The organism is Roseivivax marinus, assembly GCF_900109705.1.
GTDB classification, from domain to species: domain Bacteria; phylum Pseudomonadota; class Alphaproteobacteria; order Rhodobacterales; family Rhodobacteraceae; genus Roseivivax; species Roseivivax marinus.
The window spans coordinates 1-56,334 of record NZ_FOAI01000012.1 but is presented as its reverse complement, the minus strand read 5'-3'; the positions used below and the strand labels follow the sequence as shown (position 1 = coordinate 56,334).

The 56,334-nt window shown below is 62.9% G+C and carries 56 protein-coding genes (1 of these 56 only partly in view); 40 read left to right on the top strand and 16 right to left on the bottom strand.

All coding sequences use genetic code 11. The features are described from left to right. The 3 genes in view from BMX29_RS14565 to BMX29_RS14555 are tightly spaced (at most 4 nt apart) and all read left to right on the top strand, a layout consistent with a single transcriptional unit that may run on beyond the window. A protein-coding gene (locus BMX29_RS14565; protein ID WP_092814121.1) for a TRAP transporter small permease crosses the window boundary here: on the top strand, positions 1–312 show its 3' portion. The gene continues 207 nt to the left of window position 1, outside the view; only the last 312 of its 519 coding nucleotides appear in the window; its start codon lies off the left edge, out of view; its stop codon occupies positions 310–312. Next, positions 312–1,607 carry a TRAP transporter large permease gene (locus BMX29_RS14560; RefSeq protein WP_092814118.1) on the top strand — a complete coding sequence of 432 codons (1,296 nt, stop codon included), beginning with the start codon at positions 312–314 and terminating at the stop codon, positions 1,605–1,607. Before BMX29_RS14565 ends, BMX29_RS14560 begins: the two co-directional genes overlap by 1 nt. Before the next feature lie 4 nt (positions 1,608–1,611). Next, positions 1,612–2,565: an SMP-30/gluconolactonase/LRE family protein gene (locus tag BMX29_RS14555; RefSeq protein ID WP_092814115.1), complete on the top strand. Its 954-nt coding sequence runs from the start codon at positions 1,612–1,614 to the stop codon at positions 2,563–2,565. A gap of 174 nt (positions 2,566–2,739) precedes the next feature. On the opposite strand, the gene BMX29_RS14550 is transcribed toward BMX29_RS14555, so the two are convergent. Continuing rightward, positions 2,740–4,098, bottom strand: coding sequence for a hypothetical protein (locus BMX29_RS14550; RefSeq protein ID WP_092814112.1), 1,359 nt, complete (start codon positions 4,096–4,098; stop codon positions 2,740–2,742). A gap of 659 nt (positions 4,099–4,757) precedes the next feature. Here BMX29_RS14550 and BMX29_RS18875 point away from each other — a divergent pair. From BMX29_RS18875 to BMX29_RS14515, 8 genes are all read left to right on the top strand, one after another. Continuing rightward, positions 4,758–5,096 (top strand): hypothetical protein, encoded by a 339-nt coding sequence (locus tag BMX29_RS18875; RefSeq protein ID WP_139197041.1) that lies wholly within the window; start codon positions 4,758–4,760, stop codon positions 5,094–5,096. A gap of 110 nt (positions 5,097–5,206) precedes the next feature. Continuing rightward, positions 5,207–5,608 (top strand): hypothetical protein, encoded by a 402-nt coding sequence (locus BMX29_RS14540; protein ID WP_092814106.1) that lies wholly within the window; start codon positions 5,207–5,209, stop codon positions 5,606–5,608. A gap of 340 nt (positions 5,609–5,948) precedes the next feature. Next, positions 5,949–7,472 carry a hypothetical protein gene (locus BMX29_RS19655; RefSeq protein WP_244889250.1) on the top strand — a complete coding sequence of 508 codons (1,524 nt, stop codon included), beginning with the start codon at positions 5,949–5,951 and terminating at the stop codon, positions 7,470–7,472. A 69-nt stretch (positions 7,473–7,541) separates the two neighbouring features. Continuing rightward, a complete protein-coding gene (locus BMX29_RS14535; protein WP_244889249.1) occupies positions 7,542–10,748 on the top strand; it encodes an AAA domain-containing protein in 3,207 nt (1,068 codons plus the stop codon). Between the two features lie 194 nt (positions 10,749–10,942). Next, positions 10,943–12,301 carry a hypothetical protein gene (locus tag BMX29_RS14530; RefSeq protein ID WP_139197039.1) on the top strand — a complete coding sequence of 453 codons (1,359 nt, stop codon included), beginning with the start codon at positions 10,943–10,945 and terminating at the stop codon, positions 12,299–12,301. A gap of 408 nt (positions 12,302–12,709) precedes the next feature. Further along, positions 12,710–15,133 (top strand): PD-(D/E)XK nuclease family protein, encoded by a 2,424-nt coding sequence (locus BMX29_RS14525; protein WP_139197037.1) that lies wholly within the window; start codon positions 12,710–12,712, stop codon positions 15,131–15,133. Further along, positions 15,130–18,267, top strand: a complete 3,138-nt coding sequence (locus BMX29_RS14520; protein ID WP_092814097.1) for a UvrD-helicase domain-containing protein — start codon at positions 15,130–15,132, stop codon at positions 18,265–18,267. The genes BMX29_RS14525 and BMX29_RS14520 overlap by 4 nt, the downstream gene beginning before the upstream one ends. A gap of 246 nt (positions 18,268–18,513) precedes the next feature. After that, the gene (locus BMX29_RS14515) at positions 18,514–21,987 is read left to right on the top strand and encodes a hypothetical protein (RefSeq protein ID WP_139197035.1); all 3,474 of its coding nucleotides are present in this window, start codon (positions 18,514–18,516) and stop codon (positions 21,985–21,987) included. Between the two features lie 6 nt (positions 21,988–21,993). Here the strand turns inward: BMX29_RS14515 and BMX29_RS19280 are convergent, their stop codons facing one another. After that, on the bottom strand, positions 21,994–22,137 hold the full coding sequence (locus tag BMX29_RS19280; protein WP_175471198.1) for a hypothetical protein: 144 nt from the start codon (positions 22,135–22,137) through the stop codon (positions 21,994–21,996). A gap of 301 nt (positions 22,138–22,438) precedes the next feature. Here BMX29_RS19280 and BMX29_RS14510 point away from each other — a divergent pair, with 301 nt between their 5' ends. The 7 genes from BMX29_RS14510 to BMX29_RS14480 all read left to right on the top strand — a co-directional run bounded on the left by BMX29_RS14510 (position 22,439) and on the right by BMX29_RS14480 (position 29,298). After that, positions 22,439–23,812, top strand: coding sequence for a hypothetical protein (locus BMX29_RS14510; RefSeq protein ID WP_139197033.1), 1,374 nt, complete (start codon positions 22,439–22,441; stop codon positions 23,810–23,812). A 136-nt stretch (positions 23,813–23,948) separates the two neighbouring features. Beyond that, positions 23,949–24,506 carry a hypothetical protein gene (locus tag BMX29_RS14505; protein ID WP_139197031.1) on the top strand — a complete coding sequence of 186 codons (558 nt, stop codon included), beginning with the start codon at positions 23,949–23,951 and terminating at the stop codon, positions 24,504–24,506. Between the two features lie 118 nt (positions 24,507–24,624). Further along, the gene (locus tag BMX29_RS14500) at positions 24,625–26,541 is read left to right on the top strand and encodes a hypothetical protein (protein ID WP_139197029.1); all 1,917 of its coding nucleotides are present in this window, start codon (positions 24,625–24,627) and stop codon (positions 26,539–26,541) included. After that, on the top strand, positions 26,538–26,972 hold the full coding sequence (locus tag BMX29_RS14495) for a hypothetical protein (RefSeq protein WP_092814083.1): 435 nt from the start codon (positions 26,538–26,540) through the stop codon (positions 26,970–26,972). Before BMX29_RS14500 ends, BMX29_RS14495 begins: the two co-directional genes overlap by 4 nt. A 64-nt stretch (positions 26,973–27,036) precedes the next feature. Beyond that, on the top strand, positions 27,037–28,035 hold the full coding sequence (locus tag BMX29_RS18870) for a hypothetical protein (protein WP_139197027.1): 999 nt from the start codon (positions 27,037–27,039) through the stop codon (positions 28,033–28,035). Continuing rightward, entirely contained in the window at positions 28,032–28,601 is a 570-nt protein-coding gene (locus tag BMX29_RS14485) for an AAA family ATPase (protein ID WP_092814077.1), read from the top strand. Before BMX29_RS18870 ends, BMX29_RS14485 begins: the two co-directional genes overlap by 4 nt. A gap of 1 nt (position 28,602) precedes the next feature. Further along, the gene (locus BMX29_RS14480; RefSeq protein WP_092814074.1) at positions 28,603–29,298 is read left to right on the top strand and encodes a DUF6338 family protein; all 696 of its coding nucleotides are present in this window, start codon (positions 28,603–28,605) and stop codon (positions 29,296–29,298) included. Positions 29,299–29,397: 99 nt separating this feature from the next. Here BMX29_RS14480 and BMX29_RS14475 read toward each other — a convergent pair whose 3' ends face one another. Both BMX29_RS14475 and BMX29_RS14470 read right to left on the bottom strand, forming a co-directional pair. After that, a complete protein-coding gene (locus tag BMX29_RS14475; protein WP_139197026.1) occupies positions 29,398–29,994 on the bottom strand; it encodes an RES family NAD+ phosphorylase in 597 nt (198 codons plus the stop codon). Continuing rightward, positions 29,995–30,663 carry an antitoxin Xre/MbcA/ParS-like domain-containing protein gene (locus BMX29_RS14470; protein WP_092814068.1) on the bottom strand — a complete coding sequence of 223 codons (669 nt, stop codon included), beginning with the start codon at positions 30,661–30,663 and terminating at the stop codon, positions 29,995–29,997. Positions 30,664–31,077: 414 nt separating this feature from the next. Here BMX29_RS14470 and BMX29_RS14465 point away from each other — a divergent pair, with 414 nt between their 5' ends. Genes BMX29_RS14465 through BMX29_RS14455 form a run of 3 tightly spaced genes read left to right on the top strand, consistent with a single transcriptional unit; the run spans position 31,078 to position 32,274 of the window. Further along, a complete protein-coding gene (locus BMX29_RS14465) occupies positions 31,078–31,464 on the top strand; it encodes a helix-turn-helix domain-containing protein (RefSeq protein ID WP_175471197.1) in 387 nt (128 codons plus the stop codon). 35 nt (positions 31,465–31,499) lie between these two features. Continuing rightward, on the top strand, positions 31,500–31,727 hold the full coding sequence (locus tag BMX29_RS14460; RefSeq protein WP_092814062.1) for a hypothetical protein: 228 nt from the start codon (positions 31,500–31,502) through the stop codon (positions 31,725–31,727). Between the two features lie 7 nt (positions 31,728–31,734). Beyond that, positions 31,735–32,274 (top strand): RNA 2'-phosphotransferase, encoded by a 540-nt coding sequence (locus tag BMX29_RS14455; RefSeq protein WP_092814058.1) that lies wholly within the window; start codon positions 31,735–31,737, stop codon positions 32,272–32,274. A 334-nt stretch (positions 32,275–32,608) separates the two neighbouring features. Here BMX29_RS14455 and BMX29_RS14445 read toward each other — a convergent pair whose 3' ends face one another. Beyond that, positions 32,609–33,979 carry an aminotransferase-like domain-containing protein gene (locus BMX29_RS14445; RefSeq protein WP_092814271.1) on the bottom strand — a complete coding sequence of 457 codons (1,371 nt, stop codon included), beginning with the start codon at positions 33,977–33,979 and terminating at the stop codon, positions 32,609–32,611. Positions 33,980–34,175: 196 nt separating this feature from the next. Here BMX29_RS14445 and BMX29_RS14440 point away from each other — a divergent pair, with 196 nt between their 5' ends. Then, positions 34,176–34,580, top strand: a complete 405-nt coding sequence (locus tag BMX29_RS14440; protein WP_092814052.1) for a DUF983 domain-containing protein — start codon at positions 34,176–34,178, stop codon at positions 34,578–34,580. Positions 34,581–34,762: 182 nt separating this feature from the next. Here the strand turns inward: BMX29_RS14440 and BMX29_RS14430 are convergent, their stop codons facing one another. Beyond that, positions 34,763–35,218, bottom strand: a complete 456-nt coding sequence (locus BMX29_RS14430; protein WP_244889248.1) for a group III truncated hemoglobin — start codon at positions 35,216–35,218, stop codon at positions 34,763–34,765. An 88-nt stretch (positions 35,219–35,306) separates the two neighbouring features. On the opposite strand from BMX29_RS14430, the gene BMX29_RS14425 reads away from it, so the two are divergent. The 5 genes from BMX29_RS14425 (at position 35,307) to BMX29_RS14405 (ending at position 39,177) form a co-directional block, all read left to right on the top strand. Continuing rightward, on the top strand, positions 35,307–35,726 hold the full coding sequence (locus BMX29_RS14425; protein ID WP_092814046.1) for an RrF2 family transcriptional regulator: 420 nt from the start codon (positions 35,307–35,309) through the stop codon (positions 35,724–35,726). 12 nt (positions 35,727–35,738) lie between these two features. After that, positions 35,739–36,038 (top strand): DUF6522 family protein, encoded by a 300-nt coding sequence (locus tag BMX29_RS14420; protein ID WP_092814044.1) that lies wholly within the window; start codon positions 35,739–35,741, stop codon positions 36,036–36,038. Between the two features lie 32 nt (positions 36,039–36,070). Further along, positions 36,071–37,531 carry a CopM family metallochaperone gene (gene copM, locus BMX29_RS14415; protein ID WP_092814042.1) on the top strand — a complete coding sequence of 487 codons (1,461 nt, stop codon included), beginning with the start codon at positions 36,071–36,073 and terminating at the stop codon, positions 37,529–37,531. A gap of 133 nt (positions 37,532–37,664) precedes the next feature. After that, positions 37,665–38,630 carry a PAS domain S-box protein gene (locus tag BMX29_RS14410; protein WP_092814040.1) on the top strand — a complete coding sequence of 322 codons (966 nt, stop codon included), beginning with the start codon at positions 37,665–37,667 and terminating at the stop codon, positions 38,628–38,630. 58 nt (positions 38,631–38,688) lie between these two features. Further along, on the top strand, positions 38,689–39,177 hold the full coding sequence (locus tag BMX29_RS14405; RefSeq protein WP_092814038.1) for a GFA family protein: 489 nt from the start codon (positions 38,689–38,691) through the stop codon (positions 39,175–39,177). Positions 39,178–39,259: 82 nt separating this feature from the next. Here BMX29_RS14405 and BMX29_RS14400 read toward each other — a convergent pair whose 3' ends face one another. From BMX29_RS14400 to BMX29_RS14390, 3 genes are all read right to left on the bottom strand, one after another. Next, a complete protein-coding gene (locus tag BMX29_RS14400; protein ID WP_139197024.1) occupies positions 39,260–39,625 on the bottom strand; it encodes a response regulator in 366 nt (121 codons plus the stop codon). Positions 39,626–39,749: 124 nt separating this feature from the next. Continuing rightward, complete coding sequence (locus BMX29_RS14395; RefSeq protein WP_092814034.1) at positions 39,750–40,778, bottom strand: trans-3-hydroxy-L-proline dehydratase; 1,029 nt, start codon at positions 40,776–40,778, stop codon at positions 39,750–39,752. Positions 40,779–40,898: 120 nt separating this feature from the next. Further along, on the bottom strand, positions 40,899–41,801 hold the full coding sequence (locus BMX29_RS14390) for a LysR family transcriptional regulator ArgP (protein WP_092814032.1): 903 nt from the start codon (positions 41,799–41,801) through the stop codon (positions 40,899–40,901). Between the two features lie 94 nt (positions 41,802–41,895). Between BMX29_RS14390 and BMX29_RS14385 the strand changes: the two genes are divergently transcribed. The 4 genes from BMX29_RS14385 to BMX29_RS14375 are packed head-to-tail and all read left to right on the top strand — an operon-like array spanning position 41,896 to position 44,055. Continuing rightward, positions 41,896–42,507, top strand: coding sequence for a LysE/ArgO family amino acid transporter (locus BMX29_RS14385; RefSeq protein WP_092814030.1), 612 nt, complete (start codon positions 41,896–41,898; stop codon positions 42,505–42,507). Between the two features lie 11 nt (positions 42,508–42,518). Continuing rightward, positions 42,519–42,749: a LysE family transporter gene (locus tag BMX29_RS19425; RefSeq protein ID WP_217644390.1), complete on the top strand. Its 231-nt coding sequence runs from the start codon at positions 42,519–42,521 to the stop codon at positions 42,747–42,749. After that, entirely contained in the window at positions 42,750–43,154 is a 405-nt protein-coding gene (locus BMX29_RS19420; RefSeq protein WP_217644391.1) for a LysE family translocator, read from the top strand. Positions 43,155–43,167: 13 nt separating this feature from the next. Continuing rightward, positions 43,168–44,055, top strand: coding sequence for a dihydrodipicolinate synthase family protein (locus BMX29_RS14375; RefSeq protein ID WP_092814028.1), 888 nt, complete (start codon positions 43,168–43,170; stop codon positions 44,053–44,055). Positions 44,056–44,453: 398 nt separating this feature from the next. Here BMX29_RS14375 and BMX29_RS18865 read toward each other — a convergent pair whose 3' ends face one another. Then, complete coding sequence (locus BMX29_RS18865; RefSeq protein ID WP_139197022.1) at positions 44,454–44,633, bottom strand: hypothetical protein; 180 nt, start codon at positions 44,631–44,633, stop codon at positions 44,454–44,456. A gap of 38 nt (positions 44,634–44,671) precedes the next feature. Between BMX29_RS18865 and BMX29_RS14370 the strand changes: the two genes are divergently transcribed. Then, entirely contained in the window at positions 44,672–44,923 is a 252-nt protein-coding gene (locus BMX29_RS14370; protein ID WP_092814026.1) for a helix-turn-helix domain-containing protein, read from the top strand. Between the two features lie 598 nt (positions 44,924–45,521). Here BMX29_RS14370 and BMX29_RS14365 read toward each other — a convergent pair. The 3 genes from BMX29_RS14365 to BMX29_RS14355 form a co-directional block, all read right to left on the bottom strand. Beyond that, positions 45,522–46,034, bottom strand: coding sequence for a type II toxin-antitoxin system YhaV family toxin (locus tag BMX29_RS14365; protein ID WP_342342396.1), 513 nt, complete (start codon positions 46,032–46,034; stop codon positions 45,522–45,524). 2 nt (positions 46,035–46,036) lie between these two features. Beyond that, complete coding sequence (locus BMX29_RS14360; protein WP_092814024.1) at positions 46,037–46,441, bottom strand: type II toxin-antitoxin system PrlF family antitoxin; 405 nt, start codon at positions 46,439–46,441, stop codon at positions 46,037–46,039. Positions 46,442–46,560: 119 nt separating this feature from the next. Further along, on the bottom strand, positions 46,561–47,223 hold the full coding sequence (locus BMX29_RS14355) for an SEC-C metal-binding domain-containing protein (protein ID WP_092814022.1): 663 nt from the start codon (positions 47,221–47,223) through the stop codon (positions 46,561–46,563). Between the two features lie 205 nt (positions 47,224–47,428). Between BMX29_RS14355 and BMX29_RS14350 the strand changes: the two genes are divergently transcribed. Genes BMX29_RS14350 through BMX29_RS14335 form a run of 4 tightly spaced genes read left to right on the top strand, consistent with a single transcriptional unit; the run spans position 47,429 to position 50,112 of the window. After that, positions 47,429–47,671 (top strand): FitA-like ribbon-helix-helix domain-containing protein, encoded by a 243-nt coding sequence (locus tag BMX29_RS14350; RefSeq protein WP_092814020.1) that lies wholly within the window; start codon positions 47,429–47,431, stop codon positions 47,669–47,671. Further along, positions 47,668–48,111, top strand: coding sequence for a type II toxin-antitoxin system VapC family toxin (locus BMX29_RS14345; RefSeq protein ID WP_092814018.1), 444 nt, complete (start codon positions 47,668–47,670; stop codon positions 48,109–48,111). Before BMX29_RS14350 ends, BMX29_RS14345 begins: the two co-directional genes overlap by 4 nt. 59 nt (positions 48,112–48,170) lie before the next feature. Further along, positions 48,171–48,884 carry a hypothetical protein gene (locus BMX29_RS14340; protein ID WP_092814016.1) on the top strand — a complete coding sequence of 238 codons (714 nt, stop codon included), beginning with the start codon at positions 48,171–48,173 and terminating at the stop codon, positions 48,882–48,884. 4 nt (positions 48,885–48,888) lie between these two features. Then, positions 48,889–50,112, top strand: a complete 1,224-nt coding sequence (locus BMX29_RS14335) for a GIY-YIG nuclease family protein (protein ID WP_092814014.1) — start codon at positions 48,889–48,891, stop codon at positions 50,110–50,112. Positions 50,113–50,138: 26 nt separating this feature from the next. Here the strand turns inward: BMX29_RS14335 and BMX29_RS14330 are convergent, their stop codons facing one another. After that, positions 50,139–50,597, bottom strand: coding sequence for a hypothetical protein (locus tag BMX29_RS14330; protein ID WP_092814012.1), 459 nt, complete (start codon positions 50,595–50,597; stop codon positions 50,139–50,141). Positions 50,598–51,212: 615 nt separating this feature from the next. Between BMX29_RS14330 and BMX29_RS14325 the strand changes: the two genes are divergently transcribed. Continuing rightward, the gene (locus tag BMX29_RS14325) at positions 51,213–52,238 is read left to right on the top strand and encodes an IS1595 family transposase (protein ID WP_092814011.1); all 1,026 of its coding nucleotides are present in this window, start codon (positions 51,213–51,215) and stop codon (positions 52,236–52,238) included. A gap of 76 nt (positions 52,239–52,314) precedes the next feature. On the opposite strand, the gene BMX29_RS14320 is transcribed toward BMX29_RS14325, so the two are convergent. After that, positions 52,315–53,529: an MFS transporter gene (locus BMX29_RS14320; protein ID WP_217644389.1), complete on the bottom strand. Its 1,215-nt coding sequence runs from the start codon at positions 53,527–53,529 to the stop codon at positions 52,315–52,317. A gap of 119 nt (positions 53,530–53,648) precedes the next feature. Between BMX29_RS14320 and BMX29_RS14315 the strand changes: the two genes are divergently transcribed. The 3 genes from BMX29_RS14315 (at position 53,649) to BMX29_RS14305 (ending at position 55,691) form a co-directional block, all read left to right on the top strand. Further along, the gene (locus BMX29_RS14315) at positions 53,649–54,107 is read left to right on the top strand and encodes a MaoC family dehydratase (protein ID WP_092814009.1); all 459 of its coding nucleotides are present in this window, start codon (positions 53,649–53,651) and stop codon (positions 54,105–54,107) included. Between the two features lie 2 nt (positions 54,108–54,109). Beyond that, on the top strand, positions 54,110–54,697 hold the full coding sequence (locus BMX29_RS14310) for a TetR/AcrR family transcriptional regulator (protein WP_092814007.1): 588 nt from the start codon (positions 54,110–54,112) through the stop codon (positions 54,695–54,697). Between the two features lie 481 nt (positions 54,698–55,178). Further along, entirely contained in the window at positions 55,179–55,691 is a 513-nt protein-coding gene (locus tag BMX29_RS14305; protein ID WP_092814005.1) for a GIY-YIG nuclease family protein, read from the top strand. A gap of 182 nt (positions 55,692–55,873) precedes the next feature. Here the strand turns inward: BMX29_RS14305 and BMX29_RS14300 are convergent. Next, positions 55,874–56,334 (bottom strand): DUF411 domain-containing protein (locus BMX29_RS14300; RefSeq protein ID WP_139197020.1); only part of this gene is annotated, 461 nt, incomplete at its 5' end.

The following is a 56,334-nucleotide window of genomic DNA, read 5'->3' as shown; positions in this document are numbered from 1 at the left end:
GGCGCGTCGCTCGCCCTGCGCCGCGACGCGCTCTTCCGCGTGGAGTTCCTGGCCAACACTCTGCCCCGAAAGGTCCTTCGCACGCTCACTGCATTATTCGTCTGCGCGTCCATCGTCGCGTGCGCGATCCTGGCATGGAAGTGCTTCGGCACGGTGCAAAGCTCGTTTTCCCGCGGAAAGTTCGCGCCGACAGTGCTGGAAACCCCGCTCTGGATTCCGCAGCTGATCCTTCCGATCGGCTTCGCGCTTCTGGTGGTCTTCCTCGTCGAGAAACTCCTGATCCTGGCCCGCGGGCCGAAAGAGACGTCCTGATGGAAAGCCTTCTCGCCTTCGGCCTGCTGATCGGCCTCATCCTCGGCGGCCTCTGGATCCAGTTCGCCGTGGCGATCTCGGGTCTCGTCTACATCTACCTGCTGAACGGCTTCGGCGGCTTCCGGGCACTCGGTCTCGTCAGCTGGGGCTCGGCCAACAGCTTCACCCTCGCCGCGATCCCGCTCTTCGTGCTGATGGCCGAGATCCTGCTCGGCTCCGGCCTGAGCGGACGGCTCTACAACGGAGTGGCGCCCTTCGTCCGGCGCCTGCCCGGCGGCCTGCTGCACACCAATATCGCCGGCAGCGGCATCTTCGCCGCGATCTCGGGCGGCAGCGCACCGACCGCCGCCGCCATGTCCACGGTCGCCGTGCCGGAACTCGCGAAGCGCGGCTACGACCGCAGCCTCGTCGCCGGATCGCTGGCCGCGGGGGGCACGCTCGGGATCCTGATCCCGCCGTCGATCACCATGATCATCTACGCCACCTTCACCGAGACCTCGATCGCGCGTCTCTTTGCGGCGGGCCTCTTCCCCGGCATCATGCTCGCGCTGATCTACAGCGGGTACATCATCGTCCGGGCTCTGATGAACCCGGCGATGACGCCCACGGTGACCGAGCGGGCCACCTGGGGCGATCTCGGACGGGCCCTTCTGGACATCGTGCCGTTCCTGCTGCTGGTGATCGTCGTGCTTGGCAGCATCTACGGCGGCCTCGCCACGCCGACCGAGGCGGGCGCCGTGGGCGTCGTGGGCGCGACCCTGATCGCCGCGCTCTACGGCAAGCTGACGCTGTCGCTCCTGACCGACTCGTTGTCGCGGTGCCTGTCGATGAGCGGCAACATCCTGTTCGTGGTGTTCGCCTCGCTGATCTTCGCCTACGCCACGGCGCTTTCGGGCGCGGGCGAGGCCCTCGTCGGCGTGCTGGAAGACGCGAACCTGTCGCGCACCACGTTCCTGCTGGCGATCATGGTGGTCTTCGCGATCCTCGGGTGCTTCATGGAAGGTCTGGGCATGATCGCGATCATCGTGCCGATCCTGCTGCCCGCGCTCATCGCGCTCGAGGTCGATCCGGTCTGGTTCGGCGTCTTCGTGGTCATCCTCGTGGAACTGGGTCAGATCACCCCGCCGCTGGGCGTGATCCTTTTCGTGGTCGCCAGCGCCACCAGCGATCTGAAGGTCGAGACGGTCATAAAGGGAGTGTTGCCCTTCTTCCTGCTGATCCTGGGCTTCATCCTGATCCTGATAGCGTTTCCGCAGATCGCGCTATGGTTCCCCTCCTTCCTGTTCGACGGGTGACGAGATGACCTACCCATTTCCCGAACCGCTCGTGCTCGAGGCCGAGGTGTTCGCCGAGCTTCCGGCTTCGCTGCGCCGCAATCGTCCCTCGCGATGGGCGAACGCGAACCGCGGCGGCGAACCGGTGGACAGCTTCCTCGAAGGACCGTCCTTCGATCGAGAGGGCAATCTCTGGTTCGTGGACATCCCCCACGGCCGGATCCTGCGCGCCGATCCGGCCGGCGCGATCACCGAGGTCGCTGAGTACGACGGCCAGCCCAACGGCCTGAAGTTTCACCGGGACGGCACAATCTACATCGCCGACTACCAGAACGGCATCATGCGGCTGGACCCCACCAAGGGAGAGGTCGAACCCGCGCTGACGCAGGTGGACTCGGAGGGTTTCAAGGGCTGCAACGACCTCCACTTCGGGCAGGACGGAGCGATCTACTTCACCGACCAGGGGCAGACGGGCCTGCACGACCCCAGCGGCCGCGTCTATCGCTGGGACCCGGTGAGCGACGATCTGCACTGCCTGATCGATACGGCGCCAAGCCCGAATGGCCTCGTCCTCGACCTGGCCGAGAAAGTGCTCTTCCTCGCCGTCACGCGCGCCAACGCGGTGTGGCGCCTGCCTCTGACAACGGGTGGTCGCGTGAAGAAGGCCGGCCTTTTCCTGCAATTCAGCGGTGGCCGCGCGGGTCCGGACGGCCTTGCCCTGACCGCGGCCGGAGGCGTGGTCGTGTGCCAGACGGGCATGGGCCTTGTCTGGGTCCACGACGCCCTCGGACGGCCCGCCGCAGTGATCCGGTCCCCGCTTGGACTGGGAACCACCAACTGCGCGTTCGGAGGTCCCGGCGGCCGGACGCTCTACATCACCGAGTCAGACAGCGGCACCATCCTCAAGGCGCGCTTCAGCCCCCGGCATGACATTGCCGGAGCGCCGATTTACGGCCTCACGAACGCCGAGACAGCTTGACCGTCAGTTCATAGCCGCCGTTCATCCGTCGTCTCCTTGGACCACCGGACCGTCCCGGTTGTGGTCGCTCCGCAATCGTGAAGCACTTCGCGTTGAGGCGGGCGAGGTCGGCTCTGCCCGCCATTCAGATCGGAGAGTGACGGGAACACGGCGCACAGTCGCACCGCCTCAACCTCAGATAAGCGCGAGCGCGTAGATCAGAAGCGAGACGGTGGCACCCACGACCAAAACGTAGGCCGCATTCCAGCGCCATGCCACGCGGGCCGGAGTGACCCCACCGTAGGACGCGACAAGAAGCACGGAGGCGGTGAATGGCGACGTCACACCACTCAGAGCCCACCCGGCTGTGATTGCGAACACCATGGTAACCGGGGCGATATTCAGCATCTCCGGCGTGGGGAGAAGTGGACCGATCAGGGAGACTGCGAGGATGGGATTCATCCCGATCTGTCCCGTGATCGGAATGAGCCAGAACACTCCGACGAGCAGCAGCCCGGGCGGGATCGCACTCAGGTCCACCCCGGCACCCTCGACCAACGGGGTTGCAAGGGACGATCCCAAGGTCCCGATGAAGCCCGCCATGGCAAGCAGGACGAGTTCACCATTCAGCCCCGGGATCTCGCGCAGAACAAAGTCCGATGCCTTGTCGCGCACCGTCTCGGCCCTGTGCTCGGGGGACGCCTGAAGAGCAACCCAGCCCACGGCGATGAGCGGCACCAAGGCCATGACAGCACCGAATACGCGGACGCCGACGGCGAAGTGGATGACGCCCGCCGACACGAGGACGAGGGCAAGCAGGGTCATCAGCGGCCGCAGATGGTGCATCCACGCACCGCCCGAGACGTCTTGCGCTGCCGGTTGCTGCCCGGAAGGTCGTGGCTTGAAGATCGTGTCGAGAGCCCAGCCCGAGAAGATGAGCAGTGAAACGCCCATCAGAGCGAGGGGAAGCGTGGCGACCCAGCTCGATCCGGGGACAACAGAGAGCGTGATGGCCAGTGAGAAGCTGAGCGGAGACCACATCAAGGTAGAGGCAAACCCGCGCTGAATTGCGACGAGCATGCGCCGGACACGGTGCTTGCGGACGTAGTCGCTCGGGGCCTCGCGTGCGCTTTCGGTGGCGAGACTGCCGAGAAGCGAAATCGACCCATAGAGGAGGATCAGCCCGAAGAGATGGCCTCCGATGGTCAGCGCGATGTATCGCCTTCCCGGTGCCTGGTTGGCCAGAAAGCGCCCGCATTCGATGATGGAAGGAGAACTTGCCGCCGCCGTCCGGATCGCGGTCAGAGCGCAGAAGAGTGCAGCGATGAAGCTCGCCCTCGCGAGCGCATCGAGGATCTCCATGTCCCACTCGGGCAGAAAGGCGACAGCCAGGACGCTGAGCAGAAGCCCGATGAGCAGGAAGGCCTTGCGCGAGTTTCCCACCTGCGGTGCGAAAGCCGCAAGTCCGGACAGCGCGAGACCACCGGCGATGTAGGCGAGGGCCGGCAGCCCCGTGAACTCGTAGAGTATGGTGACGAGCAGGGTGGCGATCATGAACAGACCACCTGTCTGGTTGCGTCTTTCCGGTGATCCGAAGACCAAGATGTTGCCCCCGCTGGAGTTTTCCCGCGCGTGCAGTCTCTTGCGCCGAACGGGGAGTGTCCAGCGCACCCGGCTTGCGCCGAGGCCGGAGCCTGCATGGCGATCTAGCGGAACTGCGCCCGATGGAAGCTCGTCAAACGCTTTTCCCCACCGACAGGCGCCCGATCAGTGATCCGATCGCGCTCTACTCTGCCCCAGGACGAACAGAAGGGTCTATGGGGATGGTCGAGCTGGACCAGATCAGCACCACCACGCGGTGGCCGATGATGGGACGCGCCTGGCGGTCGGCCGTGGAGGCCTTGTTTTCCTGACTGTGCGGGAAAAGATGGCTGGGGTGGTAGGATGCCATGCTAAGTAATTGATATTAGACAATAATATGCCGAACAAAAGTATATGGTGTCAATGCCCCCACTGCCAAAATCTCAGATGTGCGCCAGGCGTGGCTAACGTTGCTGGTGCGGCGGGTTTTTAGGAAATCGAGGGCTCTCGCGCTTGGTTCGGCCGCCATCAAGCGGCACGGGGCCCGTGAGCGAGCAGATTCAGAACAACTTTTTTCTTCGTCGATTACATAAATGGCCAAACTTTCCTTCGAACGAAGGAGGAACTATGGCATGCAAAAGGTAGACAGACGGTCTGAACATCTCGGCTGGATAGAAACGGCGCTACGTGCCGGGAACCCTGATCTGCCCAACTTGGCACTCTTCGGGCTGGCGCATTACGGCCCGTCCCACTGCCTCGCCTTCGTCGTCGTTTCCGGTGTCGCGCGCGATCAAGTTCGGCGCCGTCAGCTCCGCACCGAGGCCAACGATCTGCTGCGACGTCTCGGCTACGCGGTGGAAATCGAACCTGGGCGCGATGTCTACGACCTCGTGCCAATCCGACCCGCCTCCTCCCACGAGCGGCTGCGGATGCTCCGGGATCTCCTCGCGGCCTGTGACCCCGGCAGCTGATCGGCAGGGCCGAACCCCTTCCTTGACGGCCGCGGCGGCGACATCGCCGTCCCAACCGATGCGGCCTTTGGGCGGATCGCCCCGGACTTCAATCATCATAGAGGTTCGCAATGAACTCGATCGTCTTCACTCATTTCGCCGTGCCGAGCGCCAGCGCGGGCGCGCTCGACGTGGCGCTGCACCGCCTCGGCGCGTGGCTCGACACCGAACGCGAGACTCTGGGTCGCGTGCTCACCCAGGCCGGGCGGAGAGGTGCCTGCCGCATCCTCGACATGATGGACCAACTACATCTGGACGGGGACGCTATGCCCCATGAACTGAGAGAAGTGCTGGAGGAAGCCAGGGACACTCTCGCGGCACTGCTCGAGACGCTGCGCGAGATTCCAACCTGCTGCCGGCTGGAGACGGCCTGGGGTCTGCCTGGGCCGGATACGTTCGATCGGCATGTGCGCTGGTCCGGCGCCCGACTCGAGGATATTGTCGCGACGCTGAACCGCGCCCTCGCGGCCTGACGCAGTCAGGGGCCCGGGGCGGAGCCCCGGGCCCTTTGTCGTATCGAATAACACGGGTTATCGGATACGAATTGGGGACGTGAGAAGAGCGGGGTAGAGACATCATGGTGATGCTGCGAGAGCGTATGCAAGAGCGTTACGCAAACTGGCAGGCGGACCTCTCGGAAGAGCAAATGGGCGCCGACGGACAGGTCATGCCGGGCTGGCGGACCTTCTTCGCCGAGTGCCCTGCCCCCAATTGGGCTGCAATCCCGGAAGCTCTCGTGATCGAAGATGACGCGCAGGCCTGGCCCGGACGTCGAAACGAGCGGCTCCCGCAAGCGCCTGCCACCGCAACGAAATGCGGGCCTACCTCGATGTCCTCGGCACCCGCCTTGGTGTCTCCGGCTTGACCGTTCACGAGGCCTTCGGACGGGCCATCGCCTCCGCCGCCGATCTCGACGGCCTGCCGCGGGAGATCCGCCGGCTGCGCTTCGCCGGACCCGAACTGATCGATCCCGAGACCCGGTCGGAAATCGACGGCGACGCGCGCATGGTGCTCGACCGGCTGGCGACGGCAGACCAGATCGCGCGGCTCTGGCACGACGCCGGCAAGGCGCCGCTGCGCGCCGACGAGGCCGAGGACATCGCGAACGATCTGTCCGCACTCGCCCGCGCCATCGAGGCGTTCCGCGCCGGGGCTGCGGACAGCCCGCTTCGTCCCTTCCTTCCGGAAGATCCCGTGCACGCGCAGGCAGCTCCCATCAGGGCCGCCCTGGACTACGTCGCTGCCAACCCCGCCTGCGATGCAGACCTGGCTTCCGCGCTTCTCGACCCGGAGATGCGCCAGTCCGCCCACGAGGTGTGTAATGCACGGGAGCGTGCCAAGGCAGCCAGGGACGTCCTGAAGGAGCTCCTTTCCGATCCCGACGCGTCAGATCTCGACGAGGTCATCGAGGCCGCCGCGGATATCGCCAGGACTTACAACGGTGTCGTCGACCCGGCGGCTCTCTCCGAGAATATCGAGACGCTCGAAACGCGGCGCACAGCTCTCGCCCGCCAGCGAGACCTGGCAATTGCACTACCCGCGCGCTGGGCTGAAACCGCGGAGCAGAACGGCACGACACTGGCGGACCTGCGCCTCGACATCGAGATGCTCCTGCGCACCCCGGATGCGATCCTCGACAGGCGGCAGCCCGACAGCAGCCGCGCGATCCCGGGGCTGGCCCGCGAGGCGGCGGCGACGCAACGCCAACTGGCCACAGAGCTCACGGAAATCCGCAAGACCCTGCCACGGGCGAGTGAGCACGACGCCGAAACTCTGAATGCGGCGGCGGACAGGATCGAGAGCGCGGGGCTCTTTCGAGCCCTTTCCGGCGCTTTTAAGAGCGCGTGGTCCCTCTATCGCGACGATCTCGGTGGCGATGCCAAGGCGACGCGCCCTGCCGCGGCCGCCGCACTGCGCACCTACGCCAGTTGGTCGAAAAAGCGATATGTCTTCGCCTACGATACACGTTTCTCGACACCCCTCGGGTCTGTCTTCAAGGGTGTGAAAAGCGATCCCCAACTGCTCGACGCACTCGCGGAGTTCCACGAGGCGACCGACCGGATCACGCAGGGCGACGAGCGCCTTCGCTATGCGCTCGAAGCCGGGCCACTCGAGCCGCTCCGCGACTTCGCGACGGATACCGAAACACCGCCGCTGACGCTGTCCGGGGTTGTCCGGGCCCTCGAAGAGGCGGAGACCGCCATAACAGCCGCGCGACAGGATCGGGACGCCGCCATCGCCGCCTGTCTGTCTTTCAGGAACCGCGAGGAGATCGACCGGGACATGATCGAGCGTGCAACGACCGCCGACGCGGATCTCAACGATGCGATCGTGTAGGAAGAGCAGTCGCGCGCTGCCGATCTACTGTCCCCCTCGGCGACCGGGGACATCAAGATCGCGATCCAGATGGCGGACCATATCGCCGAGCTTCCCGATCCGCAGGCTGGCATCGACCTTCTGCGGCGCGGACATGCCCAGTCGATCGTGGAGGAAGCAGATCGCATCTTCAGTGCGCTTGGAAAGATCGGCGTCGAGGCGGCGGAGGTTGCTGCCGAGATCGCCCTGGCCGGGACCGACCCCGATGATGCGACAAGCGCCCTGCATCACATCGCCGGCCGGATCGAGGACGTGCGGGACGCCGCCACCCGGCCCGACGGTCTCGTCGACCGGGCCCGCCTGTTGCGCGCCATCGCCGCCCTCGAGGCCCGCGGCCTCGGCGAGCTGACCGCCTGGGTCCAGACCGGGGACGGCCGGGAGCACCGCGCGGCGCTTCCGGACATCGTTTCGGCGATCTATGACCGCTCTCTCACCGACCACATCCAGGACCGGTTCGGGCGCACGCTCGACGCCTATGACGGCAGCGATCTCGACCGGTTGCGCAGCGACATCGCCAAGGCCGACCTGGAGCTCACCGATCTCGCCCGGGCGGCCATCCGCGAGGAGCTGATCGAGAACAGCAATCCCCCGCAAGGCAACGGCACCGGCAAGGTCGGCACCTACACCAACATGAGCCTGATCCACCACGAGACGAACAAGGTGCGCAACCGCATCGGCGTGCGCGACCTGACGAGCCGTGCGGGGTCCGCCCTGATCAACCTCAAGCCGTGCTGGATGATGTCTCCGCTCGCAGTGGCGCAGTATCTGCACGGTCGGTTCGCCTTCGACCTGCTGGTCATCGACGAGGCCTCGCAGATGACGCCCGAAAATGCGCTGGGCGCGATCATGCGCGCCAAGCAGGTGGTGGTTGTCGGGGACACCAAGCAGCTTCCGCCCACCAACTTCTTCTCCAAGGTGCTCGACGATCACGACGACGATGAGGACTCCCGCACCGATGCCGAGTCCATCCTCGACATGGCGAACACCACCTTCACCCCGGTGCGCCAGCTGCGCTGGCACTACCGCTCGCGCCACCCTGCCCTGATCGCGGTCTCCAACAAGATGGTCTACGAGAACCAGCTGACGATCTTCCCGGCCGCGCGCGATGGCGATCCGGATCTCGGCGTCGAGCTCTTCGAGGTCGAGGGCGAATACCGCAAGGGCCGCAACATCCCCGAGGCGCACGCCATCGTCGCCGGCGCCATCCAGCACATGCGCGACCATCCCGAGCGCTCGCTGGGTCTCGCAACGATGAACAAGGACCAGACCGAGCTGATCCTGGCCGAGTTCGAGCGCGAACGCGCCCGGCATCCGCATGTCGAGGCTTATATCGAGCGCTGGACCGAGAAGGACGACGGGCTCGAGGAATTCTTCGTCAAGAACCTCGAGACGATCCAGGGCGACGAGCGCGACGTGATCATGATCTCGACGCTCTACGGCCCGGACGCCGAGAGCGGCAAGGTCTACCAGCGCTTCGGACCGGTGAACAGCGTCCATGGCCATCGCCGCCTCAACGTGCTCTTCTCCCGCGCCAAGGAGAAGATCGTGACCTACAGCTCGATGAAGCCCACTGACATCCAGGCCGAGAACAAGGCCTACGGCGTTGCCATGCTCCGCTCCTGGCTCGAGTTTTCCCGCACGGGCCGGATCACCGAGATCCAGACCGAACGGCCGGAGACCGACAGTCCGTTCGAGGACTTCGTCATCGCCCAGATCGAGGCTGCGGGCTACGAGGCTGTGCCGCAAGTCGGCGAGGCCGGCTACCGCATCGACATCGGTGTCCGGCATCCCAGCTGGCCCTACGGATTCATTCTCGGAGTCGAATGCGACGGCGCGCCCTACCACTCGTCGCGCTCGAGCCGCGACCGCGACCGACTGCGCCAGCAGGTTCTCGAGGGCCTCGGCTGGCGCTTCCACCGGATCTGGTCGACCGACTGGTTCCGCAATTCGCGCAGTCAGATCGAAAGGCTGCGCCAGGCGCTCGACGCCGCGCTGGTTCGCGCCAAGGAAGACGAGGCCCGACGGCAGGAGGAGCGCGCCCGCGCCGCGGAACGCGCGCGGCAGGCCACCGAGGAGGCCATCGAGCGCGCGGCAGCCGCCGAGGCCGAGGCTGTGGCAATGACCAACGAGGCCAGCCCGCTCGTGCAGATGATCAAGGCCAAAACCAGCGACCATGGCGAAGCCCGGGGCGAGACCCAGGGCCTGCTCTTCGAGGAGGAAGATCCCCAGGAGCACCGGTTCGAAACCGACGCGGATAGCAACGCATCGGAACGACCGTCTTCCCACGAGATCGGCGGCAAAAAGCCGTCGCTGTCGGACCTCGCATCGGCCCGGATCGAGGAGTGGGACGAGGATCGGGCTTACGACGCCTTCAATCGGACCACGACCACCCGCAAGCGCGGCTTCTACTGGCTGGGCTTCCTCGAGGGGGTCGCCGCCTCGAACGCCATCGAGGACGGAGAGGCCGAGGCACTCGTCAACGAGGCCCGCGAAATGGACGCCTTCTTCGGCGCCGACGCAGAGGTCTCGATCTCGGACGGACTTGGCTACGCGCTCGAGCTCTCGGGCGGGGATGTCATGGCCGCGATCGAATTCCACGCCGAAGCGGTCAGGGACGATCTCGACGATCCGGACCTCGCCTCGGACAAGGATGCCGTGAACACCTTCCTCGGTTTCTGCGCCGGCATCGTCTGTGACGGCCGGATCACCTCCGAGGAGGCGCGAAAAATCCACGCCCGTTTCCACGCCGATTCCCGTCTCGCGGAGGCGCCGATGTTCGCGCAGCTGCGCTGGGCGGTCGACGGCGCGCTGGCCGACGCCGTGCTCGACGACGACGAGGCCGAGGAGATCCGCGAATGGCTCGCCGCGCTGGTGACGGACGGCCATGCCGATACCGGGGTCGCCAATATCGGCGGCGTCGTGGCGCCGACCGACCCGATCACCGACCCCGCAGAGGTCGACCTCGAGGGCAAGACCTTCGTGCTGACCGGGAAAATGAGCATGGGGCCGCGCTCCCTCATCGGGCAGGAGCTTGCCCGCCGCGGCGCGGCGCTCAAGGGCAGCGTGACCGACAAGACGGACTTCGTGGTGGTCTCGAACACCGCGTCGCTGCACTGGACCGCGACACATTACGGCACGAAGATCGAGGCCGCCCGCAAGAAGATCGACGACGGGCACCCGATGCGGTTCGTCGCCGAACACGCCCTGGCGCAGGCTCTTTCCCGGGGCCACGACTGATCCGATTTCTCCGGCCGGCTGAAAGACGCATGGCGATAATATCACCGCCATTCCCGCCGGCCGCAGAATAAATCCCCGCGGGAAGCGCGTCACATTTGTCGCGCTTCCCGCCCACACCGAATTGACGTATCGGGCCGACTGTTGTCTCGATACATTCTCAATACTACGATTTTCGAGTTTTCGTGGGAGGTTACATGACAGATTTTCCGGATTTTATCGTCAGCGGAGACGAGGCGAGATTGTTTCCGATCCTTGCAGAAACCAGCAAGGAAAAGCGTGTGGCCTCGATTTTCCTGGCCGTGATGACCCAGATCCCCGCCATGGCCGAGGAAATTCTCGGGAGAGTCGGAGTGCGGGTCGGAAAACGCACCCGCGTCCGGGCCTTCACCGAGGTGGTGCTAAAGGAAAAAGTCGTCGACGGCTGCCGCCCCGACGGGCTGCTGATCGTCGATACCGGCCGCACGCAATGGTCGGCCCTGATCGAGGCCAAGATCGGCCGCAACGAGCTCACCGCCGAGCAGGTCTCCAAATACGCCGAACTGGCAAAGGCCAACGGCATCGATGCGGTCATCACGATCTCGAACCAGTTCGTTTCGCGCGCCGATCATTCCCCGGTGTCGATCTCGAAAACCCTGCTGCGGAAGGTCGGCCACTTCCACTGGTCGTGGTCCTATCTCGCGACCGCCTGCGAGATCCTCGAATATCAGAAGACCGTCACGGACACCGAGCAGGTCTACCTGCTTCGGCAACTCAACCACTTCCTTGCGCATCCGGCCACCGGCGTCGAGCGCTTCACACAGATGACCCCCAGCTGGAAGGATGTCACGCAAGCGGTGCTGAACGACGGCGCACTGAAGAAGACCGCGCCCGAGGTCGAGGCCGTGGCCGCGAGCTGGGTCCAGGAAGAGCGCGATCTCTGCCTGCACATGTCGAGCCATGTGGGCCAGGCGGTCTCGACCCGGGTCGAACGGAAATTCACCGACGATCCCGCGGCGCGGCTGAAGAACCTGATCGAGACCCTCGTGTCGCGCCAGACCCTGTCCTCGGTGATCCGCGTGCCGAACTGTGCCTCCGAGATGGATGTCTGCGTCGACCTCGCCCGGCGGACGGTCGCCGTGTCGATGGCACTCAAGGCGCCCGGCGACAAGAAGTCCACAAAGGCCCGGATCAACTGGCTGCTGCGGATGCTGCCCGATGACGACGACCGGCTCCTCGTCCGCGCGCACTGGCCAGGACGAGGGGCTCCGACAACAAAGGATCTCAAGACGCTGCGCGACGATCCGACCGCCATCCAGAACGACAACCCGGAGACCACCCCGCATTCCTTCGAGGTGCTGCTCGTCGAGAACCTCGGCAAGCGATTTTCCGGGCGGCGGACTTTCATCGAGGACATCGAGCGCATCGTTCCGAGCTTCTACGACCTCGTCGGTGTCAACCTGAAGGCCTGGCAGGCCCCACCTCCCAAGCCGGTCAAGGCCCGGAGTGAGCCCGATCCCGGCGAACTGACACAAGCAGATCTCGAGAGCACCGGCGCGCTTCCCGGAGACGAGTGATCCGGAGCGGGCCGAGCCGGCGACCGGCCACCCGGCCCGCGACGTCGCTCTCATTGCCGGAGCAGCGCAACCATCAGCGTCGCCGACGGTTGTGTAGCCAGGCTAACGAGTCCTTAAACGGAGGCAGGCGCAGCCCGCCGCGCTTTGTCTTCTTACGCCACGTCGCTAATTCCCGAACCAACGAAGAAGCGAAATTTCTACTGTCCAGGATTTTCGCGAGTATCGTTGCATTCTCCTGTCAGCTGAAATCGAAACGCTTTCTCACCCATTCCCGAAATGCAATACGGCTACATATTCTTATGAACGGACACGCCAAATCTATCGCACACATGCTTTTTTCGCTTTATTCCCCGTATTGCTTCGCTAATATCCCAAGTTAAATATCTCGAAATCCCTTGGAGCCAATTCTTGCCACTCGACCCGATTTCCACCGTTCATCCGGTGACCGGTGCAATACGGCCAGTGACGCCGTCGCTCCTGGCCGAAACTTATCTCTGCCCCCGCCCCGCCCCATTCGAGGACTCCGCCGCAATTCTTGAGGCGAAGACCGCACCTTGGGCCAACAGCCTTGAGGTTGCGCCTGAGTCCACCGTCGCTGCCGCCTCGAAGGCACTTCGCGAACTCATCCACGCCGCTCCGGCACTCGATCCCACATCCGTCGAGGTGGGGCGGCTCCCCGAGGGCCGAGCACGCTTCCACCTGACCGCACTTTGTGACATCTGGCGCGATCTCGGAAACTTGCCTGCGGATCTTGCACCGCTCGCCCATGCCTTGGCAGGCGGGGCCGGCCATGCGCTCGACCCACTCCCCCTCTTGCGCAGCGGAAGCCGGATAGGGGCCACCTCAGCCGATCTCGCGCTTGCGGACATGCTCGAGCGCCATCATGGCGGCACTTGGCAGGAAGATGCCTTCCCCGGGCTCCGGCCGGCTGGAAGCGGGACCCTGCGCGCCTTTCAAGCCGGTGATACCAGCGAGGGCACTACGCTCTCGATCACCTCACTGCGAGACCCGCTGGACGAACTGCGCTTCGCAGCCGCACGCGCGCAGCGGCTTCTCGACGAGGCGGCAGTCGAGAGCGCCGACGAAATCGGCCTGCTGCTACCGGACGATCCGGCCTGGCTCATCGACGCCGAAGCCGTCTTCGCCGCTGTAGGACTGCGTCTCGGTGGTCTACCTGGAGCACCCGCCCGCAACCGCGCAGCAGAGGCCGTCCACCTGATCCTCGCCGTGCTGAATAAGCCCGCCCCTGGCATGGCGGCAGTCGCTCTCGAGGCACTCGGTGTCGGCACACGGGACAGCGCGCTTAGGAGCCTGTTGAACAGACACCCAATCACCGGAGGCGATCTGGGCCAGACACTTCGAGCCATCGCAAACCATTTGCCCGCTGACATTGCGGCCGCCCTACGCGGCCTCCCATGCGGCGCCGAAGCTGCGCCCGTCGACTGGCACGGACTGATCGCCATCACTCGCCCCGCCCCCACATCTGAAGCGCCGGTTACGGCTTCGCGAGGAGCCATCGCCGTCTTCACTGAAGGGCGGAACCCGTGGTGCGAAGTGCGCCGTCTCCTTGCCCTCGGTTTCGCGGGGGATCACTATCCCAGCGTCACCGGCTCCGGTCCGTTTTGGCTGGAACACGAGATCGACCTTATTGAGCGGACCTGCGGCATCGCCCTGCCCGGTCGTCGTGCGTCACTCGAACTTGCCAGCGCTCGGCTGGACCGGCAGCTGGCGGCGGTCTCCGACGCCATCGAGATCACCGTGCCGATCCGCGACCGCGCCGGCGACCGCCTTGCACCCGCAGCTGCGCTCGACATGTTGGCGCACCGCGTCGGATTGACGGCGGAGACATTGATCCAACCGCTCTCCGACGATGCCGCCTACTGGCCCTGCGACAGCCATCTCGCCGCGCCCTCGCCCGGACGCAGTGCGCCGGAAACCCGAATTCTCGACCTCGGTCGCGATCTGACCGGTCTGCGTCTGAAGAATGGAGCACCGTGCCCGCAATCGCCCTCCCGTCTCGAGAAGCTCTTGGTATCTCCGCTCGCGTGGCTGCTTAGCGAACTCGGGATTGAGGACAGGAGCTGGGGACCGGACGAACTTGGTGCCATGGTGCGTGGATCACTCATGCACAAGGTGCTCGAAGCTCTCTTCCCGCCAGGACCACCACCCGATCCCGCGACCGTTGGGGCTGCTGTCCCCGCCGCAATCGACGCCGCAATCGAAGCGGAGACCGACCTGCGTTTCCTTGCGGCCTCCGCCTGGGCGGTCGAGCGCCGACATCTCACCTCTGACTTGACGCGGATCGCGACCCGCTGGGCCGAGATGCTCCGCGAGGCGGACGCAACAATTCACACGACCGAGGAATACCTGACTGGAGAGGCCTTCGGGATGGGCCTGAACGGCAAGGCCGACACGGTGTTGAAGCTGCCTCACGGAAGGCTACTCGTCATCGACTACAAGAGCGGGACATCCAAGAAACGCGTCAAGCGGATGCAGGGTGGCTGGGATGTGCAGGCCCAACTCTATGGCGACATGATCGCCGGCACCGAACTGGCCGAGGGCGGCACGGCAATCTCCGTCGGCTACCTCAACCTCACGGACATGGTGGCTGTCACCCGCGGCACCCTTGTCGGAGAGCCCTTCGGTCCCGTCGACACAGACACCCATGCCGAAGCAAATGCGAAGCTGTCAACGACGGTCGCGGAGCTGCGCGAGGGACGGGTAGTGCTCAACACCACGAAGGACGCCGCGGAGTTCGACAAGCTGGGGATTGACGCCTACGCGCTCGACAATCCCCTCGTGGCCGCGTTTCTGTGGGAGGACGAAGAATGACCTTCCAGATTGTTGGCGCAGGAGCCGGCTCGGGCAAAACTTGGCACATCCAAGAGACACTCAGGGCATGGGTGACGAAGGGCGAAATCCGTCCCGAACGGATTCTCGCCGTGACCTTCACAGAGGCCGCGGCTTCGGAGCTCAAGGGGCGCATCAGGGGCGCTCTTCTCTCAGTCGGCCGCATTGAGGACGCCGCGACTATCGAGCGCGCCTACATTTCAACCATCCATGCCCTGGGGCGTCGCATCCTGACGGAGCACGCCTTCGACGCCGGTCTCTCCCCATCGCTGCGTCTGATTGAGGATGCCGAAGCCGAACTGCTCCTGCGGCGCGCAATAGCCGAAACTGAGGCTCTCGAGGGCTTCACGGAGAATCTCGAAGCGCACGGCTACGCCTGGAACTTCTCGGGCGGCAGCGCCACCGATGCATTCCGCCGTGACCTGCGCGCGGCCATCGGGCGCCTGAACGAACTGGGCGAGCGAGGCGACGACCCTGACCTCCCTGGCCGCGCCGCCGCTGCGCTGGAGGCAGACTGGCCCGAGACGGAAGAGGACGGTGCACGGTTGGAGATGACGTTGCGCGCCGCGATCGAGGCCATGCTGGAGACGTTCCCGGATGGGATCGTCGAGTGGTCAACGAGCGCCGCCGCTACGAAGGACTTCACGTCGAACATCCGCGATCTGCGAAAAGGGCTGTCAGACTCGGCCTACACGGACTGGGAATGGTGGCAAAGGCTTCAGAGCCTACGCGTGACGAACCGCCGACAGTCCACCCCTGAAGGCTACGATGAACTCGCCGAGGTGGTGATGGAGGCGGCGCGTGCCCTGCCCCGCCACCCCGGTCCGAAACGTGAGGCTTCCGGACGGCTGGAGAGAATGCTGGCCGGCGCACAGGACGTGCGGCGGCTCTATTCAAAGGCAAAAGCCCGACTTGGCGTTGTGGACTTCGGCGACATGATCGCCCGTGCCGAGACCCTGCTGCGCGAGCGCCCCGAAGCAGTCTCGGCAATGATGGACGGAATCGACTGCGTGATCGTGGACGAATTCCAGGACACGAACCCTGTGCAATTCGCCCTGCTCGCGCATCTCATCGAGGCAGCCCCGCGCGTGGTGCTGGTCGGAGACGGAAAACAGGCGATTATGGGATTTCAGGGCGCCGATGCGCGTCTCGCCGCGGCTCTCGCGCGCCAGCACCCTGACGCAGCCTATACAATGGACACCAATCGCCGTTCCGTGCCCGGCATCATGAACCTTGTGAACGATCTTGGCGCGGGGCTCTTCAAGGACTACGCACCCTTGAAACCGCATCGAGGCAACGCCAACGGCACGCCGATCGAAGTGCTGCGAATGTCCAACAAGGCCTCGACGAAAAAGGGAGAGCCGCTGGCAAAAGGCTGCCATCACATCGCGGAGCGGATTCGCAATCTTCTGTCGGAGAAACGCGATATCGCGGATCGTCGAACCGGGGCTGCTCGCCCCCTGCGCCCCTCAGACGTTGCCATCCTGTGCCGCACCCATGGCAAGGCGAGGGGGCACGCCGATTGCCTTGCGCACCTCGGTATCCCCGTCGACCTCGATGAAGATGGCTGGTTCTCTTCCGCGGCCGTTACCGTCGCCCGCTCAGCTCTCGCTGTAATCGCCGATCCCGCGGACAGCTTCGCCGCCTTGCTCTATCTCACCCATGGTCCTGCTGCCCTCCCGCTGGAAAACGCACTGACAGCCGTGCTCGACGAGGAGCTGACAGAACACGCGAACCTCGAGCCACTGATGGCCCTCCACAAGCAAGCCCCAGGCTGGACGGTCGGTCGAGTGCTCGCAGTTTTGCGGACCGAAGGCGGTTTGGACGACTGGGCAGCAGGACTGGATGACCCTTCTCGCGCGCACGCCGACCTCGCCCGGCTCGACGCGGAGGCTGCATCCTTCGAGGAAGCCGATCCAGTCACCCGTGCCGCCTCCGGCGTCTTCGGCTGGGACATTCGGTCCTTCCTCGCTTGGCTCGCTATCCGCACCGAAGCGGGTGACAATGCCCGGCCCGACGCAGGCGCCGCTGCCGCACGCGGCGTGAAGGTCTCTACATGGCATGCAGCAAAGGGTCTCGAATGGCCGGTGGTCTGCGTGACCGGACTGGACTGGACGATTGAGGAGCGCCCCAACACCCTTCGGATCGAATTCGACGACTGGGACGAGCCCGGGATGCTTCTGGACCGTGCAACGATCCATTACCATCCCGTTGTCGCCAGCAAGGAAGTCGCGGCATACTTTGCCGCGGCCCGCCGCGAGCCCGCCGCAGTAACAGAGCGCTGTCTTTCATATGTTGCCTTCACCCGCGCCCGCGATCTGCTGGTTCTCGAATGGCCTGACTTTTGCAAGCCAGATGCGGACACCGTGTCACGCCTCTTGATGGAGGAGGGCAATTTGACCCTCGACGGGGGCGCTATCAGCATAGGCAAGACCGTGCATCCAGCGCGGATCACCTCCCACGGAGAGATCTTCCCCGAGGGTTTCACCACCTCACCCAAAACCGCAGCCGCCGAACCTCTCAGGCGCCCCGGACGACGCGAGGTTCCGGGCCCCCGCGGCGAGCCGATCTTCCTGCGTCCATCCGACGGCGGCGAGGAAGCTGCGCTCTGGTCGGTTGAGACCCACCCCCTCGGCACCGCTCTATCGGGGGATGCGTATGGCGATGCCGGCGAGCGGGGCACCGCTCTCCACCTCGCCATGCGTGTCCTGCTAACGCGTCCGCACCGCACGCTCGACCTCGGCCCCGCTACAGGGCTCGGCGAAGATACCTTGGTGTCGCTCCTTGAACAGGCCAACGCGCTGGGCGACCGCTTGTCAGAGCGTGGCCTTACAGACCTGTATTCCGAGCTGCCCTTTGAAGCCGTGCTCCCGAACGGCACCTGCGTCAGGGGCACAACGGACCTTCTGGCGTGCAGCAGGGACGGCACCCGGGCCGCGATAATCGACTTCAAGTCACCTGCGCCCAAAAGCCCGCTCGAGGCCGCGCGCCCCTACCTCGCCCAGCTCGGCACTTACATCCGCGCCGCGACAGTCGTCTGGCCGAATCTGCGCATCGAACGCGCGGGCATCCATTTTCTCGGCTCAGGCACGCTTATCTGGGGGACGCCCGGCTGATGTCGTAACCGGCCGCTAATCCGCGGACGACGCAAGTCTTCAGGTTCGGGTTGGCCTCCAGCTGGCACAACAAGCATTATGAATTCCAGATGGAACGCTGGTTGTATCAAGTAAGGTTGATGGCTCCGCAACATGAGCGGTCGAAGAACGACGAACCGGCTGCTTTCTCTTGAGAAAAACCGTAGCGATTGAAAAGGCATCCGTTACTCAGGATCATGCCCTTTGCTTCGCGAAGATCGGTGCCCGATGATCAAGCTACCTGACTGGCTTTCCCCGAAATCCCGGAAATTGACGCCGGGCAACCAGGATTTGCGAACTGATACGGGCAAGCCGGGTGTTACCGGAAAGCACGGGTTTCTTGCCGCTACGAACATCCGTGGCGCGGTCATCGAGCTTGTCCGCCCGCACCTGCGAACGCCCGGATGCACGATTGTGACCGGCTACCAAGACTTCTTTTCATCCCTCGCGATCGTCATGCGCGAGGTTCCGGAGATCTCATACGACGACGAAGTCGCTTTGAGGATTGCCTTCGGCGTGAACACCGGCAACGCGGCTCATCTTCCGGGCCGCGGTCGTTCGATCTCCGAGGAAGCCAAGATGCATTTTCTTGGTCGCCACGGCCTCTCGATCGAGGACGCGGCCGATCTGAGCGCGGTGCTGGCCATCGAAGCGATCCGCACGGGGCGCATCGACTTGCGAATTTTTGATCCGGCAAGAGCCGGCGCGGCACTCGGAATATCCGGCGACCGGCGCCTTCACGCCAAGATTGTCGCCAGCCCCCTCGGGGCGCTCGCCGGGAGCGCAAACTTTTCCCGGGCCGGACTGTATCAGAACATCGAATACGTCGACATGGCCAGCGCAAATGTCGACGATCCCACCACCGCCGCAGTGGCGAAAGACAGACAGGCAGCGGCGGAAGAGATCTGGAATGCCAGCACGGACTGGAACACCGAAGCCCTGGAGATCCTCGAGGCGCTTCTACGCCCGGTCACGACGGCCGACGCCGTGGCGCGCACCATCCACGAGCAGAAGAGCTTCGCGCCCTGGTGCGTTGACCGGCAGAGTGACGCCGCCGGGCGGCTGCCGCTGCCCCACCAGGCAGAGCTCATATACGAGGCCTCGTCGATCACCTACGAGCATGGCTTCGCCTTCGTCGAGGCCCCCACGGGCTCCGGCAAGACCGATATCGGGAAGCATCTCGGGCATACCCTCGGAACGAGTTTCGAGCGCATCTTTGGACAGGATCACACGGGCCACCTTCCCCGAGGGGGCGCACTCGCGATCGTGCCGCCGCGGGTCTACCCGGGCTGGGCCGCGCGCAAGCCCCGCGTTCTGGACGTTGTCCGCAACAGCCGGCTCATCTCGCGGCGCGATATGGAAATCCCGGCTCCAGAGGATGACCTGCTACGGGAACCCTCCGCATATGACGGTGCCCCCGCTGAAAATACTCGGGGCGAAGCCGATCTCACGCAATATGGCACGCTGATCATAGACGAGAGCCACACGGTCTCCCCGGGCTTCGACGAGACATCCCGGAAGGCAGAGGCAATCGAGTTCGCACCTCCCTCCTGGAATGTCTGCCTGTCCGCCACGCTACTCGGGAATCGCGATGTCGACTGGCTCGCGCATCTCCACGAGAAGCGTGCCTCGATTTTCATGTCCCCCGGCTATCTCGCCGAGATGAATTCCCTGTTCAGGCGCGAAGCGAGCATCGACGAGATGATGAGCGGAGCCACCGACGCCGAGGCGCTCTCGGAAACGGCACGCGCCGCCCTTTCGGACATGCTGGCGCCGTTCATGGCGGTGCGGCAACGGGCCTGCATCGGCGAGAGCGCCTTGCGCGGCCGCGCCGGCGCGGCGAGTTACCCGCCATTCAAAATCCACCCGCGCCCGAGCTCTCTGTCGCTCTCCGAACGGCAGAGGCGCGTCATGGACGAGATCACCCGGCTCGCGACGGATCTCGCGCCGGGCCGGCGACTGACATCCGTCACCACCAGCCGCTTCGGAAACCGCGCAGAGCGGCGCCACAACCAGAACAGCCTCTATGCACGCAATCTTCTCAACGTTCTGCGCGCGAACTCCGCGCAGGCTCTCTGGGAAATGGAGCACGGGGCCATCGGCAAGGCTCTGCGCCGCTTCGAGGTCGACGAGCGCAAGAAGGCCGCCGCCCGCGCCGCGGCCAATGCGGCACAGCTCGATCTCTTCGGGGACCTTCCGGACACATCCAGGACGGACGCCCAGACACCAAGCTGCGACCAGCTGATCACCCTGCTCTCCCGGCCGGACATCCAGCGTTTCGACGAGCGACGCTATTCCGAGGCGCTGCGCATCCAGGCGCGCCACAGGCGCGTCGTTTTCGTCGCGGAACGGATCGACACGCTTGAGATCTTCGCTGCCGAACTCGCGGCACGGCGCGAGCCTGGCGACGAGCATGTCCAGTATGTCGCGACGAGCGACGCGGTCCCCGCTGGTGAAAGCCGGCGCCGTGCGCGCGAGGATATCGTCGGCGGAGAAACGCCCGGCTTCGCGGCCATCCGGCAGGGTCACCTGATCGAGGAATTCTTCCGCCCCGGCGGGAAGCGCAACGATGAACGCAGCGCCTCAGTGTTTCTCACCTACCAGATGGCCGAGGGCATCAACCTCCAGAGCGCCGATGCGCTCGTGCTGCTCGGCGTGACCTCGAACCTCAAGGATCTGCTCCAGGGGATGGGACGGATCGACCGGATCGACTCCCTACATGCCCGCACGCATTACTACCTCCTCGATGTGCCTGTTGCGGCGATCGCCTCCGACGAGAAGGTGAGCCGGCGCCTCGCGAATTACCGGGCGCTTTCGGGACGGGAGCGTATCGAGCGCGCCGAAGACGCCGGGGGCGACACACAGGTCATTCTGGACAGCGTTGCGGCCTACCTTCGGGAGCCGCGCACCCTGCGGTCGCGGAATTATCATGACCTTCTTTCCAGCACGCGGGCGCTACTTGCGCCAGAGCGTTACGACCGCATCGCCCGCACCGAGATCGACGGGCTCTGGGGCGCCGAGATCGCCGTTCTCGAGGGCTCCCAAGCCTACACGCTCCTGCACCTGCGGGGCGAGAGCGCGCGCCGCGAACAATTCGCGCCGCCCCGTCTCCTCCTCGTCGAGGAAGACGGAACCCTCATCCGCAACCAGGTGACCTGCGCGCAACGCCTGAAGGCCGCCTACGAAGAAATGAAGGCGCGGGGCATCGCCTCCGCGCCACCGGACCGGGCAAGGCTTTACCAGGCGCTCGAGGAGCTCGGCGCCCGGGTGAGCACGATCCGGGAATGGCAACTCGCCCCCGAGCGCACCGACTCGCTGCTGCAATCTCTGGCTGTCTTTCTTTCAGGCGATGGCGGACTCGCTTTTACAGCAGGCGTCGATCTCGAAGAGCAGCTATACGGCGAGCTCTCTCTGCGCGGCGTGGAATACCTCAGCGAAACCTGGGCTCGTCTGCTCGACCCGTATTGGGTCAGGGCCAAGCAACAGGTGCGTGAGAACTTCGCGCAGAAGGCCGCGCAGAGTTACATCTCGATCGCCGATATGACCGACGCGCTTCAGTTGGACCCCGAAAATTGCGGCCGCATCCGCGCGATCATGATGGATGCCATCACCGAGGCGCGCCGGATCGAAGAACCGTCACCTGATGCGATCTCAAGGCGCATATCGGTTGCTTTTGTGTCGCTCCGACCAAGAGTTCATTAGAACCATTCACAAGGCCCCCATAATATGAACGCTCGCCGACGGTATCGGCATGCCAGTAACCCGGACGAGCATGGGGTTGCCCCTTCTGTTATAGGCTTCGATGAAGTGCGGAACACCGGCGGCGAACTCCTCGAAGGTTTCATACTCCATCAGGTAGGCGTCTCATCGGTTTCAGGTGGATCAATACATGTGGTGCTGCGCGCTGCCATCGCTGGTTCTACGGAGAATATAGGTGCGGAGATAAGAGGGAAAAAACGTGCGACGCGGTGAGCAGCGGGCGACTTGGGTGGTAAGGGCCATCACAGTGCAGGCATGCATGCGGCGATTTCCCACCTCCCGTCGCGCTCACCGCGACAGATTCCTATTGATTCCTTAATTCTCTTGATTCAGGTCGCTACTTTTACATTAAAATCAGTGACTTGCGAGCGCTTTGGACGCAGAAACCCGGCACATGGACGCAATAACCCGGCACATAGACGCAGAACCCCGGGGAAGCGACGCAGAAACCCGGTCAAACGTCGCAGTTTCCCGGCACGCGCGGCGCGGCTTCGACACCGCGGGTGAGCTGGCCCCGGACACAGAGCACGCACGGAAGACTTTTCCGAAGAAAATTTCTTCCGAACCCGGCGAAGAGACCAAGATTCCAATCATGCTCTTCGCTACGATCCATTCCAAGCTGAAAGATCGACAGATCGCCCCCTCTTCGCTGCCGGAGCGGGACCCATTGCCATACCTGACAGCGTTTTCGATTCTCTGCCGCATCGAGGGTGTGCCACTATTGGTCTTACCGTTCGAAGGCACGGACTTCTCCAGTCGTTTCCCGAAGTCCAGAATGCCCGAGAACTCCGCCAAGCATTTCCGCGGCGACCTCGCTTTTTACCAAAGCTGGCGCCGCCTCATCCTTGATGCTCAGGTGATCGCGGAGCCCGGTCTTGTGGACTGCGAACCTTGGGATACGATCATTCGAGTTGCCCGCATCTGTCGCGGTGCCGATTTCTCCAGCCGACTCTATCATGTGAGCTCCCGCGTTCCGACCGATACTTTACCTATTGCGCTTGATAGGCAGTGCGCAATTGAACTTGACGCAGACCTCTCCGGGCAAGACAGAGCCAGCTTCCGACAAGGCCTCGGCGCCCTGGATGCGCTGCACGATGAGAGCCTTGCAAAGCGGACCGGACTTCTTCCGGAGCACAAGGTCGGATCGCTACCCAAGCCAAGCGATCATCGCACGAGATATCCCCTCGCGCCACGGCTCGCACGGGTTTGGGAGGAGATGCCCGCAGCGGTCAAACCGGCGCTCGTTTTCGCATGGCGCATGGCCATTCTGGGAAGGGTTTTCAGCCTCGAAGACGATCCCAGTTTTTTCGAGCTCATGTCCGAGGATCGGGCGCGCGCGCTGATGGCGCTTCGCACCGAAGCGTTTGGCATCAAAAGGCCCTCGCAGAATACATACTCCATCTACCTCCAGAGGCTGGGGCAGTTCTGTATTTCGCTCGGAGGCGGAGGTCTGCCCGGGGATGTTTGCCCGGTGGAGCAGCAGTGGATCGCGCTCCGCGCGCTCGCGAAGAAGCACGGGACATTCAGTCCGGGCCGGGTGGCGAATATTGCCGCGATCTCCACCCCAGCGAAACTGGAAGGCCTGACGCCTCGCGATCTGACGCCGGACTGGTTCTCGACCAGAATCGCCGGCCTGCCGGCAGAGAAGCGCAGGGCCTTCCAGTCCGGGTGCTACGTGATCGATGAACTCTCCGCAGCCTTCGGCCGATCCGTCGACGTGCTGCCGGTCCATGGGACCGGTGTCCGCAGGCAACGCCGGCAGGACTGACATCCTCGGTAGAGCCCCGGGCGGTCCAACGAATGCAGGCCGACCTTGGGGGGCGACCGCTCTGGATGCACGCCGCCGGCTCGGCGCATTTTTCCCGATCACCGGGCGGACCCATCTCCTGGCAAAGGAGATGCAGATGCCGAAACGAAAGACGAACCGCGAGAACTTCCAGCTGCGCCGCCCGGGGTTCTTTACCGCGGCCGAGCTCGGAACCTGGCTCGCAGTGAGCCGCAACTCGGTGGTCGATATTGCGGAGAGGTTCGGCCTGCGCGCCATCGATCGACGCTTCCCCGAAGCCGAGGTCTATAGCAAGATCCTCGGGATCGACCCTCGCGACGAGCAGGACAGGGCTCGCCTCCGGCGCCCGCTGGAGGGCGTCGGATGGCTGTCGCGCAGGACAGCGGTGCCAGCCAGCACCATTCGGGCCAAGGTTCGAGATGGCACGTTCGGCTATCCGCTCGGGGTCCAGCTCTCGGAGCCGTCCCACAACGGCGTGGAGCCGCGATCGCGCCGCTGGATACCTTGCATCATAGATGCGCTTGCCGAGGGCATGGAGCCGCCCGCATTCGAACAGGTCACAAGTGAAACCACGGAGGCGCCGGCGGGGATGTGCGAAGACTCCGACGGTTCCGCGGTTCCGAATAACGTTTTCGCACGGATCGCGTGCAGCAACAATCAGGTCGCACCGCAATGACCGGAATAACGACAGGTCGTTCGCTTTCGGCACCGGAAAACGAACGACCTTTCATTATCGGCTGCACAGAAACGGCCAATCTTCGCAATAACGCTAAATAATCAAGAGGAGATCGCCCATGTCGGTCCCAAGTATCCTGGACGTCATCGAGGCCTGTCGCGGCAGCGACAAGAAGACCGTTCGCCAGTATGGGAGACACCTCGAGCACATCTGCGACATGGTCGCGCGGCAGAGACGTCACGATCTCCGCCAAGACGATGCGTGCCTTGAGACCTACAGGTATTGGGTGCCAAAGTTCGACCCGCGATCCGCGCCGACGCTCGAGCGGATCGCGCGGGAGGGGTGGGCCCTAAAGACATACAAGCAATACGCTGAAGACGGTCGACGCGGTATTGAACATGTCACTGGAGCCTTGCGAGCCCGCCAGGAACGCCGTGCACGGCAGGACGGGTGGCACGCCCTTCTGTCCGATGCGCAGAAACTGGCGGATGCCGGTCTGGTGCGTTCGTCAAGCATGAAGCTTCTTCGCCGGCTTGCCGACATCTGTCGCGAGCGGGAGCTCGACCTCCCCGACATCTCACGCGACACCCTGATCGGCTGGCACGGACAAATCCCGCGCCAGCACTGGACCCAGGTCGTCAACGGGGCAGAGGCGCTCGACCGGCTATTATCGATGGACACCCTCGTGCACCACCTTCCGGTGCAGCCCCTTGCCCTCGCATCGCTGGAGTTGCGGGGGGTGAACGACGTGCCCGAAGCCCTGGTCGCGGAGGTCACCGAATGGGTGCGCGTCGCCACGACGTCGATTCCGCCCGACGTCAACACGCCAGACGGTCAGGCGGTCTTGGCGAAACGGCACTCCAAGGGAGCGATTGGGGTGTTCGCCGCGGCAATGAGTGCCTATCTCTCGACGCTCGGGCAGCGGAAGGTCATCACGAGCCTGAATACCATCCGCGGCCTGTTCTCCGACGACGACATCGAACATGTTCTGGTGGACTGGATTGCGGCGCACAAGGCTGGGAAGCCATCCGCGCTGTCGCCCCGAACCATCTATCGCTACGCCGACTGCCTGAAGCTGATGCTCGGGCGGAATGGTCTCCCCGCGCCATCGACAAAGATCGCCACCAGCTGCACCACCTATCCGATCCTCATCGAAGGCCGGAAGGCGAACGAATTCATGGCGGCCGAGACCGAGGCCTGGTGCCGCGAGCTGATCGGTGATCCTAAGAAAATAGCGATCTTTGAGACTCAGCACGTTTCATACATGCGCATTGCCAAGGAAGCGCTGGCGGCAGCTGAGGTCGCGGGATTCGATCTCGTCGAGTTGGCCGATGCCGACAGCATGAAAGCGCTCCCGAGGAAAAAAAGGTCAGCCGCGAAGGCGCTCTTGCGGAACGCCCGCGTGTTTGGTGTCTGCGCGGCCTACGCCGCGATTGCGCTCGAAGGCGCACCTTTCCGGAAAAAGAATATTCTCGGGCTGACACGAAACGGGGCGCGGCAGACCTTCTTCGACAATCGTAAACGGCAAGAGGGGTTCACGATCATGATCCCCAACGAGGACTTGAAAAACGGCGAGGCTCTGACCCGGCGCAACCAATCCATACCGCCTATCCAGATCTGCGGCGATGCAGCCGGCCTTTACGGAGAGGAAGTTCTCACTTTCTACCTCGAAAAGATCCGACCGCTGTTCCCGAGATCGGCCAAGTCCACATATCTCTTTCCTTCGCTGGAGGCGGCAGGTCTCAAGATGGTCGACAAGACATTCGACAATTGGCTCCTGACGGCGTCGGAGGCGATCGGGTTGCCGCTGACGTCCCACAATTTCAGGCACGGCTATTGTTCGATCGAGATTAAGGAAGATCCGAACTGCATCGAGGATCTGTCTGTCGTGCTCGGTGATCGCCCGGGCACAATCGCGAAATACTATGCCTTCGTCGACAAGATCGCCGTCCTTCGGCGTCATCAGGAACGGCGCTCGAACCGGCGGGCCGGCTACCGCGTCCAGAACGCTTATACCAAAGGGATTGCGGCATGAATCGGGCGAAACTTCTGGCCAAACCTCATTGGCGGCATTTCGAGCATGTGACGGGGCTTGCGGCGCTCCCGCTCGTAGCCCTCGCATGCATGGATTCGTTTCTCGAGCACGTTGCAGCCCATGGGCTTGCCGATCCGCAATCCGACGACGTGGTTGCGTGGGCGTCTGCGGAAGATGAGCCGGCGGCTGCGGTGGAGCACCTGACTGACGCCTTCCGGGTCTGCGTGCCGGCCTTTGCAGGAGCGGCCGAAAGTGCTGCAAGGACATTTCGCCTCAAGAAGAAAGCGGCGACCTCGCAGGTGCTGAAAAGGGCGCCGGCAGCGCCGACGACGATCCAACAGGATCATCATGCCACGGAAGACTGGGACCCGCTCGCCCGCCCCCCCGAAACGCTATTCGGGGCGGCGAAAGGTATCGATTTATCCCGATGAATTGCCGGTGGCGTGGCAGGAGGGGCTTGTGCGAGCCTCTCGCGGGCTGCCTGGAGGCGGTATCGTGATTACGCCGAAGATCTTGAAGCGCACACGGGAAAAGCTCTGTCAGCTGGCATGGTCATGCAGAGAAGCGGGTCTGCCGATCACTCTCTCGGAGCATAGCGTTGATCGATTCCAGGCAGCTGTCAGCGAGCGCAGCCGGCTCGGGAAGAATGGTCTGCGATGGGCCACGGTCCGGGCTACGATTGAGGAACTACATCGGTTCGCACGGTTTCTCGAGCTCGACCAATCCTTGGTCCAATTCCTCGCGGGCCGTCGTGCAATCCTCGAAAGCCGGGAGCGCTGCCAGAAGGCGCTCAAGCATTTCGAACTTGCGCGGACCGGAAATACCACCAACCGGGTTTTGGACATGGCCGATGGGCTTCTCGATGGCCTGGTCGCGGTGGATTGCCCATTGAAACGACATCGCATAAGGAATGCGGCCTGCATACTCGGCGTCTATCCGATCGCCCCCCTTCGCAACGCCTCTGCCTACCTTGTTCTGGGAAAGAATCTGTTCTGGGTTCACGATGAGTGGGTGATCGATATGAAGATACAGAAGACCCAGTCGCGCAATCCCCATCATCTTGTGCTGCCCCTTGCATTCGACCATGGAAAGTTCATTGATGCAATTCTGGTGGGGGACGGGCCTGAAACTATGCTTGCCGAACGACGCGCTCAAGCCATGTCCGTCAGGAGACCTCTCTTTGTGCTACCGAATGGAGCACCTGTAGCCGAAAGTTATATCCCCCGCATTTTCAAAACTTTGACTGAAAATAGCTTCACCACGACCCGGACCATGCTGCACACGAACGAGGCAATCGAGCATGGTAGTGAGGGCACGCAATACTCTATGATCTCGTGTCATCAGAGGGGGCGAGAGATAGAGAAGAAGTATCAATTGGACACTCTTGCGAGAACGGCAGTCATGCGCAGGCAGTCAGCAGGGCGATCGAGACGAGCTCGATATCTTGCTCATGAATATGGAAGCGATGTCTCCGGCACCCAGATCGCGAAATGATGGGTCTCTCAGATGTTGCCAATGAGAACGCCCAAGTGGTGCTTCTCGATCTCGACCCCCAGGGCTCGATCGCGGGATGGGCCGCGCGCCGGGAGATCGACGATCCGATCGTTCTCTCCGCCATGCCCGGCAACCTCGAGACCTACCTCGATCATGCCCGGGAGGATCGTGCCGACTACGTGGTGATCGACACCCCTCCCCATGCCGGAGCCACCATCGACGCGGCGATCCGCGCGGCCGACCTGGTCGTGATCCCTATTCGCCCGGGCCCCTTCGACATAGATGCCGCGGCCGGCACGATCGAGATCATGCGAGAGACCCGCACCCCGGGTCTCTTCGTGCTGAGCCAGGTTTCCGCATCAGGGTCGGAGGGAGACGATACCGAGGCTGTGCTTGCCGAGCTTCATCCTGGCGTGCCGGTGGCGAAGGCGCGCCTGGGGCACCGCAAGGCTTTCATGCAGGCGCTGATCTCCGGCCAGGCAATAACCGAGTTCGAGCGGCCGAGCTCGAAGGCCGTCGGCGAGATCAGGGAGTTGTTCCAGCAGGTGAAGGCTGCGCTCCGCTAAGATGGTCGATCTGAAGTCTCCCGAGAACATCCAGACTGCCCTCACACTCGTCGTGCCCGGGCTGATCATCCTGTTCATGCGGGGGCAGTTTCTGACCGGGCGCACTGGGAGACACGCGGATGCGATGCTCTCCTACTTCACGGTCTCGGCGATCTACCTGACGGTGACTTTGCCTGTCTTCGGATGGGCCGCGCAGCGCAACGACATCGCAGCCCGCTTTGCGTGGGCCCTACTGGTCTTTGCAGGCCCCGCTGTGTTCGGCGTCGGTCTCGGCGTAAACGCTCGGAAGAACTATGGTCGCCGCCTTCTGCGGTGGATCGGCCTCAATCCGGTGCATCCGGTGCCAGCGGCATGGGACTGGAAGTTCGGAGACACCGCCGGCAGCTACGTGATCGTGACGCTGACCGATGGTAAGACCATCTGCGGCTACTGCGGTGAGGCTTCGTTCGCATCGTCGGACCCGGCTGAGCGAGACGTCTACATCGAGAAGGTCTACGACCTTGCCGAGGACGGAACCTGGCAGGACCCGGGTCCTCGCAGCATGCTGGTCAAGGCGGCCGAGATCCGGTTCGTCGAATTCATCCCTCCCAACACTGAACCAGAAGGAGACTCTCATGGAGAAGAAGCCAACGCCGCCACCGTCCCCACGCACGAATCCATCCTCCGTGCCGATCAATCGGGGGCATCAGCCGGCTAAACCGCACAACGGTTATCAGCCGACCACCAGCGGTCCGCCCGCGGGAAAACCGCCGAGCGGTGGCAGCGTCGTCAAGAAGTGAGGGTTGGCAGCTGCCAACTACGACAGATCGTCAATCAGCGTGATGCTGAGATCACTCAGGATCATGCCGAGGCTGGGCACCCGCTCCAGACCGATCGCCGGATCGGCTTCGAGGCATCTTTTGATACTCCGGTCATAGACCGCGATGCATCGGCCGCGCGTCAGGCGAGAGGGATACATGATGCCGTCCAGGTCCGGGAAATCGGCGTGCAGAACTTCCGAGAACGCCTGACCTGCCTCATGCGCCCTCGCTCCGACGGCGTCGGTGTTCAGTCCAAGACGAAACGCTCCTGAGCCAGTCAGATCGAGGATCTTGAGGGTTTCCTGGCATCGGATTTCCGTGATGGCCCAGGACGTGATTTCCGAGAGGTTCAGTTTCCGATCGGTCGGCGGCAAAGCCTCGAACCGATCCCGGATCACCGTCTCGGAAATCGATGCGTCGATTTCCTGGCCGATGTAGATCACCTTGAAGGCATCCGTCGGGGACGACCAGCGCGATGAGCCGAAGCCAGCGCCGAGCTGCGTAGTCTTGTGGCGCGCCGGCATAACCCGGACCCAACGCTCAGGACGAACAGACCTCGTAAGGTCCGAGATGACGGCCGGATCGAGATGCACTCAGCCAATGCTCCGCACGGCAGCCGCGCAGACAGCCTCTTCTTCTCCAGCAGACAGAGCGCGGAGCGGCGGCTCGGCGTCGAAATCTACATGCGGCGTCATCAACCAGCTCCATGCGAGGCTCGCAGAACCGTGGGCGATCTCGAGCACGCGTCCGATGCCTGGAAGCGGGCGGCTCTCGACGAACTGCGCCATGGGGATCACGTGCGCGGACTTCCCCTTCGGTAGAGCGACGATCTCGCCCCTGGTTCTCCAGTTGTCGAGGGTCGAGCGTCGAATGCCGAGCGCGTCGGCAGCTTTTTTTGGCCCGAACACCTCGCCAGCCCACTGCTCGATCGGCATCTGCACGGCCTGCTCCCGCAGCCGCTTCAGACCCTCTTCCGAGCTGATCGGTGTGGGTAATCCCTGCCCGGCCAGGATTGACGTCCCGTCCGAGAGCGCGCCGCTTCGCTTCTGCATTGCCCGTGCGCCTGGCACGTTGCGTGGACCGCGGCTTCGCTTGACCCGGACATCGATTCCCTGAGCTTTCAGAACAGCACGAGCGGTTTCGGCCATAGCGTCAGCGACGCTCGCCAGGGTATCCCGGTCGACCCTGACATCCTTTGATATCAGCGCCTGGGTCAGGGCGTCCCGGTCGACGGTGAACGTATCTCTTTTGCCGGCAGTCATGGATGCCTCCTGAGCTGACTGTAGATGTAGTCCAAAGCGTCCATTTTGTCCATAGTCACGACCATAGATCGCCGACAGTTGCGATGTTCGCGAGTCAGAGCAACGACTCATGACGATATTGATACCACTAACTCAACGGCGTATAAGTTTTGACTGATCCGCCTGGGAGCGAGCTGAATTAGAGCACGATCGTAGCCCGCGGGCTGCGCATAGATGGAATTGGAGTCGATCCGAACGGCTTGCGACCTCTGGTCCTTCGTCGGATCGCCCAGACCTCTTTGGAGAGGATGGACCATGACGAACTCGTCGTTGAAGGATGTCGCTGGACGACTGGGGCCAGTCCAGGACGTGTCCCAAAACCAGTCCGGCTCAAAAGAGCACCTGGTCCTGCGCGCAGCGGGCCAGGAGACACCGGTGACTGCCTCCAAGGCTGCGCTGGCGCTGGTAGAGTGCGGGATCTCGCTCCTCAAGGCCAAGCGTGCCATCGAGGCCGTGTTCGATGAGGGCGAAGCCACGCTAATCCTTCCCAAGGTCGGATCGAAGCACGAGCTGGCGAGCGCGCTCCGCGATGCCGGCATCGATGCCTTCATGATGACCCCGCCAAAGTCCTATTCGGTGAAGAACCTCCGGCGTCGGCTGAAACTCACCCAGGAAGAGTTCGCGGTCATCTACGGTGTCGATCTGCGCACGCTTCAGAACTACGAGAGCGGCACTCGGAAGCCGGACCGCACCGCGATCGGATACTTCAAGCTGATCGAGAAGGCGCCCGAGGCGGTGAAGCAGCTGCGCCTCTCTGCCTGATAGTCCGAAATCCATCTCAGAAAGAGGCGACGTTGATGGAAATCCGCATCCACCCGACAACCGGCAAAGCGCTGACCCGGCAGGTTCGGTCGGAGATCGTCAGCTTCGGTTCGCTGAGCGAAAGCGTGGACGTTCCCGGATGGTGTCCTGATGACAACAGTGACTCGATCCATTCCGCAGCCGATCTGTCGGCGAGGGAGGAAGTCCGCAGGAGGCTGCGCAACGTTGGCAGCTGCCAACCCTCACGCCCCTTGATGAGGTGATTGTTCGATGAGCCGCGACAGCAAGTTCCTTTCAAGAGTGCTCAGGCATGAGCCCGAGCTGATTGAGATCCGGCTCGATCCGCAGGGTTGGGTCTTGATCGACGAGCTCTTGCGCAAGGTGAAGAAGGTCGGGCGCAGCCTGACCCGAGAACAGCTTCGCGAGATCGTGGAAACCAACGACAAGAGACGTTTCACCTTGAGCTCTGACGGTCGGCGTATTCGGGCAGCTCAGGGGCACTCTGTCGACGTCGATCTCGGGCTCTCGCCACAAGTCCCACCCGAAGTGCTGTATCACGGGACCGCGGCACAAAATCTCGACGCGATCTTTCAGAGTGGTCTCGATCCTGGCCGCCGGCGACAGGTTCACCTGTCGCCTGATCCGGAGACCGCTACGCGCGTCGGTCGGCGACATGGCAAACCGACAGTCCTGCGAGTGGACGCGGGCAAGATGCATGCGGACGGCCACATCTTCACCTGCTCGGATAACGGAGTGTGGCTTACTGATAGCGTTCCCGCCGGCTATCTCGGTTTTGGCGTCGTGAAGTGAGTTCGGTTGGCAGCTGCCAACCCGGATGCACTCATCCCGATACGACCTCAGCAGGATCAACATGGAGACAATTCCAGAGGGCCCTGCGCCGTTGGCTATGCGCGACCCAGCAATCGAAGGACCATTTCTCCGGTTCGCCAGACAGGATCGCCATCAATGGCCGGGGGCATCGTGCATCAGCACTGGCGATGATCTGTCGAAAGAGACCGCGATCCGTCCAGCTGAGATGGCCGCTCACAGCTCGTGGATGGGTGTGCCAGTCGACGAGATAGGTGATACGTCGCCCCGTCCGCTCATACAGCTGAGCGATCTCTTACGTGGCTCTTGTGGTCGTTTACCCTACCCAAGCATCGGGTTGCAGGGAGTCGGTCATCAGGAGTAATCCTCTGCGCAGTTCGTCGCGCGAGATGGAGCCGCCAAGGCAGACGCGGACATGCTCGTCGGGCCTCCCCAGGACAGTGAACGCATCGGAGGGCATGATGCCGATGTGCCGCCCGGTCAGTCGGCCCATGAGGTCCGCGCGTCCCGCCCCCTCGGGCAGCCGTAGCCAGACGTTGAAGGCATTCGGCGCCGATCGGTATTCCAGCCCGGCCAGCAGTTCGGATGCGATCGCTTGTCGTGCCGCGCTTTCGGCACGGATGTAGCCGATGATTTCATCAGCAGTGCCGTCCTCGATCCAGCAGGTTGCCAGTGCGGAGGAGATCGGTGAGGCCATGACGGCCGTGCTTCGCATGGCGTGCCCCAGGCTGAGAGCGCGCCGGCTGGAGGGTGCGGCGCTGTAGGCGAGCCGCAATCCGCCTCCAAGGCACTTCGACAACCCCCCGATATACCATGTGAGGTCCGGAGCATAAGTGGCGAGGGCCGCAGGCGCATCGGAGGGAACGAACCCATAGGCATCATCCTCGATCACGTGGAGCCCGTGCTCATTCACCACCTCCGCGACCTGCCTTCTGCGCTGCGCCGGAACGGTCAGGGTGGTCGGGTTGTGCAGGGTCGGTGTGAGGTAAAGAGCCTTGGGCCCATGCTTTTGGATTGCGCGGTCGAGCGCGCCCGGGTCGATCCCCTCTTCGTCCATGGGCAGGCCCTGGAGGTTCAGGCGCAGCCGCGCCGCGATGGCGCGGAAGCCGGGATAGGAGACGGCCTCGCACAGGATCGTGTCTCCGGGATCGGCCAGAATGGTCAGGATCGCAAGGATGGTCGCATGAGCCCCGGGCGTGATCACCACGCACTCAGCGCTCGGGCTCAGTCCCCGCTTGCCGAGCCAGGCCATGGCTGTGCTTTTGTCTCGATCGCTTCCCGTGGAAGACTGGTATCGAAGCAAAGGCATCATGTTGTCGCCAACATACTCGAGGCCTTCCCGCATGCGGCGCAGTAACCGCTCGTCGCGCGGCTCCGGCGGCATGTTCATCGTGAGGTCCTCGTCCCGAGTTCGTTCCGGATCAGGCCCCGAGGCGCGGGTTTGCTGCGCCGTTACGAACGTTCCCCTCCCGACGTGGCTTTCCACCAGCCCCCGCTTCCGGGCCTCCGAATAGCCACGGGAGACGGTCGTAAAGTCCAGACCCAAGAGATCCGCGAGCCTCCTCTGTGGCGGCAGACGATCTCCCGCACGTAGCACACCCCTCTCCAGATCCCGCACGATGGCGTCAGCGATCGCGACATAGCGTGGGCTTCCGTTTAGCGAGATTTCGGGACACCAGTCGTTCATAGCCACCACTCCATGCCTCTCCCGACACATAAGGTCATCCCTCAGGATATTGAAGGTATGATTGTATGCATTGTCACACCGGGAACACCGCATACATGCGCATAATGTCGCAGATACAAGTTGCAACATATGCCTTCAAAAACCGATCAATGATCCCTATATTCGCGCTGTCATAATCCGAGTCGAGAGGGATGAAATGACCACGTCCGAAACCCGCGAGACGAAGCCGGCCATCCTGCGTGGCCTGCGCCATCGCTGCCCCGCTTGTGGCGAAGGTCAGCTTTTTGCGCGTTATCTCAAGGTGAAAGACACCTGCTCCGAATGCGGTGAGGAGTTGCATCATCATCGCGCGGACGACGGTCCGGCCTACCTGACCATCCTGATCGTCGGGCACGTGATGGGTTTCGCCCTCCATGGCCTCTTCGGCTACATGCGGGATGATCCGCTGATGCTGGCGCTCGTGCTCTGCACGATCGCGACGGTGCTCGCTCTGTTGATGCTGCCCAGGATGAAAGGGCTGATGGTCGGCTACCAGTGGGCGAAAGAAATGCATGGCTTCAGCAAGTCGCGCGCGAGACAGCCAGAGGCCTCGAAGGTATAGAGCCCTTTTCTCACGGCCAGCATAGCCCCCATGAAGGTGTGCGGCGCACCTGCCGGCCAACAGCAGCGCAGAATAATCCCCGTATCAGGTTCACGACCGGGTGCGGACGGCGATGAGAAAGTCGATCACGGGATCGGCTTCCAGATATCGCTGGAGGTGTTTCCGTCCGAGGCCCTTCTAACTCAGCTGAGATTCGGAACCGCCTCGTCCTGCCGTGCGTCTTGGCTGGCCATGTGCAGAGAGCGGGCGATCCTTTCGGCCCGCTCGATGACATGGGCCGCCCCCTCCGCCGTGCAGATCTCGTTCGCCGTCTCGCGAAACAGATCGAGCCAGCGCGCGAAGTGCTCCCAGGTCACCGGCAACCCCGCATGCTTCGGGACTGGTGCCCCGCGGTAGCGCCCGGTCATCAGAGCGACCGACGACCAGAAGTCGACCATCTTCTCGAGATGCGGTTCCCAGTCGCTGATCCGGTCTGCGAAGATCGGGCCGAGCACCGGGTCGAGACGGATCTTTCCATAGAAGCCGTGCACCAAGTCCGTGAGCACCGCGTTACTGAGACCGGTGCGCTCCATCATTTCCAGGGTCATGGCGGGCCGAGCGGAGCGGATCGGCGGGAGGGAGGTGTGCGTCTGGGGCATGGCTGAACTGGCCTGAGTGATTATTGCGGGAGCAGCATCGAACCTATAATAGGTATTGTAAATGCGCTATTCATAGCGAGGCCACCACATGCGCCTGACCAGTTTCACGGATTTCGGACTACGCGCACTCATGCGCATGGCCAGCGCCCCGGATCGTGCGTTTTCCACGGCTGAGATCGCCGACGAGTTCGGGATCTCGCGCAACCACCTCAACAAGGTCATCCAGCGTCTCGCGCGGCACGGCTTCGTTGCCACGCGCCGGGGCGCGGGCGGCGGCGCCATGCTCGCCCGCCCGGCCGCCGAGATCGGGCTGGGAGACCTCGTTCGGCTCCTTGAACAGGACCAGGCCCTGGTTGAGTGCTTTGCACCGGACGGGGCCTGCTGCGTCACTCCGGTCTGCCGGCTTAAAGGCAAGCTTTTCGCTGCTGAGGCGGCCTTCCTGGCCGAGCTCGACCGCTCGACACTCGCCGATGTCGCCTTGCCGACACCCGCGCCAGCTGCGGCGTGAAAGGAGAGACTGATGAGCAAAGTGACCTTCAGCACCGACGGCTTCGTGGTCGACGCGGAGATCGTTGGCGCCGCTTTCGACATTCCACCCGCGGATGTTCCGGCAATGCTGCGCAACGGCGAGATCACCAGCCGCTGCGAGACCGGCGTCGATGAGGACGCCGGTCGCTGGCGGCTGACCTTCTATTCCGGTGGTCGGGCACTGCGCCTGGTCGTCGACAAGGCGGGGGCAATCCTGTCCCGCTCCACCTTTCCCGCTCATGCGCCGACCACGGGTCCGATCGACCTCGCGAGCCTGAGCGCCAACGATTGACCACCAATCCCTGGAAAGAAAGGGGATCTCCGATGACACCTGCCCTCAATCGCAATGCCGGACTCGGCATGGCCGCGGCGCTCACCGGCGCGCTGGCACCTGTCGCGGCCTCTGCCCACGTGAAGTGGTTTGCACCCTACATCGTCGATGCCGCGCCAGCGCCGATCACGCGAACCCTGACCGATCCGTGGTTCTGGACGGGGATCGTTCTGGTGCTGGCCTTCTTCATCGCCACGCGCCTCGTCGAACGCACCACCGCTGGCGTGGCAACGCTCGATGCGATGGATCGCGCGACCAACCCGCTCTGGCTCCGGCTCGACGACTTCGTCCGCATCGTGGTCGCCGGCTTCTTCGTCGCGATCTTCTCGGTGGGCGGTGTTTACCTGACGCCGGACCTCAAGACGCCGGCCGAGTGGGTCAGCTGGGTTCAGCTCCTGATCGCGGCTGGGATCGTCTCGCGCAAGACCATGCCGCTTTCCGCGGCGGGGATCATCTTTCTCTGGGTCCTGGCACTGCGGGACTACGACCCGTTCCACCTGCTCGACTACCTGGCGCTCGGCGTCGCAGTGGCCGCCTACCTGGTGCTCGAGTCCTCGAACCGTGAGGATTGGCGCAAGCACCGCTTCGAGATGCTCCGCTGGGGCGTTGCCATCGCGCTGATGTGGTCGAGCCTCGAGAAGTTCGCCTATCCGGAGTGGTTCTACCCGCTCGTCGCCGAGAAACCCTTCCTGACCTTCGGTATCCCGCGGGACATGTTCATCCCGATGGCCGGTGTCGCTGAGTTCACCATGGGCTTCGGGCTCCTGGCCACACCGCTCGTGCGGCGGCTTTCCGCGATCGCGCTGCTCGTCATCTTCATCACCGCGGTCTATCCGTTTGGCCGGGTCGACCTGATCGGGCACGCGCTCATCATGGCGATCATCATCGTCATCGCGGTCGATCACACCCGGGAGCTGCACTTCTGGTCCTGGATCAGGCGCGCACTGATCGGGGTGCCGATCGGCCTGACCGGGGCGCTCCTGATCTTTGTCACCGCCTACTGGGGATTGCATGCCGCCTTCTACGGCACCGACACCCAGACCATGGCCGAGATCCGCGCCGAGCAAGGCGACATGGCCACCCACTCCTACTCGGCCGAGCACCCGCACGGACCGCAGATCATGGCCACGATGCGGGATGGCGAAGAGGTCCCGCAGGCCGCGCCCGCCAACCTTGGCGATACATCGATTGCGGACGCCTACGCGCAATCGATGATGGGGATGCACGACGAGATGATGGCGGGCCTCGAGCACGAAGACCCCGATGTCGCCTTCGTGCTTGGAATGATCCCGCACCACCAGGGTGCCATCGACATGGCCCGCATCCAGCTCGCCGCAGGCACCGACCCGGAGAACATGGAGCTCGCCCGCCACATCATCGCCGAACAGCAGCAGGAAATCGACGCGATGCGGGCCTGGCTACAGGAACGCGGGATCGAGATGCCCGATAGCTGACCGGGGCCGAGCGCGTTCGATCAAGCCGTGCTCACTTCTTCCGGGAGAAGCGGGCACGGCCGGTCGTCACTCGGGATTTCTCGTGTCGTCCCGCTGGTATAGCCTTCACAGCGAACACGAGACATAATGACACATGAACTCGACTGAACATCTCGCCGCCATCGTCGAGAATTCCGACGATGCCATCGTCGCGAAGAATCTCGACAGCATCATTCTGAGCTGGAACCAGGGCGCAGAGCGCCTCTTCGGATATTCCGCCGAGGAGGCGATTGGGCAGTCGATCACCATGCTCATTCCCGAGAACCGGCAGCACGAGGAAGTCGATTTCATCGCCAGGCTGACCCGCGGCGAGCGTATCCAGCAGTTCGAAACCATTCGGCGACGCAAGGATGGCACGTTGGTGCCCATCTCGCTGACGGTTTCGCCGGTGCGCGACACCTCCGGAAGGATCATCGGCGCCTCCAAGATTGCACGGGATATGACCGCCCACCATGCGGCTGCCGAGCAGCAACGCATGCTTGTCTCCGAGATGCGGCACCGCGTGGGGAACTGTTTTGCCGTGGCAGCCGGCCTTCTGGCGATGACAGCACGTGAGGTGGACACTGCCAACGAGCTGGCAAAGCTGATGCGGGAACGCCTTCTGGCGCTTTCGACCGCTCACAAGATGGCTGTCGCCGACCCGCAGGCCCAGTCCATCGAGAGCGCATCGCTGCGCGATCTTGTCCTGGCCATCCTTGAGCCCTTCGCGAAGGACAAGTTCGAAGAGCTACGGATTGAGGATATCGCCGTCTGCCCCTCCGCCATCACGCCTCTGGCGCTGATTTTCTACGAGCTCTGCACCAACGCCATGAAATACGGTGCTCTGCGGCAAAGCGACGGCGCCGTCGCCGTGGAGGCTCGAGCCGAAGGAGGCCGATTTACCATTACGTGGAAGGAGCGCTGCGAGCTCGAGCCAGCATCCGAAGGGCTGGCAGGCTTCGGCACGAAGATGTGCGACGATGTCGTCAGGACCTCGCTCGGCGGCACCATCTCTCGAAAGTTCGGCGCAACCGGCATGGCCGTCACCATCGACCTCGAACTGGCTCAGATCGAGGCCTGAGACGAGATCATAGCGATAGACTGCGACCCATCGGCGGTGCGTAGAAAAGGGAGGGACCATGCCTACTACACACGAGGGCCGCTGCCTGTGTGGCAAGGTCAGCTACGACACTGGTGACGATCCGCTTTGGATTACAATCTGCTATTGCCGTTTCTGCCAGCGGGCCACGGGGTCAGATCGGATGATCGAGCCGATCTTCGAGCGCTCGCTATTCGTATTCACGGGTGCCAGTCCCTCTGTCTATACGCTCCCCTCTGAGGGAAGCGGCAAGGATATCAACGTTCATTTCTGCCCTGACTGCGGCACCAAGCTGGCCTTGACCTTCGAGCGATGGCCCGACCGGATCGGCATTTATGCGGGAACGCTTGATAAACCCTCGGCAGTATCGGCTACACCAGACAATTCGAAACATATCTTTGTCTCCGAGGCCCAGCCGGGAACGATCTTACCAGCGGGATTCAAGACCTTCGACCGCCATGCGACCGAGAATGACGGCAGTCCGCTTGAGCCGATCATGCATGCTTCGCACCACATGGTGGGTGACTGACGCAATAAGAGCCGGGCAAACGCCAGGCATCCGCGCTCAGAGAGCGCAACAGGAATCTAATGTAGGTGGAGCGTGACGACTTCTATGCGGCCGCAACTGAGCGCAGCGCCGCATCTAACTGCGAGAAATTTAGCGGTTTTGACAGAACACATTCTGGCTCAGCCCGTCGGATAAGCTCAAGCTTATTCGGGCAGGTGGTGGCCGTGACGAAGATGACCCGAATGTCCGGGCACCGGCGCCTTAGCATCTCGACAACCTGGACGCCCGTCGACCTGTCCGCGAGGTCCATGTCGGTGATCAGGATCTCCGGGCAAACGCCGGCAAACCGCTCTTTTGCCTGGGGAGCCGAGGCGGCAACGCCCAAGACGCGACAGCCGAGTGCTTCGCACATTTCTATCAGGTCGAGGGCGAGGATCGCCTCGTCCTCGACGATCACCACGTTCGACATGATCTGCTCACAGGTTTTCTTGCCCAAAATCCCAAATGAACCCACTCGGGTGGCCTTTCGTTCCCTACGGACGCGCGCTCAGCAGATATTGATGACTGCCAATCTGCGTTTTGTCCCGAGCACCTCACTGAGCGCCCCAGGTGTCGGAGAGGCGGTAGCCTTCGGGCCAGGGGTCGGAGGGATCAAGCATGTGCTGATGAATTCCAGTGATCCATCCGCGCCCGGATATCTCCGGGCGAATGGCAGAAACATCGCCTATCTTGGTTTCGCCCAGGATCTTTCCCGAGAAAGTCGATCCGATCACCGAGCGCGCGGTCAGGCGATCGCCAATCTTCATTCTGCCGCGGGCGTGAAGCATCGCCATACGTGCCGAAAGCGCCGTTCCGGTCGGAGAGCGGTCGACCTTGCCCGGTTGGATCGCCACGGCGGAGCCGGTCTCGAGACCATTCTCCCCGTCGATGAGTGGACCTGCGAACAGGCAGAAAGAGATGTGGCGCCAGTCGGGGTTTTCGGGATGCTCAAAGCCGATTTGCGCGTTCGCGGCGTTTGTGATGCGGACACCCAGCGTTGCGATGTCGTGTGCCTCGTCTTCCTTTAGCGAGAATCCCAGGGCTTCCGCGTCGACGATCACGAAGCTGTCCCCCCCGTAGGCCGTATCGACGGCGAGCGTGCCCAGTCCCTCCACGTCGAGCGGGGTGCCGTGACGGGCCGCGAAGGACGGCACGTTCTCTACGAAGATCCGCTCCGCTTTGCCGTTCCGGCACTCCGCCCGAACCCGCACCAGCCCGCCCGGCGCCTCGAGAACGAGACGCGTTTCCGGCTCCTGCATGGGCACCAGGCCTCCGTCGAGAAGCACCGTCGCCACGCAGATCGAGTTCGAACCGGACATCGGCGGCGTGTCCTCGGGCTCCATGATGATCCATGCAGCCTGAGCTTCGGGATGCTTCGGTGGCACCAGCAAGTTGACATGTCGAAAAACACCGCCGCGGGGCTCGTTCAAGACGAAATTGCGAAGCGTCTGGTCTCGGGCGATCCACCGGCTCTGTTCCCAGATCGTGTTGCCCGGCGGCGGCAGCACGCCGCCGACGATCACGTCGCCGACTTCCCCTTCGGCATGGGCAGAAATCACGTGGATCGTTTTAGTGGAGCGCATATCAGAGCACCTTGCAGAGCCGCAGCGCGTCGTGAATCGCCGCTTGAGTGTTTTGGGCCGCGACTGCGTCCCCGATGCAGAACCGTCGGACAAAAATGCCCTTTCCAATGAAAGTCATGCTCACGAACCAAGCTCCTGTCGAGCGACTGAGAGAATTGACTGGGACAACTCACGTAGCTGGTCGGCGGCCAGCCGGTTGATCTGCCAGAACAGGTGGCGCTCCAGCATTTTTCCTGGAAGGAGTTCGACGAGATCTCCACGCTCGAGATGGGGCCGCGCGAGCTGGGCCGGATTGAGGGCCCACCCCATGCCGGCCAGGCTGCCTTCAAGGAAGCTCTGCGTCGAGGGGAGCCAATGCGTGGGGAATGACATGTCATGCCCGAAAACCTCGCACGCCCAGACCTTCTGGAGCCGGTCCTTCTGGTTGAAGGTGAGAGCCGGTGCGCGCTGGAACGCCTCCTCCGTGAGGCCATCTGGGAAGTAGCGTGCAACGAAGTCGGGGCTTGCCGTCGCCTGGTAACGGAGCGCGCCGAGTGGCGTGACACGGCATCCCTGGACAGTGCGTTCCAGCGAGGTGACGGCAGCGAGCACTCGACCGCGGCGAAGCCAGTCAGCGGTATGGTCCTCGTCGTCGATGGCAACGTTCACGAGGTAGTCGGAAGCCTTGGTGAAGGAGGCGATGGCCTCGAGAAACCAGGTCCCGAGGCTGTCAGCGTTCGTGGCTATGTTGAGAGTCACCTGTTGTCCGGCACCTTCAGGTCCGGCGAGTTCAGGCAACTGCGCCATGAGGTCCTTCTCGAGCATCCCTACCCGGTCCATGTGCCGGCATAGGGAAAGGCCCTTGTCGGTGGCGGTGCAAGGTATCCCACGCTCGATAAGCACCGCGCCGAGACGCTCCTCGAGATGCTTGACGCGCTGCGAAACGGCTGAGGGGGTCACGTTGAGAGACGCAGCGGCCCTTTCGAAGCTGCCGGTCCTGACGACCGCGGCAACGGCCCGGAGCGCTGCGTAGTCCACCGCCATTTAGCTTACCTTCATCCGCATCAGAGTCTTTAATTTGTCTAATCGTCTGCAACTGCATAGTCCAAGGCCATTCTTTCGGAGTGGAGGCCAGCACATGGATCTCGCAGTCTTCTTTACCGGTATGATGATGAGCCTCAGCCTCATCGTGGCGATCGGCGCCCAGAACGCCTTTGTGCTGCGGCAGGGGCTGCGGGGCGAGCATGTCCTGGCTGTCTGTCTCGCTTGCGCGATCTCGGATGCGATCTTGATCACCGTGGGGGTGACCAGCTTCCGAACCGTCTCCGAATGGTTGCCCTGGCTCGAGCCGGTCATGCGCTACGGCGGCGCCGCCTTCCTGATCTGGTATGGCGTGAAGAGCCTCGTGTCCGCGCTGCGGTCGGACGAGGCGCTGGCCGCGGATTCCTCGCTGGCGAAAACCGACCTCTTCCGCACGCTGGTGGCGTGTCTCGCCCTCACCTGGCTCAATCCGCATGTCTATCTCGACACGGTGGTCCTTCTGGGAACCATCTCCACGCAGTTCACCGACAATCAGGGGTCCTTCGCCGTCGGCGCGATCCTCGGGTCGTTCGTCTTCTTCTTCGCCCTCGGCTACGGTGCCATCAAGCTGCGCCCAGTGTTCGAGCGGCCGACGGCATGGCGCATCCTCGAAACCCTCATCGCACTGGTGATGTGGATCATCGCCTTCAAGCTGCTGGCCGGAACCTGAGAGGACCCGCGATGGACAACATCAACCACCTGCTCGTCGTCTTCACCGACTATGTGATCGCGGCCGGCAGCCCGGGCCCGAGCACCCTCCGGATCATGGGCGTGGCGATGAACCACGGCCGTCGGGCTGGGCTTGCGCTGGCCACAGGCGTCATTTCTGGGTCGCTGTTCTGGGGACTCTCCGCGGCCACCGGTGTGTCCGCCTTGCTCGCGCGCTATGCCGAGGCTCTGATCGTCCTGTAGATCTCCGGCGGCCTTTACCTGCTCTACCTCGCGGCGCGCGCGGCCCGAAGCGCGATGAGGTCCGACACCGCGATCTCATCCGGAGCATCCCAGACCGAGACTGCTCCGTCCTCTGTGGCCCTCTATTGTCATGGATTGATCATGCATCTGGCCAATCCGAAGGCCGTGCTGGCCTGGATCGCCCTCGTTACGCTCGGCCTCGGCGCCGAGGCCTCGTGGCATGACGTGGCCACCATTCTGGTAGGCCGCGCGATCCTGAGCGTGACGATTTTTGGTGGCTACGCGCTCGCGTTCTCGACGGCGCCGATGATCCGTCTCTACCGTCGCGCCCGGCGCGGGATCGAAGGCGTCTTGGCCGCCTTCTTTGGATTCGCCGGCCTTCGCCTTCTTTTGTCACGCGTCTGAAGGAGATGCTCGCGTGACCCTGTTCACTGGCCTGTCGGCCTTCCCCCTTACGCCCACCGACGATGACAGGGAGTTGAATCCCGAGCTCCTGCAACACTTCCTCGAGCGGATCGTGGCGGCTGGGGTGGATTCCATCGGACTGCTCGGCAGCACCGGCGGATACGCCTACCTGACACCAGAGGAGCGCAAGCGCACCCTGCGAACGGCCGCGGAGTGCGTGGCGGGGCGGACGCCGCTCATCGTCGGCGTCGGCGCCCTCACGACCGATGTCGCCGTGGATCTCGCGCGAGATGCACGGAAAGCCGGCGCGGAGGGCCTGCTTCTCGCGCCCGTGTCCTACCAGCCGCTGACCGACGAGGAGGTGTTCCGCCATTTCGAGGCCGTCGCCGCGGCCGGCGAGCTTCCCCTGTGCATCTACGACAACCCGGGCACCACGAAATTCACCTTTAGTCCGGAGCTGATCTCGCGGTTGGCAGAGCTTCCGAACGTGACCGCGGTGAAGATGCCTCTACCCGCCGACGGCGACTACGCGGGCGAGGTGCAGCGCCTGCGGGCCGTGACACCGGAGGATTTTGCCATCGGCTACAGCGGTGACTGGGGCGCGAAGGACGCGCTGCTCGCTGGTGGCGCCTGCTGGTATAGCGTGGTGGCCGGTCTCCTGCCGGAACCCGCACTCGCGCTGACCCGTGCGGCCCAGGCGGGGAATGCGGCCGAAGCCGAGCGCATCGACCACGCCTTCGCTCCCCTCTGGGCGCTGTTCCGGGAGTTCGGGAGTTTCCGGGTGATGTTTGCTATCGCGGACAGCCTCGGCTTCGGGGGCATCACACCACCACGCCCGATCCTACCACTCGATCAAGCGTGTCGCGGAAGGGTCGAGGTGGCACTGCGTCCGTTCCTCTAAATGACTTGAGGGCCGGGCTGGTTTACTGAGCCGGCGCAGACTGCTTGGAAAGCATGTTGGCACCGACTCCTCATCCGAGACGTCGGCGCGTCGTCTTCCTCCTATTGACCGTGCGCCGCCCGAGACTCCGCCCATATCCATTCGGCAATATCGCCGGCGGGCCAGGCCCGTGCCAAGGAGGCGCTCTGCCCGGACCACGCTTGAATGTCCGCGAGGTCGTTCTCCTATATCCCCCGCGCGCGCATGGGGGCCGTGGCCGAGCGTTGGAGCGGATAGGGCAGAGGCGCAGGCGCTTCGGGACGCTCTGTGCCGACGAGGCGCATAGTTCTGTAATCTCTACTTCCAACTCGTCGCGAGACATCTCATCTACTGGCTTCCGCACGCCAGCAGCCTTCCGATCACTCCGACATGCCAGAGTATTCTGGAAATCGCTTAGCTCGCTCCACGAGCCGCTCAACCGCCTCCGGATCGTGCGGACGATCCCGCCCGCTGGTGCGGACGATATACCTGACATACCACAATCCCAGAACGGCGCCGGCCACCGAACCAGCGGACAGGGTCATCTCGAAAACTGTCATTTTGACCTCAGGCGCCAGATTTGTGCTACCTTACCCCCATGACCCAGTTTCTCGAACAGATCCGTGCCGCACGTCCTGAGATCGCAGCGCGTGAGAAGGCGAATGCTGAGAAGGGGCGTCAGGCGATGGAGCTTCGTCGCCTCCGGGACGCCGCTGCCCTGACCCAGGATGAGCTCGCAGCGGCCGCCGGCATCGAAGGTGCCGAGGTTCGCCGGCTCGAGTCCCTGGTGGGCCCCCTTCCCTCCCAGGCTGAGGTCGACCGCTATCGAGCGGCCTGCGGCAGACCCTGATCTGGAACGGCAAGCATGAGTTCGGTTGACCAGCAGGCCGTCGAGCTACTCCGTCAGCGACGGCTGGGTGATCTCCTGGCTCAGCGGCAAGAGGGAGAGTTCATCTCGCTCGAAGAAGGTGAGCGTCGAACCCAGGAAATGATCGCTCGAAAGAGGGCTGATCGTGGTATCGGCCGGTCGTGACGGGGTGGCGAGAGCCCCATCATGCAAACACACATACCGAGAAGCCGCTTAGAACCTCGGGATCGACCCGACATTCGGGGAGGTATCAGTTGCTCTTGGGCGCGGGTGTTGGGCGTTCATGGCATGCTTCGCGAGAGAGGCGCTGTGCTGGCGATAGTCGTCCGCGGAATTTCTCAACGCGGGCCAGGGCACCCTGTTTATCAGCCAAATGCGGCTGATCAGATCGAGGCTCTTTCTGTCTGTCTTTCTGGGACATCTGACCACCCACCCTTTCGGTCCTGATCTTGGCAAGCTTCCATAAAGCTTGCCAGATCTGATGGCTGCCATCATTTCGCAGCCAGGATGCAAGGCCATGGCACAGCTCACTGTTCGAAATGTCGAGGATACGATCGCGGCCGCCCTGAAAAGCGGACGCTCAGGTCAGGTCCTGTTCTCCGAGGGCCTTCTCGATTCTTCGGGCGATGCTGGGCATGCTGTCTGACCCGCTCGCCGAGCACTCCTTCATCAGGTCATCCCAGCCGTCCGGGGGATTTCCGTCATCGAGCATACCCTTGAAGACGGCATAGGCATCCGTCTTCGAGCCATAGGTCCGCAAGGTCTTGCTGTCGTTGACCCACGCAAAGATGATGATCTTGCGCGCACTCGAGTAGCGATAGAACAGTCGAAACCGGCCGCCACCGAACTTCGCCCTGAACCAGTGCTTGCGACCCTTCCCCAGGGTATTGCCCTGCCGATACTTGGATGCCCCCGGGTCCCCGGGAACATCTTCAAACATCAACTTGGCTATAGAGGCCAAGAGCTTCGCGTTCGCGTCGATGTGGAGTTGGCCTTTCGCCTTCGCCTTCAGTGTTGCTTCGATGAGCTTGAGGATCTGCTCGTTGAGGGCCGGGTGCGTCATCACCCGCCAGCCATTGATCTCCACCGTCACGTTCAGATGACCACGTCGTCCTCGATGGGCTCGTCGAGATCGACAGCGATGCCCGCGGTGAGCGCCTTCATGGTCTGCATCATCTCGACGGGGAAGTCGCTGGACGAAGCAATGCTTCCCTCGAGGGTATCAAGAAACGCTGCAACCGCCGGATCTTCGGGTTCCTCATCGGATGTGCCCACTTCGACGACGATCCTCCCGTCCACCATGGAGAACCTGACGAGATCGCCTTCAGCAACGCCAAGCGCGGTGCGAACGGTTTTCGGAAGCGTCACCTGCCCTTTTGAGGTGATCTTGGCTGTGTCGAGGGTGCCTGATGGCCCACGCCCCTTCACGCCCGGAACGGGCCGAAAATCAGCGGGCAGACTGGTCATAAAGCCCATGGTCATGTCGTTTCGGCGCGTCATCTGTAACACCTCCTTGGAGTCGAGACCTAAAGTAAGGATTATTCCTTACCATAGCAAGGCCAACGTGGCGGTCCCCTCGCTGCTCGGCGTAGGCATTACCATGTTGCTCGGGCTCGCCCTCATTCAGTCGCCGTCAGGTCAATCAGCGGAGAGCAGCACTTCTTGAACTTCCTCCCGCTGGCACAGATGCACCGGTCGTTCCGTCCACGCGATGACGCCAGTCCAATCAAGACATGCGCGCTTGCCATCATTACCCGGTCTTGGATGTGCTGGAGCTCCTGAGGGTTCATGCTGATCGTGCGGCCGACGCTATTCGCTTCGAAGAAAGCTGCCCTCTCAGCGTATGTATCCAAAAGCACGCGGACGTTTTGAGACGCCGAGAGGGCGCGCCGCTGATTGTCGATCCTGCGCTCGCCGACGAAGTCATACGTCCTGCTCGGATCAGGCAGGAAGAGCGTCATCTCCTCATCATCTGCTCGGGGCGTGATATCATGAAGCCGGCTGCCATCATCCCAGACCGCATGATGCTCCGCCTCGATGAACACGTCAGGCCAGATCCAAAGTGCCCATCCGTAGAGAATTCGACCACCATGAGAAGAGGCCTGCTGCTCGACATTGAAGAAGCACTCCTGGGGCTTTGCCTCTGGCGTTGGAGTGATGGGTAAGAGGCACGGCTCGTGATCGGGGCTCAACTCCCTGCAAATCTCCCGAACCGCAGGATCGTCCAATAATGGTCGCCTTGGGAACTTTCGGCTGAAGATATCGGGATGGATGGCTGCCATAAAAATCTCCGTATCTGATGTCGCGAGGTCTCATCGACCGCGCCGGAACTGTTCGTTTCACCCGCATATAGGAAAGGGGCGTTCTGGTTTGTCTGGCTGTCTTTCTTAGAATGCGCCGGTCCATATCGCTTAATTCTGAACAAAGCTTGCCAGATTCTCTGATTGCCATCATAGTGCCATCATTTCGCAGTCAGGATGCAACGCCATGGCACAGCTTACTGTTCGGAATGTCGATGATGCGATCGCGGCCGCCCTGAAGGAGCGGGCGATGAAATCTGGTCGTTCTGCCGAGGCAGAACACCGCAAGATCCTCGAGGAGGCACTGCGCCCTGGGCAGAACCCTGACTTCTTCTCGGAGGCCCGCACGCGTCGCGTGAAGCTTCAGCCTGGTGGGTCCTCTACGACGGAGCTCCTCCGCGAAGACCGGAATCGAGATCAGGCACGATGACCGGCAAAAAGGGCTTCGTCATCGACGCGTCTGTCGCGATCAAGTGGATCATCGAAGAGGAGGACAGCGACAAAGCGGACCTTCTTCGGGGTGCTGACATGGTCGCACCGGCCCTCCTCCGGATCGAAGCTGGTAGCGTGCTCCGCGCCATTGCCGGCAGGAAAGCCGTCTCCGACAGGCATGCCCTCGAGCTCTTCCTCTTCCTCCAGACGGCCCCGGTCACAATTGTCGACCCAGATGAGGTCCTCGAGCGCCGGGCAATGGAGCTCGCCCTCGAACTCCAGCAGTCAGTATACGACTGCGTCTATCTCGCCTTGGCGGAGCGGATGGATCGTCACCTGATCACGGCCGATCGTCAGCTTCTTCGAGGCCTCGCCGATACCGAATATGCCGCCAGGACAATCGACTTGGCGGCGCTCGACCTCGCCCCAGCAGCATGAGCTGTTTTTGAGACCAGCCGCGCCGCGGGCAATATTCATTCCAAAGCGAGCCAGTCGAGGTGGACGACAGCGGCACCGTCCATATCGGCATCAAGGGGCTGATGGAGCCACCCACGGACCGCTCAAAGGCGATCTGCGAGAATGACATGCAGGATCTGGTCGCCAAGGCCTGCCAGGCCATGGACCGCCGCACGGTCGCCGATGACGTCGCCCCCGAGGTCGCGACACAGATGGTCCTCACCGACATCATCGAGAGGAGCTACGAGGACCTCTCCGAAGACGAGACAGAAGCGATCCGCCAAGATCTGGCGGCTCGCATGAATATCGCCACCCTCGCTCGACAGGAAGCCGCAAAGGGCGACGATCCCCTCGCAGCCGGGAACGACGGATCTGACGATGAGGACGAGGAGCTTGAGAGCGCCTCGGATGGCATGAACCTGATCAACATGGTGAAGAAGTTCATCAACGTCCGGGAGCTCGACATCGACCTGATCGATGGGATCAACCCGTTCCGGGAGGGCTTCGACGTCGCCTCGAAAGCGCTCGACACGCCCCTCCTCAAGCAGATCCAAAGCGCCATGGTCGCGCAGCGCATCCAGATGACCGAAGACGAGGCTCGGACACTCTGGCCGCGCATCAAACGCTTCCGTGAGGCAGAAGCGCGCGAGCCGAACCCTCATGCCGCCGATCCGCTGGAAAAGCGCATGGCGGAGGCCCTTGCCTTCATCCGGACCAAGAAAGCCGAGCGGATGCGCTCCGCCGCCGCGGAGTGAATGCATGCCCCGCCCGACACTCGATGACATCTTCGACGAACCCGACGAATTCGGCCTCCTCGATGTCCGGCTGAAGCCACGGGGTAGCCGGCCGCCGGAGCTCGAGCGTGACGCCAGCCTCGTGCGGGAGGTGAATGACTTCTACGATCGGCACGGGAGACTGCCGAACGAAGACGCATCGGATCACGACGAGATGCGTCTCGGAACCATCTGGAGTGGCCTCTCCGGGCGTGCCGACCCCGACATCTTCGCGGACGTCGATCGGAACGGACTGCTGGCTATCAAGTCTGTCGAGGCCGTGCCTCCCGCGCGGGATTGGCGTGACGATCCCCTCGAGGACGAGATCCCGGACAGCCTCGACGACATCTTCGACGAGGACGACGATGACGTCTCCGACGCCTTCACCGAGATCCGGCACGTCACACCCGTCGCAGAGCGCCATCTCCCGGATCACCGAGCTGAGTTCTTCCCCTGCCCCGACTTCGAAACGTTCCAGCCGGCTTTTGAAGAGCTCCAGGCCGACCTCGAGGCCGGTGGCCGAGAGGCGACCGCCGTCACCTCGCGCGAGGTGATCGACGTCCAGGAAGGCAGCTACTTCATCCGCAACGGCCTTCTCGCCTACATCGCCGAGAAGGCAGAGATGACCGCCCGCGGCGGCAAGCGGGACCACCGGCTCAGGGTCATCTTCTCGAACGGAACCGAGAGCGATCCGCTTATCTCGTCTTTCCGGAAGGCTCTCGCCGCCGATCCCACGGCGCGCGTCATCCACCGACCCGGCCTCGGTCCCCTCGACCCTGACTGGGAGGCCGATCAGCTCGATCTCACAGGGACGATCTACGTTGCCCGTAGCCGCTCCGACCAGCCGGCGATCGCGGAGGTCCGCGACATCCTCCTCAAGATTGGGGTCACCACCCAGGACGTTCAGCGCCGCGTCGCCGACGCACGGAATGACCCAACCTTCCTTCTCGCCCCGGTCGACATCGTGGCGACCTACGAGCTGCGCAATCTCTCCAGGCGCAAGGTCGAAGACCTCCTGCATCGCTTCTTCGACGCGGCGCGGCCGCGCGATCTCTGGATCACCGATCGCTTCGGCAAGCGCATCTACCCTCGTGAGTGGTTCTACGTGCTTCCCGAACACGTCAGCCAGGCTGTTGCCGCGATCCGTAATGGAACGCTCCACGAGCTGCGCTACGACCCAGCCACCCAGAAGGTCGTCCGGCGAGCCTGATCTGACTCGCGCCGGTTGGCCTTCGGTCAGAGACCGGCGAGGATACTCTCGATGATCACTGAATCACGACCGGCGATGAGCCAGTCCCGGGGCGATGCCCCATCGAGATCCTCTCGGGGTATCCTGAAGAACCGATCCATCGACAAGGCGGAGAGCGGGCGCCCGGACGCCAGGAGAACGCAGCCCAGATGCGGGACCTCCCCCGTCTCGGTGAACTGGAACGCCGGGACCAGCCAGTCCCGCCCGCCCGGGCGATGGACCGCCATCAGCGAGCCGGCCACGATCCGTTGCCGCAATTGGGTAACGCTCACGCCCACGCGACGCGCGGCCACGGCCGGCGGCAGGGCTTCGGCCACCAGACGAGCGTGCGCCATCCTGCCGGCGTGAACGGGCACGGACTGGTAGAACTCCTCGTCCGACATGGTCTCGGCCGAATTGATCCCGAGGCGACTGAAGGCCTCGCACTCCGTAGAGCTCAGTGGCATGGCTGCTCTCCTTGCTTCTCCGAGGCCACTCTGGTTCGGCTCCGCAGTCAAGCGCCGCCCCGCCGAAACGGCCGGCCAATCCGGGCGGCGGCCAGGCGGAGACCTCGACTGATTCGGGTCATCTAAGCCCCGAAACTCGTCCCAAAGGGGTTCGGCCGCCCCCCGGACACGTCTCTTGCGCGCCCTGCTCCGCCTCCCTTTTGGACCCGGAAGAACGTGTCCTATCTCCGACTGAGAAGGCTTCCTGGCCTGCTTCCGCAGGTCGTCCCCGCCCGTCGCAGAACAGAGGAATCCATGGGTCTGAAATTTCAGAAAGGGTGTTCTCCCCAATGCACCCCACAAGATGCTGATTTCTTCCGACCCATGAATCAAGATATTGATACAGTTACCTTTTTTGGCGACACCTTAGAACTTCAAGACATTAACCTGCATCACCAAGCTCACGGATGAGTAAATCGAGCAATTCAATACCCTATTATCCACGAGAAAAAGCAGGGCTTTCGGAAATGCTCAGCCTGCTTGCCTCGCGAAGGTTCCAAGTGCGAAATAACGTAGTCGCTTCCGGTTTGGAGAAATCAGCCAATCTTCTGGGTTACCCCGAAGCGAGGCCACTCCATGATCACCGAACTGAAGTCCGTCCGCGATGTCTGGAAGAAGATGCCGACCGAACGTCACGCGCGGCTCTTCCTCGAGAACGCCATCTGGGGCGATGATCGGTTCTGTCCGCATTGTGGCAGCTTGAGTTCGCGCCCGCTGCGCGGTGCATCCGTGCGCCCCGGCCTGTATCAGTGCATCGAGAGGGAATGCCGCAGCCAGTTCACCGTCACCACGAGGACGCCGCTCCACGCGACGAAGCTGGATCTTCGGACCTGGATCGCCGCAATCTTCCTCGTGCTGACCTCCTCCAAGGGCATTTCTTCGGTCGTGATGTCGCGCATTTTGGGCGTGAACCAGAAGACAGCGTGGAAGCTTGGCCATGCAATCCGCGAGATGATGGATGATCGGCAGGGCATTGCCGGTCGACTGTCGGGTGTGGTCGAGGTCGACGAGGCCTTCGTCGGCGGCAAGCCGAAGTTCCGCCATGGCGTCAAGAACAAGCGGGGGCGAGGAACAGGCAAGCCAATCGCGCTCGTTGCTGCGGCGCGAAACGGTCAGGCTCGAGCCGTGCTCATCCCGAATGCTCGAGGGCGCACGATGAAGCCGATCATCGGGGGCTGGATCGATCCGACCTCGGCGCTCATCACCGACAAGAACCCAAGTTACGGAAAGATCGGGGCATCTTTTGCCAGGCACCATACGATCCAGCACAACAAGCGCCAGTATGCGAACACGAAGACCGGGGCGCACATCAACACCGTCGAGGCCGTGAACGCGGTCGTCCAGCGCGCTTTGATCGGCGTTTATCACCGTCTCGGACGGAAGCACCTACAGCGATACCAGGACGAGATCATCTGGCGGTGGAACCACAGGACCCCGGAGAGCAAAGTGCGGAAGCGGAAGTCTTCATCGGGCATCTCAACAGCCGAGACCACGACCGTATGGAGGCCGATCCCGGTTGTGGACCAGATGCGAGGCCTGCTCTGCGGAGCCGTCGGCCGCCAGATGAGACGCACACTGTCGTGGGGTCTTTGGTGGCCATGACCCCGTCACTGCGAAGGTCCGCAGAGAGCCCGAAATCGCCGTTTCATTGTCAGCGCGAGGACGTAGAAGACATCAATCATGACGACGCAGCCCGCGCCAGCGGCGCATCCTTGATCGGCCAGTGCAGCAGCACTGCAAGCAACGCAATGCCGATCGAGATCTGCCAGGCGAGATCGTAGGAGCCGCTAACGCGATAGGCGTAGCCCGCTCCCCAGGCCCCGAAGAACGCCCCGACCTGGTGCGACATGAAGACGATGCCGAACAGCGTGGAGACGTATCGGACGCCAAATATCTGTCCGACCAAGGCGCTCGTCAGGGGCACTGTGCCGAGCCACAGAAAGCCCAAGGCACACGCGAAGAGGGTCGCTGACAGCGGCGAAATCGGGAAGGCGAGAAACACAGCCATGACCGCCGCGCGAGCGAGGTAGATCCCCGCCAGAACATGCTTCTTGCGCCAGCGGTCCGCCGACATGCCGAAGACATAAGACCCGAGTATGTTGAACAGGCCGACCAGAGCGAGCGCCCTGGCCCCGATCGCGGGATCGAGCCCTTTGTCCTCGATGAACGCCGGCAGGTGGGTGCTGACAAAGGCGACGTGGAAGCCGCACACGAAGAAGCCCGCGTTCAGCAACCAGAAGCCGGTATGGCCCGCGGCTTCCCGCAGGGCCTCCTGAATAGTCTGTGAGGGAAGCCCGGCAGCCTCGGTCTGCGTCGAGCGTCCCGAGACGCCGACCGCAAGCAGGACCATCGTCGCGGCGAGAGCGGCGAAGATCAGAAACGTTTCCCGCCAGCCGAAGCCGCCGATCAGCCACTGCGCGACCGGCACGAGAAGGAACTGACCTACAGAGCCGCCCGCGGTCACGATCCCTGCCGCCAGCCCGCGCTTCTCCGACGGGACGGCGCGGACCGCCGCGCCGATGGCCACGACGAAAGTGACCCCCGTCATCGCAAAGCCCACCAAGAAGCCGAGCGTGAGGTTGAGCCCAAACGCCCCCGAAACCCCGGCGGCAAGGGCGAGACCAAGCGCATAGAGCGCGGCTCCTGCTGCCGCCACGCGGCCCGCTCCATGCCTGTCAGCCAGGGTGCCGACAAACGGCTGGGCCAGCCCGAAGATCAGATTCTGCACGGCGATGGCCAGCCCGAACGCCTCGCGCCCGACACCGATCTCCAGTTCGATCGGGCTCAGGAACAGGCCGAAGGATTGCCGGATGCCCATGGCGATCGTGACCAGCATCGCCGCGCAGATGAGCACGGTCCAAGGATTGCGGGGCGGTATGGCAGCTTGGGACATCGACTTCCTGTTCTCGGGGAATCGCCTGGATGGAGGCTTGCCAAATTAGATAACAAGTATAATCTATATTGACCAGACCCACTGCGCGAAGCGGACGCTTCCGATACCGAGGGAACGACATGACAGAAGATGAACGCGCACCTTGTCTGTGGTTGGACGACCTAAGTGTCGGCCAGGAATTCCTGAGTGACACGCATGCGCTGGATGCCGGTCAGATCATGGATTTTGCCAAGAAGTTCGACCCGCAGCCGTTCCATCTGGACCCCGAAGCGGCGAAAGAGACCTTCTTTCGAAGTCTTGCCGCCAGCGGCTGGCACACGATGGCGATCACCATGCGGCTGGTGGTCGAAAGTGTGCCCTTTGCACGGGGCATTATCGGCGCGGGTGGAGACATCTCCTGGCCGCGCGCTACGAGGCCGGACGATGTCCTGCGCGTGCGAAGCCGCATCGAGGAGATCAAGCCGTCCCGCTCACGTCCGGATCGGGGCATGGTGCTGGTCCATTGCGTGACGATGAACCAGCGGGACGAGGTAGTGCAGGAGTTGAGGACCAAGCTCCTGGCGTTCAGGAAGGGATAGCTATGGGACGGTCTTCGGCGGAGCAGGCGCGACAGAACCGCACCAGGATTGTGGAAGTCGCAAGTCGCCTCTTCCGCGAGCGTGGCATCGACGCGGTTTCGGTGTCTGATATCATGGCAGCCGCCGGCATGACGGTCGGTGGGTTCTACAAGCATTTCGCTTCGAAGGAGGCGTTGGCGGTTGAAGCAGCCGCCTTCGCCTTTGAGGACTCGGTGAAGCTATGGAGCAAGGTTCTGGGCAAGGCGAACGGGACCAGCAGTGAGCTGCGAGGACGGCTGGTCGAACAATATCTGCGCCCCAATCCGCAACGCCACTGCCCGATCATTTCTTTTGCTCCCTACGCGGCTGGCAAGGAAGGGAATTCATCGACACGCAGAGCGTATGAAACGGGGACGGGCGCCCTGCTGGCGACCTTTGCCGCAAATGAAGCGCGCGATTTGCCTACCCCAGAGAAAGACGAACCGGATCAGGAGATACTGCTTCTGTTCGCCGCGATGATCGGCGCGCGGGTGCTCGGAGAAGCCGCAGGAGAAGCCGACTGGGTCGATGCCGTAAAGAAAGCAGTGATCGAGCGTGCGGGAAACGAGTGAAAGGGCAATCAGCCCCTGCAAGGGCCGGACGCAATCGATAGAACGTCAAAATGAACGGCAGCTTCATCCGCAAAGCGGCCGAGCCCGAGCCCAACGCGCTTATGCTTCTTTACGTGGATAGTAGGGATTCAATATGGATGCGCCAGACCTCATCCCGAACTTTGTTGAGACGAGACTCACTCACTTGCGTCCAGTGATTTCGCGCTCCCGGCGCGCACGCTCTTCTGAATGGCCGTTCAAGGCCGGCACTAAGCCAAGGCGAAACATTCCATGTTTGCTGTGGCTCGGGTTGTAAATGAAAGCAATGTTACGCTCGGAACAGACCGACTGCTCAGACCGAAACGGCCCAGACCGGACATTCAGTCGGAATGCCCTCGCTGCACCGCGGCTTTCCTGAAGGAGACACCTCCCCAAAGCCCCCGTTTGACTGTTGCGCTCTTACCTCCCGCTGATATTGTTCACCCAAGAGCGAGGAGGTCACATGAAAGTAACAAGTTTTGGATTGTTTTGGCGAGAAAGCGAAATCGATTGGAATCCGGGCCAAGGATACAAAGATAGCTTTCGCCCCCTCGGTAGAAAAGGTGCCAATCGTGGAAATATTCAGATTACCGATTTTCGATTTCAACAGGGCATCTACATCCTTTACGATGAATATGGCCCCTCTTACGTCGGCCTAACAAGATCTCAGGGATTGGGGAAACGTCTCAAAGACCACCTGGATGATAAGTTAGCGGGGAAGTGGGACCGCTTCTCTTGGTTTGGCTTTCGTCCGATAGGTGAACCAAGCCAGAAAAACGGCATTCTGGAATTGAATCAGCCACCTGAAGACTTGACTGATAATACCAGCACCACAATCGGTGACCTCGAGGCCCTACTCATTCGTTCAATTGGCCCCAGAAGGAATGCTGCATATCCATCGTTCCGAGACGCTGATGAGTGGACCCAGATAGCGTATGAAGAGCAGGAAACCTATCTCAAACGTTTGGTCAGCTGACGGCAAGGTCCGGCCGTTCAGCGATGTCGCGACGCTACGACTCGGCTTCACCGGAGCCGCCATTCGAACCTGCGTGCAGCGTATCCTTGCGAGATAAGGTCAGTAGCACGGACTTTCCGAGCCTGAGCTGCGTCTGCGTGGTGTGGAATTCTCGCAGTGGCGTCACGGCTATCCTCGTGCCCTCAGGCAGCCTCGTAGCTCGAGAAGATTTCCGTGCTGCCGCCTTTCCGGATGAGGAAGACATAATAGGCTTCGCGCTCATCCGCGGGGCCCATGCCCGGCGATCCATAGGGCATGCCGGGCACGGCGAGACCGACAGCATCGGGGCGCTCGGAGAGGAGCCGTCGGATGTCGGCCGTCGGCACATGCCCCTCGATCATGTAACCCTCGACCTCGCCGGTGTGGCAGGAGGCCATATCCTGGTGAATGCCGTTCTCGAGCTTGTGCTGGATCAGGAGTGTGCCGAAGCTGCGCTCGCTGGTGACTGTGAAGCCGTCCTCCTTCAGGATTTCGATCCAGGCGGTGCAGCACCCGCAGTTCGGATCTTGCAGGACGTGGATCGCGGGAGAGCTTTGGGACAGACCGGCGGTCGGCACTGTCGCGGCGAAGCACGCGGCGGAAGCCATCATGGCGCGGCGGGTGA

Excerpts from the sequence above, each read along its gene's own strand:
- BMX29_RS14460 (WP_092814062.1), top strand. The coding sequence starts at position 31,500 with ATGGAAATCCGCATCCACCCGACAACCGGCAAAGCGCTGACCCGGCAG.
- BMX29_RS14320 (WP_217644389.1), bottom strand. The coding sequence starts at position 53,529 with ATGTCCCAAGCTGCCATACCGCCCCGCAATCCTTGGACCGTGCTCATC.
- BMX29_RS14550 (WP_092814112.1), bottom strand. The coding sequence starts at position 4,098 with ATGATCGCCACCCTGCTCGTCACCATACTCTACGAGTTCACGGGGCTG.
- BMX29_RS14480 (WP_092814074.1), top strand. The coding sequence starts at position 28,603 with ATGGTCGATCTGAAGTCTCCCGAGAACATCCAGACTGCCCTCACACTC.
- BMX29_RS14470 (WP_092814068.1), bottom strand. The coding sequence starts at position 30,663 with ATGACTGCCGGCAAAAGAGATACGTTCACCGTCGACCGGGACGCCCTG.
- BMX29_RS14430 (WP_244889248.1), bottom strand. The coding sequence starts at position 35,218 with ATGCCCCAGACGCACACCTCCCTCCCGCCGATCCGCTCCGCTCGGCCC.
- BMX29_RS14400 (WP_139197024.1), bottom strand. The coding sequence starts at position 39,625 with ATGTCGAACGTGGTGATCGTCGAGGACGAGGCGATCCTCGCCCTCGAC.
- BMX29_RS14495 (WP_092814083.1), top strand. The coding sequence starts at position 26,538 with ATGAATCGGGCGAAACTTCTGGCCAAACCTCATTGGCGGCATTTCGAG.
- BMX29_RS14350 (WP_092814020.1), top strand. The coding sequence starts at position 47,429 with ATGGCACAGCTTACTGTTCGGAATGTCGATGATGCGATCGCGGCCGCC.
- BMX29_RS14310 (WP_092814007.1), top strand. The coding sequence starts at position 54,110 with ATGGGACGGTCTTCGGCGGAGCAGGCGCGACAGAACCGCACCAGGATT.
- BMX29_RS14355 (WP_092814022.1), bottom strand. The coding sequence starts at position 47,223 with ATGGCAGCCATCCATCCCGATATCTTCAGCCGAAAGTTCCCAAGGCGA.
- BMX29_RS14395 (WP_092814034.1), bottom strand. The coding sequence starts at position 40,778 with ATGCGCTCCACTAAAACGATCCACGTGATTTCTGCCCATGCCGAAGGG.
- BMX29_RS14515 (WP_139197035.1), top strand. The coding sequence starts at position 18,514 with ATGATCAAGCTACCTGACTGGCTTTCCCCGAAATCCCGGAAATTGACG.
- BMX29_RS14385 (WP_092814030.1), top strand. The coding sequence starts at position 41,896 with ATGGATCTCGCAGTCTTCTTTACCGGTATGATGATGAGCCTCAGCCTC.
- BMX29_RS14505 (WP_139197031.1), top strand. The coding sequence starts at position 23,949 with ATGCCGAAACGAAAGACGAACCGCGAGAACTTCCAGCTGCGCCGCCCG.
- copM (WP_092814042.1), top strand. The coding sequence starts at position 36,071 with ATGACACCTGCCCTCAATCGCAATGCCGGACTCGGCATGGCCGCGGCG.
- BMX29_RS18865 (WP_139197022.1), bottom strand. The coding sequence starts at position 44,633 with ATGACAGTTTTCGAGATGACCCTGTCCGCTGGTTCGGTGGCCGGCGCC.
- BMX29_RS19280 (WP_175471198.1), bottom strand. The coding sequence starts at position 22,137 with ATGGAGTATGAAACCTTCGAGGAGTTCGCCGCCGGTGTTCCGCACTTC.
- BMX29_RS14520 (WP_092814097.1), top strand. The coding sequence starts at position 15,130 with ATGACCTTCCAGATTGTTGGCGCAGGAGCCGGCTCGGGCAAAACTTGG.
- BMX29_RS14535 (WP_244889249.1), top strand. The coding sequence starts at position 7,542 with ATGGCGGACCATATCGCCGAGCTTCCCGATCCGCAGGCTGGCATCGAC.
- BMX29_RS14420 (WP_092814044.1), top strand. The coding sequence starts at position 35,739 with ATGAGCAAAGTGACCTTCAGCACCGACGGCTTCGTGGTCGACGCGGAG.
- BMX29_RS14305 (WP_092814005.1), top strand. The coding sequence starts at position 55,179 with ATGAAAGTAACAAGTTTTGGATTGTTTTGGCGAGAAAGCGAAATCGAT.
- BMX29_RS14410 (WP_092814040.1), top strand. The coding sequence starts at position 37,665 with ATGAACTCGACTGAACATCTCGCCGCCATCGTCGAGAATTCCGACGAT.
- BMX29_RS14330 (WP_092814012.1), bottom strand. The coding sequence starts at position 50,597 with ATGCCACTGAGCTCTACGGAGTGCGAGGCCTTCAGTCGCCTCGGGATC.
- BMX29_RS19655 (WP_244889250.1), top strand. The coding sequence starts at position 5,949 with ATGCGGGCCTACCTCGATGTCCTCGGCACCCGCCTTGGTGTCTCCGGC.
- BMX29_RS14335 (WP_092814014.1), top strand. The coding sequence starts at position 48,889 with ATGCCCCGCCCGACACTCGATGACATCTTCGACGAACCCGACGAATTC.
- BMX29_RS14390 (WP_092814032.1), bottom strand. The coding sequence starts at position 41,801 with ATGGCGGTGGACTACGCAGCGCTCCGGGCCGTTGCCGCGGTCGTCAGG.
- BMX29_RS14555 (WP_092814115.1), top strand. The coding sequence starts at position 1,612 with ATGACCTACCCATTTCCCGAACCGCTCGTGCTCGAGGCCGAGGTGTTC.
- BMX29_RS14425 (WP_092814046.1), top strand. The coding sequence starts at position 35,307 with ATGCGCCTGACCAGTTTCACGGATTTCGGACTACGCGCACTCATGCGC.
- BMX29_RS18875 (WP_139197041.1), top strand. The coding sequence starts at position 4,758 with ATGCAAAAGGTAGACAGACGGTCTGAACATCTCGGCTGGATAGAAACG.
- BMX29_RS14560 (WP_092814118.1), top strand. The coding sequence starts at position 312 with ATGGAAAGCCTTCTCGCCTTCGGCCTGCTGATCGGCCTCATCCTCGGC.
- BMX29_RS14345 (WP_092814018.1), top strand. The coding sequence starts at position 47,668 with ATGACCGGCAAAAAGGGCTTCGTCATCGACGCGTCTGTCGCGATCAAG.
- BMX29_RS14405 (WP_092814038.1), top strand. The coding sequence starts at position 38,689 with ATGCCTACTACACACGAGGGCCGCTGCCTGTGTGGCAAGGTCAGCTAC.
- BMX29_RS19425 (WP_217644390.1), top strand. The coding sequence starts at position 42,519 with ATGGACAACATCAACCACCTGCTCGTCGTCTTCACCGACTATGTGATC.
- BMX29_RS14370 (WP_092814026.1), top strand. The coding sequence starts at position 44,672 with ATGACCCAGTTTCTCGAACAGATCCGTGCCGCACGTCCTGAGATCGCA.
- BMX29_RS14540 (WP_092814106.1), top strand. The coding sequence starts at position 5,207 with ATGAACTCGATCGTCTTCACTCATTTCGCCGTGCCGAGCGCCAGCGCG.
- BMX29_RS14325 (WP_092814011.1), top strand. The coding sequence starts at position 51,213 with ATGATCACCGAACTGAAGTCCGTCCGCGATGTCTGGAAGAAGATGCCG.
- BMX29_RS14445 (WP_092814271.1), bottom strand. The coding sequence starts at position 33,979 with ATGAACGACTGGTGTCCCGAAATCTCGCTAAACGGAAGCCCACGCTAT.
- BMX29_RS14440 (WP_092814052.1), top strand. The coding sequence starts at position 34,176 with ATGACCACGTCCGAAACCCGCGAGACGAAGCCGGCCATCCTGCGTGGC.
- BMX29_RS14455 (WP_092814058.1), top strand. The coding sequence starts at position 31,735 with ATGAGCCGCGACAGCAAGTTCCTTTCAAGAGTGCTCAGGCATGAGCCC.
- BMX29_RS14500 (WP_139197029.1), top strand. The coding sequence starts at position 24,625 with ATGTCGGTCCCAAGTATCCTGGACGTCATCGAGGCCTGTCGCGGCAGC.
- BMX29_RS14530 (WP_139197039.1), top strand. The coding sequence starts at position 10,943 with ATGACAGATTTTCCGGATTTTATCGTCAGCGGAGACGAGGCGAGATTG.
- BMX29_RS14315 (WP_092814009.1), top strand. The coding sequence starts at position 53,649 with ATGACAGAAGATGAACGCGCACCTTGTCTGTGGTTGGACGACCTAAGT.
- BMX29_RS14485 (WP_092814077.1), top strand. The coding sequence starts at position 28,032 with ATGATGGGTCTCTCAGATGTTGCCAATGAGAACGCCCAAGTGGTGCTT.
- BMX29_RS14360 (WP_092814024.1), bottom strand. The coding sequence starts at position 46,441 with ATGACGCGCCGAAACGACATGACCATGGGCTTTATGACCAGTCTGCCC.
- BMX29_RS14510 (WP_139197033.1), top strand. The coding sequence starts at position 22,439 with ATGGACGCAATAACCCGGCACATAGACGCAGAACCCCGGGGAAGCGAC.